The 55903-nt window shown below is 59.6% G+C and carries 58 protein-coding genes (2 of these 58 only partly in view); 45 read left to right on the forward strand and 13 right to left on the reverse strand.

What is annotated here, in order from left to right:
- The 18 genes from tmk to WA225_RS11780 form a co-directional block, all read left to right on the forward strand.
- Positions 1–48: the 3' end of a dTMP kinase gene (gene tmk / locus WA225_RS11695; RefSeq protein WP_422608025.1), read on the forward strand. The gene continues 585 nt to the left of window position 1, outside the view; only the last 48 of its 633 coding nucleotides appear in the window; its start codon lies beyond the left edge, outside the window; the stop codon is at positions 46–48.
- Positions 41–1024, forward strand: a complete 984-nt coding sequence (locus WA225_RS11700; protein WP_242205856.1) for a DNA polymerase III subunit delta' — start codon at positions 41–43, stop codon at positions 1022–1024. The genes tmk and WA225_RS11700 overlap by 8 nt, the downstream gene beginning before the upstream one ends.
- Positions 1025–1066: 42 nt before the next feature.
- Positions 1067–1423, forward strand: coding sequence for a PilZ domain-containing protein (locus WA225_RS11705; RefSeq protein WP_064120368.1), 357 nt, complete (start codon positions 1067–1069; stop codon positions 1421–1423).
- Positions 1424–1438: 15 nt separating this feature from the next.
- Complete coding sequence (locus tag WA225_RS11710) at positions 1439–2230, forward strand: TatD family hydrolase (protein ID WP_008086260.1); 792 nt, start codon at positions 1439–1441, stop codon at positions 2228–2230.
- Positions 2231–2580: 350 nt separating this feature from the next.
- Positions 2581–3219, forward strand: coding sequence for a TetR/AcrR family transcriptional regulator (locus WA225_RS11715; protein WP_160059005.1), 639 nt, complete (start codon positions 2581–2583; stop codon positions 3217–3219).
- A gap of 137 nt (positions 3220–3356) precedes the next feature.
- Positions 3357–4325, forward strand: a complete 969-nt coding sequence (locus WA225_RS11720) for a GTP 3',8-cyclase MoaA (protein WP_422608026.1) — start codon at positions 3357–3359, stop codon at positions 4323–4325.
- A gap of 171 nt (positions 4326–4496) precedes the next feature.
- Positions 4497–5102, forward strand: a complete 606-nt coding sequence (locus WA225_RS11725; protein WP_007967613.1) for a DUF4823 domain-containing protein — start codon at positions 4497–4499, stop codon at positions 5100–5102.
- A gap of 15 nt (positions 5103–5117) precedes the next feature.
- On the forward strand, positions 5118–5678 hold the full coding sequence (locus tag WA225_RS11730) for a DUF1285 domain-containing protein (RefSeq protein WP_422608027.1): 561 nt from the start codon (positions 5118–5120) through the stop codon (positions 5676–5678).
- A 95-nt stretch (positions 5679–5773) separates the two neighbouring features.
- The gene (locus WA225_RS11735) at positions 5774–6490 is read left to right on the forward strand and encodes a FadR/GntR family transcriptional regulator (protein ID WP_077574067.1); all 717 of its coding nucleotides are present in this window, start codon (positions 5774–5776) and stop codon (positions 6488–6490) included.
- Between the two features lie 134 nt (positions 6491–6624).
- A complete protein-coding gene (locus tag WA225_RS11740; RefSeq protein WP_422608028.1) occupies positions 6625–7500 on the forward strand; it encodes an SMP-30/gluconolactonase/LRE family protein in 876 nt (291 codons plus the stop codon).
- Positions 7501–7770: 270 nt separating this feature from the next.
- Positions 7771–8589 (forward strand): SDR family oxidoreductase, encoded by an 819-nt coding sequence (locus WA225_RS11745; protein ID WP_175553511.1) that lies wholly within the window; start codon positions 7771–7773, stop codon positions 8587–8589.
- 136 nt (positions 8590–8725) lie between these two features.
- Positions 8726–9730, forward strand: a complete 1005-nt coding sequence (locus WA225_RS11750) for a substrate-binding domain-containing protein (RefSeq protein ID WP_077574064.1) — start codon at positions 8726–8728, stop codon at positions 9728–9730.
- A gap of 53 nt (positions 9731–9783) precedes the next feature.
- The gene (gene araG, locus WA225_RS11755; RefSeq protein WP_422608029.1) at positions 9784–11328 is read left to right on the forward strand and encodes an L-arabinose ABC transporter ATP-binding protein AraG; all 1545 of its coding nucleotides are present in this window, start codon (positions 9784–9786) and stop codon (positions 11326–11328) included.
- 12 nt (positions 11329–11340) lie between these two features.
- Complete coding sequence (araH, locus tag WA225_RS11760) at positions 11341–12309, forward strand: L-arabinose ABC transporter permease AraH (RefSeq protein ID WP_042704903.1); 969 nt, start codon at positions 11341–11343, stop codon at positions 12307–12309.
- 245 nt (positions 12310–12554) lie between these two features.
- Positions 12555–13268 (forward strand): GntR family transcriptional regulator, encoded by a 714-nt coding sequence (locus WA225_RS11765; RefSeq protein WP_422608030.1) that lies wholly within the window; start codon positions 12555–12557, stop codon positions 13266–13268.
- Positions 13265–14263, forward strand: coding sequence for an ADP-ribosylglycohydrolase family protein (locus WA225_RS11770; RefSeq protein WP_422608031.1), 999 nt, complete (start codon positions 13265–13267; stop codon positions 14261–14263). Before WA225_RS11765 ends, WA225_RS11770 begins: the two co-directional genes overlap by 4 nt.
- Before the next feature lie 227 nt (positions 14264–14490).
- On the forward strand, positions 14491–15957 hold the full coding sequence (locus WA225_RS11775) for a purine-cytosine permease family protein (protein WP_422608032.1): 1467 nt from the start codon (positions 14491–14493) through the stop codon (positions 15955–15957).
- Entirely contained in the window at positions 15950–16879 is a 930-nt protein-coding gene (locus WA225_RS11780) for a PfkB family carbohydrate kinase (RefSeq protein ID WP_422608033.1), read from the forward strand. The genes WA225_RS11775 and WA225_RS11780 overlap by 8 nt, the downstream gene beginning before the upstream one ends.
- Positions 16880–17045: 166 nt before the next feature.
- Here the strand turns inward: WA225_RS11780 and WA225_RS11785 are convergent, their stop codons facing one another.
- The 4 genes from WA225_RS11785 to WA225_RS11800 all read right to left on the reverse strand — a co-directional run bounded on the left by WA225_RS11785 (position 17046) and on the right by WA225_RS11800 (position 19731).
- Entirely contained in the window at positions 17046–17303 is a 258-nt protein-coding gene (locus tag WA225_RS11785; RefSeq protein WP_016986009.1) for a hypothetical protein, read from the reverse strand.
- Positions 17304–17347: 44 nt separating this feature from the next.
- On the reverse strand, positions 17348–17689 hold the full coding sequence (locus WA225_RS11790; protein ID WP_422608034.1) for a hypothetical protein: 342 nt from the start codon (positions 17687–17689) through the stop codon (positions 17348–17350).
- 25 nt (positions 17690–17714) lie between these two features.
- Positions 17715–18968, reverse strand: coding sequence for an MFS transporter (locus WA225_RS11795; RefSeq protein ID WP_422608035.1), 1254 nt, complete (start codon positions 18966–18968; stop codon positions 17715–17717).
- Positions 18969–19077: 109 nt separating this feature from the next.
- Positions 19078–19731 carry an HD domain-containing protein gene (locus WA225_RS11800; protein ID WP_422608036.1) on the reverse strand — a complete coding sequence of 218 codons (654 nt, stop codon included), beginning with the start codon at positions 19729–19731 and terminating at the stop codon, positions 19078–19080.
- Between the two features lie 227 nt (positions 19732–19958).
- On the opposite strand from WA225_RS11800, the gene WA225_RS11805 reads away from it, so the two are divergent.
- The 11 genes from WA225_RS11805 to WA225_RS11855 all read left to right on the forward strand — a co-directional run bounded on the left by WA225_RS11805 (position 19959) and on the right by WA225_RS11855 (position 29263).
- The gene (locus WA225_RS11805) at positions 19959–20438 is read left to right on the forward strand and encodes a GNAT family N-acetyltransferase (protein WP_053122551.1); all 480 of its coding nucleotides are present in this window, start codon (positions 19959–19961) and stop codon (positions 20436–20438) included.
- Between the two features lie 159 nt (positions 20439–20597).
- A complete protein-coding gene (locus WA225_RS11810; protein WP_422608037.1) occupies positions 20598–21260 on the forward strand; it encodes a hypothetical protein in 663 nt (220 codons plus the stop codon).
- Positions 21257–21751, forward strand: coding sequence for a PAAR domain-containing protein (locus tag WA225_RS11815; RefSeq protein WP_034155333.1), 495 nt, complete (start codon positions 21257–21259; stop codon positions 21749–21751). Before WA225_RS11810 ends, WA225_RS11815 begins: the two co-directional genes overlap by 4 nt.
- A gap of 5 nt (positions 21752–21756) precedes the next feature.
- Positions 21757–22485, forward strand: coding sequence for an alpha/beta hydrolase (locus WA225_RS11820; protein WP_422608038.1), 729 nt, complete (start codon positions 21757–21759; stop codon positions 22483–22485).
- Positions 22482–23015 carry a hypothetical protein gene (locus tag WA225_RS11825; RefSeq protein WP_422608039.1) on the forward strand — a complete coding sequence of 178 codons (534 nt, stop codon included), beginning with the start codon at positions 22482–22484 and terminating at the stop codon, positions 23013–23015. Before WA225_RS11820 ends, WA225_RS11825 begins: the two co-directional genes overlap by 4 nt.
- A 30-nt stretch (positions 23016–23045) precedes the next feature.
- The gene (locus WA225_RS11830; RefSeq protein WP_422608040.1) at positions 23046–23960 is read left to right on the forward strand and encodes a hypothetical protein; all 915 of its coding nucleotides are present in this window, start codon (positions 23046–23048) and stop codon (positions 23958–23960) included.
- A gap of 89 nt (positions 23961–24049) precedes the next feature.
- Positions 24050–25039: a 2-dehydro-3-deoxygalactonokinase gene (locus tag WA225_RS11835; protein ID WP_422608041.1), complete on the forward strand. Its 990-nt coding sequence runs from the start codon at positions 24050–24052 to the stop codon at positions 25037–25039.
- Between the two features lie 19 nt (positions 25040–25058).
- Positions 25059–25679, forward strand: coding sequence for a 2-dehydro-3-deoxy-6-phosphogalactonate aldolase (locus WA225_RS11840; RefSeq protein WP_422608042.1), 621 nt, complete (start codon positions 25059–25061; stop codon positions 25677–25679).
- 62 nt (positions 25680–25741) lie between these two features.
- Positions 25742–26890: a galactonate dehydratase gene (gene dgoD / locus WA225_RS11845; protein WP_095188559.1), complete on the forward strand. Its 1149-nt coding sequence runs from the start codon at positions 25742–25744 to the stop codon at positions 26888–26890.
- A 198-nt stretch (positions 26891–27088) separates the two neighbouring features.
- Entirely contained in the window at positions 27089–28399 is a 1311-nt protein-coding gene (locus WA225_RS11850; RefSeq protein ID WP_422608043.1) for an MFS transporter, read from the forward strand.
- Between the two features lie 60 nt (positions 28400–28459).
- Positions 28460–29263 carry an IclR family transcriptional regulator gene (locus tag WA225_RS11855; RefSeq protein ID WP_397482938.1) on the forward strand — a complete coding sequence of 268 codons (804 nt, stop codon included), beginning with the start codon at positions 28460–28462 and terminating at the stop codon, positions 29261–29263.
- Here WA225_RS11855 and WA225_RS11860 read toward each other — a convergent pair.
- Positions 29260–30312: an NAD(P)-dependent alcohol dehydrogenase gene (locus tag WA225_RS11860; RefSeq protein ID WP_242205817.1), complete on the reverse strand. Its 1053-nt coding sequence runs from the start codon at positions 30310–30312 to the stop codon at positions 29260–29262. The two genes, WA225_RS11855 and WA225_RS11860, sit on opposite strands and share 4 nt — an antisense overlap.
- 192 nt (positions 30313–30504) lie before the next feature.
- On the opposite strand from WA225_RS11860, the gene WA225_RS11865 reads away from it, so the two are divergent.
- Positions 30505–31395 (forward strand): AraC family transcriptional regulator, encoded by an 891-nt coding sequence (locus tag WA225_RS11865; protein ID WP_008085522.1) that lies wholly within the window; start codon positions 30505–30507, stop codon positions 31393–31395.
- Positions 31396–31489: 94 nt separating this feature from the next.
- Here the strand turns inward: WA225_RS11865 and WA225_RS11870 are convergent, their stop codons facing one another.
- Entirely contained in the window at positions 31490–33154 is a 1665-nt protein-coding gene (locus tag WA225_RS11870; RefSeq protein WP_422608044.1) for an electron transfer flavoprotein-ubiquinone oxidoreductase, read from the reverse strand.
- Between the two features lie 550 nt (positions 33155–33704).
- On the opposite strand from WA225_RS11870, the gene WA225_RS11875 reads away from it, so the two are divergent.
- From WA225_RS11875 to WA225_RS11920, 10 genes are all read left to right on the forward strand, one after another.
- A complete protein-coding gene (locus WA225_RS11875; protein ID WP_007908338.1) occupies positions 33705–34454 on the forward strand; it encodes an electron transfer flavoprotein subunit beta/FixA family protein in 750 nt (249 codons plus the stop codon).
- A gap of 2 nt (positions 34455–34456) precedes the next feature.
- Positions 34457–35386, forward strand: coding sequence for an electron transfer flavoprotein subunit alpha/FixB family protein (locus tag WA225_RS11880; protein WP_422608045.1), 930 nt, complete (start codon positions 34457–34459; stop codon positions 35384–35386).
- A gap of 80 nt (positions 35387–35466) precedes the next feature.
- The gene (locus tag WA225_RS11885; RefSeq protein ID WP_422608046.1) at positions 35467–36300 is read left to right on the forward strand and encodes a substrate-binding periplasmic protein; all 834 of its coding nucleotides are present in this window, start codon (positions 35467–35469) and stop codon (positions 36298–36300) included.
- A 9-nt stretch (positions 36301–36309) separates the two neighbouring features.
- On the forward strand, positions 36310–36666 hold the full coding sequence (locus tag WA225_RS11890; RefSeq protein ID WP_422608047.1) for a DUF4398 domain-containing protein: 357 nt from the start codon (positions 36310–36312) through the stop codon (positions 36664–36666).
- Positions 36663–37475: an OmpA family protein gene (locus WA225_RS11895; protein ID WP_422608048.1), complete on the forward strand. Its 813-nt coding sequence runs from the start codon at positions 36663–36665 to the stop codon at positions 37473–37475. Before WA225_RS11890 ends, WA225_RS11895 begins: the two co-directional genes overlap by 4 nt.
- Positions 37476–37677: 202 nt before the next feature.
- Positions 37678–39117 (forward strand): PLP-dependent aminotransferase family protein, encoded by a 1440-nt coding sequence (locus WA225_RS11900; protein ID WP_016985994.1) that lies wholly within the window; start codon positions 37678–37680, stop codon positions 39115–39117.
- A gap of 78 nt (positions 39118–39195) precedes the next feature.
- A complete protein-coding gene (locus tag WA225_RS11905; RefSeq protein WP_422608049.1) occupies positions 39196–39666 on the forward strand; it encodes a translation initiation factor 2 in 471 nt (156 codons plus the stop codon).
- A 166-nt stretch (positions 39667–39832) separates the two neighbouring features.
- Positions 39833–40087, forward strand: a complete 255-nt coding sequence (locus WA225_RS11910) for a YkgJ family cysteine cluster protein (RefSeq protein WP_150648308.1) — start codon at positions 39833–39835, stop codon at positions 40085–40087.
- Positions 40088–40128: 41 nt separating this feature from the next.
- Positions 40129–40734: an START domain-containing protein gene (locus WA225_RS11915; protein ID WP_422608050.1), complete on the forward strand. Its 606-nt coding sequence runs from the start codon at positions 40129–40131 to the stop codon at positions 40732–40734.
- Between the two features lie 313 nt (positions 40735–41047).
- Positions 41048–43141 (forward strand): LTA synthase family protein, encoded by a 2094-nt coding sequence (locus WA225_RS11920; protein WP_422608051.1) that lies wholly within the window; start codon positions 41048–41050, stop codon positions 43139–43141.
- Between the two features lie 75 nt (positions 43142–43216).
- Here WA225_RS11920 and WA225_RS11925 read toward each other — a convergent pair whose 3' ends face one another.
- A complete protein-coding gene (locus tag WA225_RS11925; RefSeq protein ID WP_169432680.1) occupies positions 43217–43375 on the reverse strand; it encodes a DUF3309 family protein in 159 nt (52 codons plus the stop codon).
- Between the two features lie 300 nt (positions 43376–43675).
- On the opposite strand from WA225_RS11925, the gene WA225_RS11930 reads away from it, so the two are divergent.
- The 3 genes from WA225_RS11930 (at position 43676) to csrA (ending at position 45210) form a co-directional block, all read left to right on the forward strand.
- A complete protein-coding gene (locus WA225_RS11930) occupies positions 43676–44491 on the forward strand; it encodes an SDR family oxidoreductase (protein ID WP_422608052.1) in 816 nt (271 codons plus the stop codon).
- Positions 44492–44554: 63 nt separating this feature from the next.
- Entirely contained in the window at positions 44555–44887 is a 333-nt protein-coding gene (locus WA225_RS11935) for a YnfA family protein (protein ID WP_422608053.1), read from the forward strand.
- Positions 44888–45024: 137 nt separating this feature from the next.
- The gene (gene csrA / locus WA225_RS11940) at positions 45025–45210 is read left to right on the forward strand and encodes a carbon storage regulator CsrA (protein ID WP_064120335.1); all 186 of its coding nucleotides are present in this window, start codon (positions 45025–45027) and stop codon (positions 45208–45210) included.
- Positions 45211–45215: 5 nt separating this feature from the next.
- Here csrA and WA225_RS11945 read toward each other — a convergent pair whose 3' ends face one another.
- The 5 genes from WA225_RS11945 to mnmC form a co-directional block, all read right to left on the reverse strand.
- Positions 45216–45443 carry a YheU family protein gene (locus tag WA225_RS11945; protein WP_003192759.1) on the reverse strand — a complete coding sequence of 76 codons (228 nt, stop codon included), beginning with the start codon at positions 45441–45443 and terminating at the stop codon, positions 45216–45218.
- Positions 45444–45639: 196 nt separating this feature from the next.
- Entirely contained in the window at positions 45640–46830 is a 1191-nt protein-coding gene (locus tag WA225_RS11950; RefSeq protein ID WP_422608054.1) for an osmoprotectant NAGGN system M42 family peptidase, read from the reverse strand.
- A 141-nt stretch (positions 46831–46971) separates the two neighbouring features.
- Positions 46972–48717: an N-acetylglutaminylglutamine synthetase gene (gene ngg, locus WA225_RS11955; protein ID WP_422608055.1), complete on the reverse strand. Its 1746-nt coding sequence runs from the start codon at positions 48715–48717 to the stop codon at positions 46972–46974.
- A 3-nt stretch (positions 48718–48720) separates the two neighbouring features.
- A complete protein-coding gene (locus WA225_RS11960) occupies positions 48721–50493 on the reverse strand; it encodes an N-acetylglutaminylglutamine amidotransferase (protein ID WP_422608056.1) in 1773 nt (590 codons plus the stop codon).
- A gap of 164 nt (positions 50494–50657) precedes the next feature.
- Positions 50658–52637 carry a bifunctional tRNA (5-methylaminomethyl-2-thiouridine)(34)-methyltransferase MnmD/FAD-dependent 5-carboxymethylaminomethyl-2-thiouridine(34) oxidoreductase MnmC gene (gene mnmC / locus WA225_RS11965; RefSeq protein ID WP_422608057.1) on the reverse strand — a complete coding sequence of 660 codons (1980 nt, stop codon included), beginning with the start codon at positions 52635–52637 and terminating at the stop codon, positions 50658–50660.
- Between the two features lie 172 nt (positions 52638–52809).
- On the opposite strand from mnmC, the gene pap reads away from it, so the two are divergent.
- Together pap and WA225_RS11975 are read left to right on the forward strand one after the other, a co-directional pair.
- Positions 52810–54324, forward strand: coding sequence for a polyphosphate:AMP phosphotransferase (pap, locus tag WA225_RS11970; RefSeq protein WP_422608058.1), 1515 nt, complete (start codon positions 52810–52812; stop codon positions 54322–54324).
- Positions 54325–54427: 103 nt separating this feature from the next.
- Positions 54428–55612, forward strand: a complete 1185-nt coding sequence (locus tag WA225_RS11975) for a thiolase family protein (protein ID WP_422608059.1) — start codon at positions 54428–54430, stop codon at positions 55610–55612.
- A gap of 135 nt (positions 55613–55747) precedes the next feature.
- On the opposite strand, the gene WA225_RS11980 is transcribed toward WA225_RS11975, so the two are convergent.
- Positions 55748–55903, reverse strand: partial view of a DUF6316 family protein gene (locus WA225_RS11980; RefSeq protein WP_422608060.1) — the 3' portion only. The gene runs 39 nt beyond the window's last position; 156 of the gene's 195 nt are visible here — the last part of the coding sequence; its start codon lies off the right edge, out of view — the gene reads right to left on this strand; the stop codon is at positions 55748–55750.

Consider the following 55903-nt stretch of genomic DNA (forward strand, 5'->3'; position numbering starts at 1 on the left):
TCGCTGGATACCCTGATACCGAATTTGCTGGAGCTGGCCCGTGGCTGAGGCCTATCCGTGGCAAGACAGCCTCTGGCAGCAACTGGCCGGGCGCAAGCAGCACGCGCACGCCTATCTGCTGCACGGTCCGGCGGGCATCGGCAAACGCGCGTTGGCCGAACGCTTGATGGCCAGCCTGCTTTGCCAGCGCCCGACGCCGGACGCGTGCGGCGAGTGCAAATCCTGCCTGCTGCTCAAGGCCGGCAGTCACCCGGATAACTACATCCTCGAACCGGAAGAAGCCGACAAGGCGATCAAGGTCGATCAGGTGCGCGATCTGGTCAGTTTCGTGGTGCAGACTGCGCAGATGGGCGGGCGCAAAGTGGTGCTGATCGAGCCGGTCGAGTCGATGAACATCAACGCCGCCAACGCCTTGCTGAAAAGTCTGGAAGAGCCGTCCGGCGATACCGTGTTGCTGTTGGTCAGCCATCAGACCAGTCGTTTGCTGCCGACCATCAAGAGCCGTTGCGTGCAGCAGGCTTGTCCGCTGCCGGGCGAAGCGATGAGTTTGCAATGGCTGGCGCAGGCGTTGCCGGATTGCTCCGAAGACGAGCGTGTCGAATTGCTGACGTTGGCGGCCGGCTCGCCGTTGATGGCGGTCAGCCTGCAATCTCAAGGCGTGCGTGAGCAACGCGCGCAAGTGGTTGAAGGGGTGAAAAAGCTGCTCAAGCAACAGCAATCGCCGACGCAACTGGCCGAAGAATGGAAAAGCATTCCGATGCTGCGTCTGTTCGACTGGTTCTGCGACTGGTCGAGCCTGATCCTGCGCTATCAATTGACCCAGGATGAAGCAGGCCTCGGCCTGACCGACATGCGCAAGGTTGTGCAGTATCTGGCGCAGAAAAGCGCGCAGGGCAAAGTCCTCGAGATTCAGGACTGGATACTGGCGCAGCGCCAGAAAGTCATGAGCAAGGCCAACCTCAATCCGGCCTTGCTGCTGGAGGCGTTGTTGGTGCAATGGGCAGGATTGCCTGGTCAAAGATAACAATGTGTACCTAGACTCTGAACATCAGCAGTGGAGGTGAGCATGAATGAATCTGTCAGCCCGGGACCGCGCAACGGCATTTTGTCCCTGACCATCAAGGACAAGTCGGTGCTCTACGCCGCCTACATGCCGTTCATCAAGAACGGTGGCCTGTTCATTCCGACCAACAAAAGCTACAAGTTGGGCGACGAGGTGTTCATGTTGCTGAACCTGATGGACGAGGCGGAGAAAATTCCGGTGGCCGGAAAAGTCACCTGGATCACCCCCAAAGGGGCGCAAGGCAACCGCGCTGCCGGTGTCGGCGTGCAGTTCAACGATGGCGACAACACCGCGCGCAGTCGCATCGAAACCCATCTGGCCGGAGCCCTTAAATCCGACCGTCCCACTCATACGATGTAAGTAGCCGTCTTTTTTATGCTCGTAGATTCCCATTGTCACCTCGATCGCCTCGACCTCGCCGCCCATGATGGCTCGCTGGATGCCGCACTCGATGCCGCCCGGCAGCGCGGAGTAGGGCACTTTCTGTGCATCGGCGTGAGTGCCGACAACGCCGCTGACGTCAAAGCCCTGGCTGAGCGTTATGACGATGTCGATTGTTCGGTGGGTGTGCATCCGTTGGATGTGCAACCCGGTGCGGCGCCTGCGCTGGACTGGCTGCTGCACGAACTCAATCACCCGAAAGTGGTGGCGATCGGTGAAACCGGCCTCGATTATCACTACGAACCGGAAGCCGCTGAGCTGCAGCAGGAATCTTTCCGTCTGCATCTGCAAGCGGCGCAGCAGACCGGCAAACCGGTGATCATCCACACCCGTGGCGCGCGTGCCGATACCCTTGAATTGCTACGCGAAGCGGCATTGCCGCAGGCCGGCGTGCTGCATTGCTTCACCGAAGACTGGGACATGGCTAAAGCGGCGCTGGACATGGGCTATTACATTTCCCTGTCGGGCATCGTCACGTTCCGCAATGCCGATGCACTGCGCGATGTCGCGAGCAAAGTCCCGGCCGATCGCCTGCTGGTGGAAACCGACTCGCCGTATCTGGCGCCGATCCCTTATCGCGGCAAGCCCAACCTGCCACAGTACGTGCGCGAAGTGGCGGAATTCCTGGCGATGCTGCGCGGTGAGAACTACGAACGTTTTGCCGAACAGACCACCGAGAACTTCAAGCGCCTGTTCCCGCTGGCCAGTGTTAAATCTGCCCTGTAAGCACTCGCCAAATCGCAGGCAAAAAAAACCCGGGTTCTGGGGGGTGAATCCGGGTTAAGACCATTAGGAGTAAAACAAAGGCACGCGGTCCCTTGGTACCTTTATCGGCGCGACACTTGGGGGAGATGTCGCCCGACAGTTCAAGTATTGATCAGTCTGGCGTGCAGTCCAGTGAGCCGGTCGGGGTTTTTAAACAAATTTGGAATACGTTTGCTTCAGTTGAGTTCTCATTGCGCCCAAAACGTTCTCAAAACGAACATGAAACACAGATATGGTCGATGATCCGTGCATTTTTGCGCAAGTTAGGCATAATACGCGGCTTCGAATTTTGACCCTTCAGACCTTTTCTTATGCACAAAGAACCTCGTAAGGTCCGTGAGTTTCGTCGCCGCGAGCAAGAAATTCTCGATACCGCGCTCAAGCTGTTCCTCGACCAAGGTGAAGACAGTGTCACCGTCGAGATGATTGCTGATGCCGTGGGTATCGGCAAAGGCACGATCTACAAGCACTTCAAATCCAAGGCGGAGATCTATCTGCGCCTGATGCTCGATTACGAGCGCGATTTGAACGAGCTGCTGCATTCGGCGGATGTCGACAAGGACAAGGAAGCGCTGTCCCGCGCCTACTTCGAATTCCGCATGCGTGATCCGCAGCGCTATCGCCTGTTCGACCGCCTCGAAGAGAAAGTGGTCAAGGGCAATCAGGTGCCGGAAATGGTCGAGGAGCTGCACAAGATCCGTGCCTCGAACTTCGAACGCCTGACCCTGCTGATCAAGGGCCGCATCAGCGAAGGCAAGCTTGAGGACGTGCCGCCGTACTTCCATTACTGCGCAGCCTGGGCGCTGGTGCACGGCGCTGTCGCGCTGTATCACTCGCCGTTCTGGAGCAATGTGCTGGAAGATCAGGAAGGTTTCTTCCAGTTCCTGATGGACATCGGCGTGCGCATGGGCAACAAGCGCAAGCGCGATCCGGAAATCCCAAGCAGCTGAGCCATTCAGCTGCCTTATTGCGCCATGATTTCGCTACATGACGCAGTACCGCAGGAATATACTCAGGCATAGGGCTTGCTAAAACTTGATTTGTGAGTCAAGTTTTAGCGGCTCGAAATTCTATCGCCGGAGTGATCATGATCGTTGACCGTCAAGGCAGGCGTTTTCGCAATTTGCGCATCAGCCTGACCTCAGCCTGCAATTACGCCTGTACCTACTGCGTGCCCAACGGCAAGCGGTTGGTAGCTGCGCAGGATGAATTGTCGGCCGAAGCCATGGCGCGTGGCGTGGCGTATCTGATCGAAGCTGCCGGCATCGAACGGCTGCGCATCACCGGCGGCGAGCCGCTGGTCAGCCCCAAACTCGAATCGTTCATGAGCGCCGTCGGCAAGATGGGCCTGGACGACATCAGCCTGACCACCAACGGTCAACTCCTCGCGAAAAAACTGCCGCTGCTGGTCGATGCCGGTCTGCGCCGGATCAACGTTTCTCTCGATACCCTCGATGCCAGCGCGTTCCGCAGCATTGCCCGTGGCGGCGATCTGGCCACCGTGCTCGACGGCATGGATCAGGCGGCAGCGGCGGGGATGAAGATCAAGGTCAACATGGTGCCGTTGCGCGGGCAGAACCTTGATCAGGTGATGCCGCTGCTCGATTACTGCCTGGAGCGCGGATACGAACTGCGTTTCATCGAGCTGATGCGCATGGGCCACCTGGCCAAGGACAACAATGCGTTCCTGCAACAGTTCGTCAGCCTGCAGCAGTTGCTGGAGCTGATTGGCGAACGTTATGAGTACGCGCAAACCGACGCACCGGTGGATGCTACCGCCGTGCGCTATGCGATCCCGGGGTTGGGCAACTTCGGTGTGATCGCCAACGAAAGCGTACCGTTCTGCCGGACGTGCTCGCGTTTGCGCCTGTCGTCGACCGGTTGGCTGCATGGCTGCCTGTCGTCGAGTAACCGTCACTATGTCGGCGATTTGCTCGACAAGCCGCGTCATCAGGCCTTGCCGGCGCTCCAGCGTTTGCTGGTCAAGGCGTTGGGCGACAAGCAGGAAGTGGCGTTCTCGGGCGGCGCGACCGTCATGAAGATTATCGGCGGCTGAACAACCGCTTTCGCGAGCAAGCTCGCTCCCACATTTGGAATGCATTTCGAATGTGGGAGCGAGCTTGCTCGCGAATACGATTTATCAATCAACGAAGAACCAGAGCTGGCGCAAAAGCTGCATTCAACGGCCATTCGCCGGTTTTCCGTCACCGGCCTCTGGAGGAATAGGATGCGTAGCCTGGTTTTGCTGCTGGCCGTTTTGGCGCTTGGCGGCTGTATGACTGTCAGCGATATGGCCGAAGGCACTCGCTATCAGATGAGCGATGCGGGCCTGCTGGATCACAGCGACAGCCGCCGCGTGAACAACTTCCGCATTCAGCCGGACTCGTTCATCTACATCGCTCAAGGCGCATTCGCACCGCCGGGTGGTTCTTACCCGCGCCCCAACGTGGTGGCCGAAGAAGCCTTCAAAGGTTTCGTCGAATACTTCCCGATGGTCCGCCGCGCCCGTGCGCCGGAAGGCCTTGATCAGGCGATGGGCGAAGCTCGCGATGCCGGCGCCCACTATCTGCTGTATACGCGTTTCGCCAAGGCTGATGACCGCATCGGCAACTCCGACGAATGGCTCGATCAAGAAGCCGTGGATCGTCTCGGCATCGACGGCGGCGTCATCCAGATCATGTTGATCGAGACCAGCACCCAGTATTTGATTGATACTGCACGGATCAAGAGTCGTGGCGGTTTACTGACGTTCCACGACAACAAGCCCGAAGACCTGATCGGCCCGCCGCTGGCACAGTACGCGCGCAGCCTGTTGGGAGTCGGCGACCAATAATTCAAGGAGAACGCCATGAGTGGCCCGCAAAAAGCCAATGACCTGTTGGGACAAATCCCCAAAACCAAAGGCTTGCCGCCGGTGCACTTGTGGAACCCGGACTTCTGCGGCGACATCGACATGCGCATCGCCCGCGACGGCACCTGGTACTACCTGGGCACGCCGATCGGGCGCAAGCCGATGGTCAAGCTGTTCTCGACAATCATGCGCCGCGACGGCGATGATTACTTCCTGATTACTCCGGTCGAGAAGGTCGGGATCAAGGTCGATGATGCGCCGTTTGTGGCAATTGCCGTTGAGGTTGAAGGCGAGGGGGAGGCGCAGCTGTTGCGCTTCACCACAAATGTCGATGAAACCGCTGAGGCCGGGCCTGAGCATCCGATTCGGGTCGAGATCGATCCGGCGACGCAGGAGCCTGCACCTTACGTGCATGTACGCAGCAACCTTGAAGCGCTGATTCACCGCAATGTGTTCTACCAACTGGTGGAACTGGCGGTCAGCCGCGAAATCGACGGTCAGCGCTGGCTCGGTGTGTGGAGCGGCGGCGAGTTCTTCCGCATCGGCCTCGAACCATAAACACGAATCCCTGTGAATCACCTTAAAATCCCGATTGACTGTTAATCGTATGATGATTAGCTTGATCACCCATCGCGATCCGCTTTGAGGTGTTCATGTCCAGCAGCTTTCATGCGTCGACCGTTGACTGGCTGGGCAGCTGGATCGCCGCTGGCCAGGTCAAACCCGGGCAGACGATCAAGGTCGAGGCCGATCTCGGCGAACAGCTCGGCGTCAGCCGCACGGTGATCCGCGAAGCGATCAAAACCCTCGTCGCCAAAGGCATGCTCGAAGTCGGGCCGAAAGTCGGCACCCGCGTATTGCCGGTGCGGCGCTGGAACCTGTTCGATCCGCAGGTCGTCGGTTGGCTGTCGCGTAATGGCTTGCCGGAAAACTTCGTCGATGACTTGCTCGACCTGCGCCGCACCATCGAACCCATGGCCGTGCGCTGGGCTTGCGAGCGCGCGACGCTGGAACAGATCGAAGCGGTGCAACTGGCCTATAACGCCCTTGAGCGTGCCGTCGACAGCGGCATCGATTACAACCGCGCCGATCAGGTCTTCCACGAGTGCATTCTCGCCGCCAGCCATAACCAATTCATCGAACAAATGGTCCCGGCGCTCGGCGCGTTGCTCGCGGTGTCATTTGAAGTTTCTGCAGCCGACCCGGATGAACTGCGCCGCACGTTACCAATCCACAAAGACATGGCCGACGCCATCGCCGCCCGCGATTCGGCGCGCGGCGTGTGGGCGTGCATGACCCTGATCGACAACGCGGATCTGGCGATCAAACGTTTTTACCCGAAAGTCATGGCTGACAGAAAAGCCGGCTGAATACACCGAGATCCCCTGTGGGAGCGAGCTTGCTCGCGAATGCATCAGGTCAGATACATCATCATTGACTGACACTGCGCCTTCGCGAGCAAGCTCGCTCCCACAATAAAACAACAACAAAGAAAGGAGTTGTCATGACGTGGACCGCCCTGACCCAACACCGCGCCCAACTCGGTGAAGGCCCGTTCTGGGACGCACCGACCCAGGCACTGTACTGGGTTGATATCGCCGGTAAACAGGCCCTGCGTCTGATCGGCCAGAACGTACAGATCTGGCAGATGCCCGAACATGTTTCCGCGTTCATCCCCTGCGCCAGCGGCGATGCCTTGGTGACCCTGAGCAGCGGCGTCTACCGTCTCGATCTCGACTCTCCGGGCCTCGAACCCCGTCTGACGCTGTTCTGCGTCGCCGACCCGCAACCGGGCAATCGCCCCAACGAAGCGCGCTGCGATGGCCAGGGTCGTCTGTGGCTCGGCACCATGCAAAACAACATCGGCGAACAGGGCGAAGATCTGCCAATCGTTCGTCGTTCCGGTGGTTTGTTTCGCATCGATCCCGATAAGCGTGTCACACCGTTACTGCGTAATCTGGGAATTCCCAACACCTTGTTGTGGAGCGACGACGGCACGACGCTGTTGTTCGGCGACAGTCTCGACAGCACGCTCTACCGATATTTCATTCACACCGACGGCAACCTCGATGCCGCACAAGTCTTCTACGGTCCTGATCAGCAGGGCGGCCCGGACGGGTCAGCGATGGACGCCGAAGGCTACATCTGGAATGCCCGCTGGGACGGCAGTTGCCTACTGCGTCTGTCACCGGATGGCAAAGTCGAGCGCAAAATCGACCTGCCTGTCAGCCGCCCGACCAGTTGCGTGTTCGGCGGTGAAGATTTGAAAACCCTGTACATCACCAGCGCCCAGAGCCCGCACAACCATCCATTGGATGGCGCGGTGCTGTCGATGCGCGTCGACGTGCCCGGAAAACTCTGCACACGCTTTGCTGGATAATCCCAAAATATGGGATGCAAAATTATATATTGAGATTATTTGGCGGTCGGGTTTATAGTCGGCAGCAGCAGTAACACGCACTCACACTTAAAAAGAACAAAACAGGTGAAGTGATGCAGCGAATCTCTATCGCACTCCCGAGCGGAGTCCGCGTCTCGCAACGGCCCCAAGCTGTCGGCCGCGCCTGCCTGTTTCGTTCAGAACGCCTTCCAGACCGGACATCGGCAGATGCCCGGTTTTTTTGTGCTCGCGAAACAGGAGTCCTGTTCCATGGCTGAACCTCTTTCCCTGCCACCGGTGCCTGCACCGCCGAAGGGCGAGCGACTGAAAAACAAGGTCGTGCTACTGACCGGCGCCGCTCAGGGCATCGGCGAGGCCATCGTCGCTGCTTTCGCCTCACAGCAAGCGAAACTGGTCATCAGTGATATCCAGGCCGAGAAGGTCGAACAGGTTGCCGCGCATTGGCGCGAGCAGGGTTTTGATGTGCAGGCGCTGAAGGCGGATGTCTCGCGTCAGCACGATCTGCACGCCATGGCCAAACGCGCCGTTGAGCTGCACGGGCGCATCGACGTGCTGGTCAATTGCGCCGGGGTCAATGTGTTCCGTGATCCGCTGGAAATGACTGAGGAAGATTGGCATCGCTGTTTTGCCATTGATCTGGACGGCGCCTGGTTCGGCTGCAAAGCGGTGCTGCCGCAGATGATCGAGCAGGGCGTCGGCAGCATCATCAACATCGCCTCGACCCATTCCAGCCACATCATTCCCGGCTGCTTCCCGTACCCGGTGGCCAAGCACGGTTTGCTCGGCCTGACTCGCGCACTCGGCATCGAATACGCGGCGAAAGGCATTCGCGTCAACGCTATCGCCCCCGGCTATATCGAAACGCAACTGAACGTCGATTACTGGAACGGTTTCGCCGACCCGCACGCCGAACGTCAACGCGCCTTCGATCTGCACCCGCCAAAACGCATCGGCCAGCCGCTTGAAGTGGCGATGACCGCGGTGTTTCTGGCCAGTGATGAGGCGCCATTCATCAATGCTTCATGCATCACCATCGATGGTGGGCGCTCGGTGATGTACCACGACTGAGTGCATTGGCTTTCACGGGGGTAAATCCGTGTGAAATCCAATCATCATACGATATGACTATTTTCAACAGGCTTTGCAGGAACACGCTTTAACGCTTTTCAAACATTGCTCAAAAAAAATAACAAGGAGTCAGCTTATGAAACGTCGTTTCGGGATTCGTACCCTGTGCAGTACCGCCCTGGCGGTCACCGCGTTCAGCCTGAGCAGTGCGCTGCTCGCTGCCGACACCGTGAAAATCGGTTTTCTGGTCAAGCAGGCGGAAGAACCGTGGTTCCAGACCGAGTGGGCCTTCGCCGAAAAAGCCGCCAAGGACAAGGGCTTTGAACTGATCAAGATCGCTGTGCCGGACGGTGAGAAAACCCTCTCGGCCATCGACAGCCTCGCTGCCAACGGCGCCAAGGGTTTTGTGATCTGCCCGCCGGATGTCTCGCTCGGCCCGGCAATCATGGCCAAAGCCAAGCTCAATGACCTGAAAGTGATTGCCGTCGATGACCGTTTCGTCGACGCCAACGGCAAATTCATGGAAGACGTGCCGTACCTTGGCATGGCCGCGTTCGAAGTTGGCCAGAAACAGGGCAACGCGATGGTCGCCGAAGCGAAAAAGCGTAATTGGGACTGGAAAGACACCTACGCGGTGGTCAACACCTACAACGAACTCGACACCGGCAAGAAACGCACCGACGGCTCGGTGAAATCCCTTGAAGACGCCGGCATGCCGAAAGACCACATTCTGTTCGCCGCACTGAAAACCCTCGACGTGCCGGGCAGCATGGACGCCACCAACTCGGCGCTGGTGAAACTGCCAAGCGCTGCGAAAAACCTGATCATCGGCGGTATGAACGACAACACCGTGCTCGGCGGCGTGCGCGCCACCGAAGCCGCCGGTTTTGCCGCGACCAACGTGATCGGCATCGGCATCAACGGTACTGACGCCATCGGTGAACTGAAAAAGCCTAACAGCGGCTTCTTCGGCTCGATGCTGCCAAGCCCGCACATCGAAGGCTACAAGACTGCCGAAATGATGTACGAGTGGGTCACCACCGGCAAAGAACCGCCGAAGTACACCGCGATGGACGACGTCACCCTGATCACCCGCGAGAACTTCAAGCAAGAGCTGGAAAAAATCGGCTTGTGGAACTGATGCAGCGACGGCCCGGGCAGCCGGGCCGTTTTTCGGTGTGAAGAGGTGGCTTTATGCACGCGCAAGTACAAACACAACAACACGGCGCCGGCGGCAGCCTGCGCTTCAACGGGATCGGCAAAACCTTTCCCGGCGTGAAAGCGCTGGACGCGATCAGCTTCGTCGCGCATCCGGGCCAGGTTCATGCCTTGATGGGCGAGAACGGCGCCGGCAAATCGACCCTGCTGAAAATCCTCGGCGGTGCCTACATTCCGAGCAGCGGCGAGTTGGTGATCGGCGAGCAGACCATGGCGTTCAAGTCGACGGCGGACAGCATCGGCAGCGGCGTCGCGGTGATTCACCAGGAGCTGCATCTGGTCCCGGAAATGACCGTCGCCGAAAACCTGTTTCTCGGCCACCTGCCGGCCAGTTTCGGCTTGATCAATCGCGGCACACTGCGTCAGCAAGCGTTGAATTGTCTGAAAGGCCTGGCTGACGAAATCGACCCGCAGACCAAAGTCGGACGGCTGTCCCTCGGCCAGCGTCAGTTGGTGGAAATCGCCAAAGCGTTATCGCGCGGCGCCCATGTCATCGCTTTCGACGAACCGACCAGCAGCCTTTCGGCCCGTGAGATCGACCGCTTGATGGCGATCATCGGCCGCCTGCGTGACGAAGGCAAAGTCGTGCTCTACGTCTCGCATCGCATGGAAGAAGTGTTCCGCATCTGCGACGCCGTGACGGTGTTCAAGGACGGCCGCTACGTGCGCACCTTCGACGACATGAGCCAGTTGACCCACGATCAACTGGTGACCTGCATGGTCGGTCGCGACATTCAGGACATCTACGATTACCGCCATCGTCCGCGTGGCGCGGTGGCGCTGAAGGTCGATGGCTTGCTCGGCCCGGGGCTGCGCGAGCCGATCAGTTTCGAGGCGCATAAAGGTGAAATCCTTGGCCTGTTCGGATTGGTCGGGGCAGGGCGTACCGAGCTGTTTCGCCTGCTCAGCGGACTGGAACGCAATACCGCCGGACGCCTCGAATTGCGCGGTCATGAACTGAAACTGCGTTCACCGCGCGACGCGATTGCCGCCGGGATTTTGCTCTGCCCGGAGGATCGCAAGAAGGAAGGCATCATCCCGCTGGCCAGCGTTGCCGAGAACATCAACATCAGTGCGCGCGGTGCCAATTCCGGCCTCGGTTGTCTGATTCGCGGCTTGTGGGAAAAGGGCAACGCCGACAAACAGATCAAGGCGCTGAAGGTGAAAACGCCACACGCCGGGCAACAGATCAAATTCCTTTCCGGCGGCAATCAGCAGAAGGCCATTCTCGGTCGCTGGCTGTCGATGCCGATGAAAGTTTTGCTGCTCGATGAGCCGACGCGTGGCATCGACATCGGCGCCAAAGCGGAGATCTACCAGATCATCCACAACCTCGCCGCCGAAGGCATTTCGGTGATCGTGGTGTCCAGCGACCTGATGGAAGTGATGGGTATTTCCGACCGCATTCTGGTGCTCTGCGAAGGCGCCCTGCGCGGCGAAATCAGCCGCGACCAGGCCAATGAATCCAACCTGCTGCAACTGGCTTTGCCGCGCCACCGCGCTGACGGCGTGGCGAACTGAGAGGTGACTATGATGACAACCCAAAACGAAACCCTGCCCAAAGAGCGCAAACCGTTGGACATGCGCCGCTTCCTCGATGACTGGGTCATGCTGCTGGCAGCGATCGGCATCTTCATTGCCTGCACGCTGTTGATCGACAACTTCCTTTCGCCGCTGAACATGCGTGGCCTGGGCCTGGCGATTTCCACCACCGGGATTGCCGCCTGCACGATGTTGTACTGCCTGGCGTCGGGGCATTTCGACTTGTCGGTAGGCTCGGTGATTGCCTGCGCCGGCGTGGTTGCGGCGGTGGTGATGCGTGACACCAACAGTGTGTTTCTCGGTGTCAGTGCGGCGTTGGTGATGGGCCTGATTGTCGGGCTGATCAACGGCATCGTGATCGCCAAGTTGCGGGTCAATGCCTTGATCACGACGTTGGCGACCATGCAGATCGTTCGCGGTCTGGCGTACATTTTTGCCAACGGTAAAGCGGTGGGCGTGTCGCAGGAATCGTTCTTCGTGTTCGGCAACGGCCAGTTGTTTGGCGTGCCGGTGCCGATTCTGATCACCATCGTCTGCTTTCTGTTTTTCGGCTGGCTGCTGAATTACACCACCTACGGGCGCAACACCATGGCCATCGGCGGCAACCAGGAAGCGGCGCTGCTGGCGGGTGTGAACGTTGACCGGACCAAGATCATTATCTTTGCCGTGCACGGTGTGATTGGTGCGCTGGCCGGGGTGATTCTGGCTTCGCGGATGACGTCGGGGCAGCCGATGATTGGTCAGGGTTTTGAACTGACGGTGATCTCGGCTTGCGTGTTGGGCGGGGTGTCGTTGAGTGGCGGGATTGGCATGATCCGGCATGTGATTGCCGGGGTGTTGATTCTGGCGATTATTGAGAATGCGATGAACTTGAAGAATATTGATACGTTTTATCAGTATGTGATTCGTGGTTCGATCTTGCTGCTGGCTGTGGTCATTGACCGTCTGAAGCAACGCTAAGATCAAGAGCCCCTCACCCCAGCCCTCTCCCAGAGGGAGAGGGGGAAAGGGAGCAGATCTCCTAGCTTTTCAAACCTGAGTTCGACTGGATATTTCAGGTCGATGTAATTCGAATAAACACCTCGATCAGTCCCCTCTCCCTCCGGGAGAGGGCTAGGGTGAGGGGCTTTTTATTCTCCCGCCTTTCGTCACTACCCGTAAATTTACCTTGCCCGCCCGCACCCGTTTCGGTTATCAATTTGTACATGATTAGACAGGTACGATTTGACAAGAAACAACGGGTGGTCGACGAACTCGTCCGGCGCATCGAAAGCGGTCTCATGGAGGACGGCTTTCTGTTGCCCGGCGAACATCAGTTGGCTCAAGAATTCCAAGTCAGCCGAGGTACGCTGCGTGAAGCGCTGGCCGAACTGAAACGGCGCAATTACATCGCCACGCAAAGCGGCGTCGGCTCCATCGTCACCTTCGACGGTGTTGCCCTCGACCAGCGCAGCGGCTGGGCGCAGGCCTTGGCCGACAGCGGGGCGATGATCAATACCGAAGTGTTGCGTCTGGAAGCCGTGACCCGGCCCGATCTACTGGCGCGTTTCGGCACTGACCAGTTCATCACTCTTGACCGCCGTCGCCGCTCCACTGCCGGCACGCTGGTGTCCCTCGAACGCTCATTGATGCCGGCCAGCGGCGGCCTGGAAAGCCTGCCGCGCGTCGGTCTGATCGACAATTCCCTGACCATCACCTTGGCCGCCTATGGCTACATCGGCGAACGCGGCGACCAGTGGATCGGCGCCGAACCGCTGAATGCCGAAGACGCCGGACTGCTCGGCCGGCCTGAAGGCACGGTATTTCTCAAAGCGCTGCGCACCACCTACGACCGGCAGAACCGTTTCATGGAACAGGTGGAAAGTTTGCTCGACCCGGTGCATTTCCGTCTGCACCTGCAATTTGGAGAATCGAAATGACCGCGCTCAACCGTGCCCTCGGCGCTTTCTATGGCCTGGCCCTCGGCGACGCGCTGGGCATGCCGACGCAATCGCTGAACCGCGAAACCATCAAGACCCGTTTCGGCACAATCACCGATCTGCAGGATGCCGGGCCACTGCAACCCATCGCCGCAAACATGCCCAAAGGCTCGATCACCGATGACACCGAGCAGGCCATTCTGGTCGGCGAGTTGCTGGTCGAAGGCAAGGGCCGCATCGAACCGGCGATCCTCGCGCAACGCCTGATCGAGTGGGAAGCCGAGATGCAGGCCAAGGGCTCGCAGGATTTGCTCGGCCCATCGACCAAACGCGCCATTGAAATGATCCTCGCCGGGCACTCGCCGGAAGAGGCCGGGCGTTACGGCACCACTAACGGCGCGGCCATGCGCATCACGCCAGTCGGGATCGCGGCGGATGTCGCCGATCCGGAGCGGTTTATTGCGGCGGTGGTGCAGGCTTGCCAGGTCACCCACAACACCACGCTGGGGATTTCCAGTGCGGCGGCGGTGGCGGCGGTGGTATCCGCCGGCATCAATGGCATGGACCTGGGCGAGGCGTTGAACCTCGGTCAGCAAATCGCTCAACAAGCGGAATCACACGGCCATTGGGTGGCGGGTGGGCGGATCGCCTCGCGCATCAGTTGGGCGCGCACCATCAGTGTCGACAGCGACAAGGCTTTGCTCGCGGATCTGCTCTACGACGTGATCGGCACTTCGGTGGCGTCGCAGGAGTCGGTGGTGGTGTCGTTTGCGCTGGCGCAGCAAGTGGCGGTCGGTGAGATGAGCGCTTTCGAGGCGCTGTGCATGGCCGCCAGTCTTGGCGGTGACACTGACACCATCGCCGCGATTCTTGGCGCGATGCTGGGGGCCTGCCTGGGTCTTGAGAGTTGGCCTGCCGAGATGATCGAGACGGTGAAAGTCGTCAATCATCTTGAGCTTGAGCCGTTGGTGCAGGGGCTGTTGGCCTTGCGCTGATTGGACTGACGTCATCGCTGGCAAGCCAGCTCCCACAGGTTTTCGCTGTGAACACACATTTGTGTACACCCCGATCCCTGTGGGAGCTGGCTTGCCAGCGATAGGCGCACTGCATATTCGAATTTTCAACCCGCAATGGATCGCGCAGACAGGCCGAGGACGGCCGCGATGTCTTGTCGTTTTGCATCATTGCCACAACCACAAAAAAGGCAAACAGGAGCACCTTCATGAGTTCATCAAACGCCGGGCAAAGCGCCGGGCAACTGGAAACCCGCGGCATCGAACCGGTGCCGGAAGCCGAGTGCAACGGTCATCCGCTGCAACTGTTCTGGGTCTGGTTCGCCGCCAACATCTCGATTCTCGGCCTGCCACTGGGCGCCACGCTGGTCGCGTTTCGCGGCTTGGCGATCTGGCAGGCGATCATCGTCGCAATCATCGGCGCGGCCGGTTCATTTGCGGTGGTCGGGATCATCTCGATTGCCGGCCGCCGTGGCCGAGCACCGAGCCTGACCTTGTCACGAGCGATCTTCGGCGTACGGGGCAATATCGGCCCGACGCTGGTCTCGCTGATGTCGCGACTGGGCTGGGAAACCGTCAACACCACCACTGCGGCATTCGTGCTGCTGTCGCTGTGCTCGATCCTGTTCGGCTCACCCGTTGAAGCGAAAAGCGCACCGGTGCTGACGCTGATTTTCATCGCGATTTTCGTCCTGCTGACCTTGTCGGTGTCCGGCCTCGGTCACGCGACTTTGCTGGTGATCCAGAAGTGGGCGACCTACGTGTTCGGCGCGTTGAACCTGCTGGTCGGTGGTTTCCTCTGTGCGACCATCGATTGGAGCGCGGTGTTCAACGCCACGCCCGCGCCGGTGAGCGCAATGATCATCGGCATCGGCACCATGGCCGCCGGCACCGGCATCGGTTGGGCCAACGCTGGCGCCGACATGTCGCGCTATCAGCATCGCAGCGTCAAGGCTGTGCGCCTTGTTGCTTCTGCCGCGTTCGGTGCGGGCATTCCGCTGGTGCTGTTGATCACCCTCGGCGGCTTGCTGTCAGTTGGCAACAATGATCTGGCGTCGGCGACTGACCCGATCGTGGCGATTCGCGACATGTTGCCGACGTGGATGGCGGTGCCTTACCTGATCACCGCATTCGGTGGCCTGCTGCTGTCGAACAACCTGTCGGTGTACTCCGCCGGTTTGACCACGCTGACCCTCGGCCTCAAGGTCAAACGCGTCTACGCGGTGGTGGTCGACATCGTCGCGATCTTCGCCGGTTCGATCTACTTCATGCTGATTGCCGACAGCTTCTACGGCCCGTTCATTACCTTCATTTCCCTGCTGGCAGTGCCGATCACTGCGTGGGTCGGGATCTTCGTCGTCGACCTGATTCACCGTCACTACTACAGCCCCAAAGACCTGCTCGACGTCAGCCCGAGCAGCGCCTACTGGTATCGCGGCGGCATCGAGTGGCGCGCGTTTGGTGCGTGGGCGATTGCCATCGTCCTTGGCTTCAGCTTCACCACCATCGGCACCACTGCCGAGAACGTCTGGTTCAAGGGCTTCCTGTCCGATTCGTGGCTGGGCCACAACGGCCTCGGCTGGATCGTGACCTTCGTGGTCGCCGGTGGCATTTACTTCGTCCTCGGCGGGGCGAAAGATCGCCGCGCCGCGCAAACCGAGAATGCTCATGCCTAAGATGTTGCACACCGGCCAGGTCATCATCGACCTGGTCATGGCCGTGGATAAGCTGCCGCAGATTGGCGGTGATGTGCTGGCGCAGTCGGCGGGTTTCGAAGCCGGTGGCGGGTTCAACGTGATGGCGGCGGCGGTGCGTAATGGCTTGCCGGTGGTTTACCTCGGTCGCCATGGCAGCGGGCGTTTCGGCGATCTCGCGCGGCAGGCGATGAACGCCGAAGGGATTCACATCGGCATTACCGAACCCGCGCAGAAGGACACCGGTTTATGTGTGGCGCTGACGGATGCGTCGGCCGAGCGCAGTTTCATTTCCTATATCGGCGCGGAAGGTGAGGTGACCGAAGAGGATCTGAACAGCGTTGCGGCGGAGGCGGGCGATTACGTTTATCTGAGTGGCTACAGCCTGCTCCACGAAGGCAAGGCCCAGGCGTTGCTCGACTGGACGCTGGCACTGCCGGACTCGATCAACGTGGTGTTCGATCCGGGCCCGTTGGTGGAGTCGCCGGACTCGCCGATGATGCAGGCGTTGCTGCCGCGCATCGATGTGTGGACCAGCAACAGTGTTGAAGCACTGCGGTTTACCGGCGCTGATGATATTGGCGCGGCGCTGGATAGTCTCGCTGAGCACCTGCCCAGCGATGTGTTGATGGTGGTAAGGGACGGGCCGCAGGGCTGCTGGATTCATCAGCGCGATGAGCGTCGGCATGTGCCCGGGTTTGCGGTGAAAGCGGTCGACAGCAATGGCGCTGGTGATGCCCATGCCGGGGTGTTTGTTGCCGGACTGGCGCAGGGTTTGACCGCACATGAAGCGGCGCGGCGGGCGAATGCGGCAGCGGCTATCGCGGTGACGCGCTGGGGGCCGGCGACTTCGCCGGGGGCGGCCGAAGTGGCTGCATTTGTCCGCGATTCCGGCGGCGCCTGATCTACCGCACTCGTTGGCAAGCCAACTCCCACAGTTTTTTGCGGTGAACACACGTTTGTGTACACCCCGGTCCCTGTGGGAGCTGGCTTGCCAGCGATGAGGCCATCACCCTCAAAACAGAACTTGAATTGGCCGCTCGCCGCATCGGCAGCGAGCGGCCGCAGGACTACTGCAGATCCAGCTTGCGCGCCGCCTCAACGCCAGCGGCGCTGAGCTTGATCGGCAGGTTCAGCGAATGTTCGCCAGCCTCGTTGCAGGTCACATGCCCGTGGTGAATCAGTCCACGATCCTGCAAAGCGGCGAGGGCGCTGGCCACGACCTTCTCGCCCCGGTAATTGTCCAGCACCTCCTTGCCCAAACCACTCGGATGGGCGTGCAGCAGGCGGGTGAGGACTTCTTTTTCCAGGTTTTTATCGACGTTCATGGGTACCTCTTCATGGATGTGAATAGGACGCTCGCGTCGGCGAACTACTGACCGGAGCCTTCGGAACCGGAGCCACCGGTGGTGGTTTTCGAGCCGACGCCGGGGCCGGCGTTGTCTGGCATTGCAGGGGCGTCGGGGGTGTTCATGCCGCCCTGACGACCCGGGTCACTGCCCTGAGTGCGCGGATCAGTGCCGGTGGCGGGAGGCTGATTGATCAGGGGGACGCCGGAGCCGTCGGTATTCATACCGGGGGCACTGTTGATGGCGGGCGCGCGGGGCGGGGTCGGGTCGGTAGGGCCGGTGCCCGCTGCGGTGGCGGATGCGGCGAAAACCGCAGGGCAGAGCAGGGCGCTGAATACGAAAGCGGTCAACCTTGACGGGATCATAGGGCTTCTCCAGTGATTGGAATCCTTACCTGTCTTTGGTCTGCCCTCTGATCGGATTGGTGCCTGATGAACGACGAACGGTCTGGATTGCCTGCACGGTTTTGCCATTGAGCCGACGCCAGAGCAGGCGGCCAAGTGTGATCAACCAATTGGCCAACGCTACGATCAGCACCGTCAGAAGCAGCGTGCTCATGCCGTGCTCGACGATGATTTTCCCGGCCAGTAACGGGAAGCCGAACACGCCGATGAAGTACGAAAGACTGAACAGCAACAAGGCCTGCGACGTGGTGCCGGCTGGAGCTTCGTTGGCCGCCAGGCCGTTGATCACCGAATACGTCAGGCCGTAACCGACGCCGAGCATCACGGCTGCCAACAGGTAAGTGAATCCGTTGTGCACGCCGAACGCGAACAGCACAATCGAACCCAACATCAGCCCTGACAGCAGACACGACGCCCGCAGCGGATCACGTTTGACCACAAAGCCTGCGATCAGCATTCGGCTGCTGATTGCCGCGCCCATGAAGCCGAGAAAGAACAACGAATAGTCCAGCGAGCGCGCTGCCGCGTAACTGGTCTGAAAACTCGACAGACCACCGAATACGCAACCGCCGAGCCCAACCATGATGATCGCAAACAGTGCGCGTGAGCTGAGCACTTGAGCGGTCGCTTGCCAGCTGATTTTTGCCGCTGTCGGGGCTTGCGTGCTTTTCAGTTTTGCGCCAAGCCGCCAGAACAGCAGCACCCCGATCAGGCTTGCCAACGCCGCCAGGTAAAACGCCGAGGTCACTGGCAAGCCCAGCGCACTGGCTGCTCGTCCGAGCAACGGGCCGCTGCCGATCCCGGTCATCATGCTGCCCGACAGCAGCGCGAAGTACTTGGCGCGCTGCGCCGGGGTCACCAGACTGGCGACGATGATCGGCCCCAAGGTGTAGAAAACGCCCCAGCCCAAGCCCAACAACAAACCGAAAACCAATAACAGATGACCAAACCCCGGTGTCAGCGCAAAACCCAGACTTGCCGCCACCAGCAACAGCCCGAACAGGGCAATCGAACGCGCTGCACCCAGCCAGTCCGACAAATGCCCGGACACCAGCACCGCGACAAACGTGCTGAGCATCGCCGCCGAAATCACACTGCCGGCATCGTGTTCATTGCCTCCACGAGAAGCGATCAGCAACGACAGCAAAAACGTCGAGCCATAGGACAGCGACAGCAGATAACTGGCGAAGCAGAACAGACCGAACAACTTGCCTGAGACCTTAGGTGTTGCTTGCGACATGACGCGAATCCTTGAGCGGAAAAATTCAGCGTCGTCTGTTTAACACGTCAGGCAGGCGGCTTAGGTCTGAGCTTGGCGAAGTCAGGATCACGGCACGCCGGAGTAACGCTCAGGCGATGCCGATTTCTTCCTTGAACTGCTCCATGAAACCCTTCAGGCGTTGATGCCGGACTTGCGCCAGACCCTGGCCAGAACGGGTCTGGAAACCGTCAGCGAGATGCAGCAGTTTGGTCTGGAAATGATCGAGGCAAAAACGCTTGTCGTCGTAATCGCGCGCTTTCGCCTCGGGATCCTGCGGGTCGTACAACGCCGAGCCCATGCGCCCGGCGATATAGAACGTACGGGCGACGCCGAGCATGCCGAGTGAGTCGAGGCGGTCGGCGTCCTGGACGATTTTCGCTTCGCGAGTGCGCGGGGTGAGGTTGGCGGAGAAACTGTGGGCTTCGATGGCGTGGGCAACTTCACTGATTTTCGCTGTCGGCCAATTCATACCGGCTAATACTGCAGAAGCTTTTTCCGCCGCAAGACGCGAAGCCTGCGAACGCAGTGGCGAATTCTTCTCGACGGCCACGCAATCGTGCAGCAGCACGGCGGCCAACAACACCTCAAGATCGCCGCCTTCTTCTTCATGCAGCGTACGCACGTTGTGCCAGACCCGTTGCAGGTGCGCGAGGTCGTGAGCGCCGTCGTCGGACGGCTCCAGAGCGTGTGGCAGTAACTCTGCTGCCAGTGCCGCCACGGGTGTAAAAAACTCAAGGTTCATAAGCATCCTTTCAGATTGTCGAAGTCCCTGTGGGCGCGGGCTTGCTCGCGAAGGCGTCCTTGCAGTCACCTGCATTGTTTAATGACAGAATGTATTCGCGAGCAAGCTCGCTCCCACAGGGAACTGCAGCGTTTGCAACATTGCGCAGAGTAGTGTGTGTTTTGCCATGTGACGAGCGCCGCCCACGGCCTTAGTATGGCGTTTTCCTTTTCCGACAAGGCCCGTCCATGACGATCGAAATCCGCCCGGCGACCCCCAGCGATGCCCCGCAAATCCTCGCCTTCATCACTGAACTCGCCGATTTCGAAAAGGCCCGCCACGAAGTCATCGCCAGCGTTGCCGACATCGAACGCAGCCTGTTCGGCGAAGGCGCCACCGCCCACGGTCTGATCTGCCTGCGCGATGGTCTGCCGATCGGTTTCGCGGTGTTCTTCTTCAGCTATTCGACCTGGCTCGGCAGCAACTGCCTGTACCTCGAAGACCTCTACATCACCCCCGAACAACGCGGCGGCGGTGCTGGCAAAACCTTGTTGCGTCACTTGGCGAAAATCGCCTGCGACAACGACTGCGGCCGCTTCGAATGGAGCGTGCTCGACTGGAACACGCCGGCCATCGATTTCTACAAGTCGCTCGGCGCGCAACCGCAGGAAGAGTGGGTGCGCTACCGCATGGATGGCAAAGTCCTGCGTGAGTTTGCCGAGGGCTGAGCACAATGATGGCAATCCGGCAGTAATTCGATTGTCGCCAGCGCTCTAGTCCGGCATCCTACGCGCCATTTTTGCACGCTCATGGATGACACCTGCAATGCCTATGGCACAATTTCTCCGCGCCCGTGGAACCTTCGCTGCGTCAACGAGTGTCCAGCGATGAGCGGACTACGGGCGACAATGCGTCTGTACGGCCTGGTGAAAAACTCAGGCTCGAGCGACAACCCCCAGCGCCAACCGGTCGACATTCTCTGCACGACAAACAGCACGGGCGGCAAAGCCATTCGTGCGTTCGTGTCACGCCTCGATGCCGAGTTGATGACGCGCAGTACCGGGCTCGACAATTACCGCGTAATAGCGCTGCGCACCTTCGATCCGACGGCGTTTATCGACGCCCATCAAGGCTGGCTGACGCTGCACATCTGTTGCGGTTTCGTCGCTCCTGCCGGGCATTCGCTACTCAAGGACGGCGGGTTGATGCCGATGGGCTGGTACGCCTATTCCGAAATCGGTCAGTGGACGGCCGAACATCATCTGGACCTCGGCGCAAAAATGGCCGATTTGCTGCAATCGACTTACGAGCGCAATCACCTGCGCAACTACAACGCCTGGCTCAACGAGCTGGATGACGCGACGCCTGCCGAGCTGGCATGGCATGTCGATCAAGCCTGGCAACATCTGCACATCGCTACATCCCCCGACAGCCGTGAACACTGCCACGCCCTGTTCGACCCCGTCGACAACCGCTGGCGCTTCGCCGCGACCGATGTCGATCTCCACCAGCCGCACCCGGAACCCCTGAAGCAAGGAGCTTTGAATTGAGTGGTAAACCTGCTGCACGCGTCACCGACCCGACCGCTTGCCCATTGCCAGGCCATGGCACCAACCCGATTGCTTCCGGCTCGCCGAACGTCTTCTTCGACGGCCTCGCGGCTGCGCGCATGACCGATAAATCGGCGTGCGGCAGCCCGATTACCGGCGCCGTTTCCGGCACCGTATTCATCAACGGCCTGAATGCCGCCACGCTCGACAGCACCGGAGGCCACGGCAATGTTGTGGTCGGTGGGTCGGGGACGGTGATTATCGGCCAGAGCGGCGGTGGTGCGGCGTTTAGTGGGTTGTTGCCGATGCCGGTGCATTTCAATGATCGGATGCAGATTGTTGATGAAAACAGCGGTGAACCGCTTTCCTATATTGCCTACGTCATCGAACGGGCGGATGGAACGCTGGAACGAGGCGTCACTGATGCCAAGGGTCATACCCACACGGTCAGTTCGCACCTCAAAGAAACCATCAAACTGTACGTGGAGTAATACCGATGGGAGCTCAATCCGGAGCCGTTCAAGGATGCATCGGGAGACTGGTCGCCAGTCATGAGTTGACGACAAAAGAGGATCAGACGGTCAAACCTGTGACGCTTGCCAGAGAGGTTGTGGCTTTTTTCATTGGCGGTGCTGGCGACTCGGAAAGTTACTACGGAGACGGGCCTAGCAACTACACCTTGCGGGCCATGGAAGCTTTGCAGATCCGTTTAGGTTCGAGCTATGGCGGCAAATTCCAACCCTATTACATGGGATACAACGATGTAAAAGGGGATGCCGACCTCGAAGAGTTTGTATTCTCCAAGCTGCCTCACAAGTCCGCACATGTCTACATTGTGGGTCATAGTTTGGGCGGGTGGAACGGCGCGCATTTGTCGCAGATTCTCACCGATAAAGGTTATATCGTAAAAATGCTCGTTACTCTGGATCCTGTGGGAGAAGGTGTGATGGTGGCGTTGATTTCGGATATTTACTGGTCGGAGCCAACGCCCAAGGCTGAAACCTGGATCAACGTTCGGGCAGAGCCTGACGAGATGGATCGAACCGACGTAGTCGCTTGGGTGGGGGGCAAGTGGGATATCGAATCCGGTCCCGATGTTATGGGGATCGTCAAATTCAACCATTACTCGGCCTTGAGATTGTATGAGTCCGAGCTGGAGTGCGGGCAGTCAGCATTGGATTTGTCGGCGAGTTCAATCGCTGGTTACTTGAGGGAAGGTGCATGAGATGGATATTGCTGATCGTTGTTTCGTTATTGTGCGTTGCTTGCGCAAAGTCTCATGACATTACACCCGCGACGTTGGGCTATGAATCGATTACGCCGCGCTCGAAAAGCGTTTTTTTTGAGGTCAATTTCAATTCGGATGTGGAACTGCTGGAGATTTTCTGGCGGGAAAAGAAAGCGAACAGCTTTGATCAGGTGTTTATTTGTGCCTTGGGTGATGACTCGGACTTTTCCATTGAACATACGATATCGAAAGCAGCAATGGGGTTGGTCAGAGAAAACAGGGAGCATTTGAACAAGGCCGGATTCGGATACACCGCGAGCATTGCTTTCAAGGACGTTGGTGAAAAGAAAAGGACCTCGAAGTACTTGAGTCGTGACGCCATAAAAGGCTTGTTGAAAGACAAGCAAATGATTCCGTGCAAAGTGGTGGTTACGGCAACGGGTTATAAGGCGTATTACACCAAATCACTGTTCATCCCCGTTGCAGATGTCTTATCTGCCCTGTCGGACTACGACAGTTTGCGATGACGTGCCCGGCAGTTGATTTTTGGAGTGGTAATGGCAAGGTTGCTTTTGGTTTTTTTGTTCGCGTTGTGCTCCTCTTGCATGCATTTGGATGTGCCCCCCGCAAGGCTTGAATTTGTCTCGATCAATCACGAGATGTCTTCCTCTTACGATCTGCGTTTCACCTCCGACCGAAACCTCGTTGACCTCTATGAAGATCATGGTCGGCGAGGTCAGATTGGTACGTGGATCCACTGCTCGTTGAATGGCGATCCGGATTTTTCCATCGAACATGAAATCGTTCTGGAAGCCTCGGGAAGCGTCAGCGGTATGCGCTTGATTGAAGGCGATCGTCGTTATGAGATGTTCGCGAATATCAGTGTCGAGAATCACGCCGTCAATGACGGCCGTAATCACATTCGACCGGTTGAGTTGGTGCAGATCCTCAAGCCGCAGGAATACATTCCGTGCAAGGTGGTGATCACCGCGTTCCCGTTCGTGGCGTATTACTCGAAAGTCATGTACATGCCCACGTCGCGGTTCATTGCTGCGATAGAAAATCCTCGCGTGGCGCCCGCGCGTATTTCGCTTGAACAGTCCGACCGACCGAGGTCGTTGCTGCCTTTTGCCTCAGTGTGCATCGTGCGCTGGCGCTATGACCTGGCGCTGGGATATGACCAGATTGACAGTCTCGGACTCTGTAGCGACGTACCCTATGCCGGCATGCTGGCCTCGTTCGCACCGAACAACACGAAGCTGAAGGTTGTTTCAGGTTCAGAGGCAAACCCGGCGCCCTTCGCGGCGTACACCATTATTCGCGCTGACGGACGCCGGGAGCCCGGAGTAACTGACGACAAGGGCCACACACATGAGGTGGGATCCAGCGAGTACGAAACAGTGAGGATCCTGATCAACAATAATCTGGATGTCGTTCAGCGCTGGACAAAATGGACTGACACCATCCCATAATATGGGATGTAAAATTACATATTGAGATTTCACGTCTGAGAGGTCTATAGTCCATCGCACTCACTGCCAAAAACAAAACAGGTGAAGCGATGCTGGCGCAATTGATCGCGCTCGACTGGGGGACGACCTCATTACGTGCTTACAAACTCGCGGCGGACGGTGTGGTGCTGGAGCAGCGCGCGCTGTCGTCCGGGATCATGCAGTTGCCCAAGACCCCGCGAATCATCAATGGTCGCGAATGCACCAATGGTTTTGAATTGGCCTTCGACGAGGCCTGCGGCGACTGGCTCGATGCGCAGCCGGATCTGCCGGTGATCGCCTGCGGCATGGTCGGCAGTGCGCAGGGCTGGCGTGAAGCGGCCTACTGCGAGACGCCGGCGAACGTCGCCAATCTCGGAAATTCCCTACAAACAGTTGTCAGTCTGCGCGGCACCGTGGTGCATATCGTGCCGGGTGTGATTCAACGCTCGCGTCTGCCGAACGTGATGCGCGGCGAAGAAACCCAGGTGCTTGGCGTGCTGCAGAATCTGCCGATTGAGGCGGGTGCTGATCTGTTGATCGGCCTGCCGGGCAGCCACTCGAAATGGGTGGATGTGGTCGATGGCTGCATCACCCACTTCGATACCTTCATGACCGGCGAAGTGTTCGCTGTGCTCAGTGAGCACAGCATTCTTGGCCGAACCCAGCAGCAGAGTGCGACGTTCGATGCGCAGGCGTTTGACCGTGGCGTGCAGGTTGCGCAGTCGGCGGACGGCGAACTCGGCGTGCTGTCGACGTTGTTCAGTGCCCGCACGCTGGGGCTGACCGGTGAACTGAGCCCAATGGCGCAGGCGGATTATCTGTCCGGCCTGATGATCGGCCATGAACTGGCAGTACTCGCCAGCGCTCAGCGCCGACGCCGCAACAACCCGAATCTTCCTTCGATCATCCTCATCGGTAACGCGCAACTCTGCGCGCGCTACAGCCGCGCCCTCGATGCCTGCGGGTTCGCCAACGTGACGCTGGCCGAGCAGGCCACCGAGCGTGGTTTGTGGCAACTGGCGCTGGCCGCCGGACTGATCGATTCCTCATCCCGTTAACCCTGACTGGAGGCCTGACATGCTCAAGCAAGCATTGGCGCAAAACGGTCTGATCGCGATCCTGCGTGGCCTGCATCCGCAGGAAGCTGGCGCTGTCGGAGAAGTCCTGTATGCGGCTGGATTTCGCGTCATCGAAGTACCGCTCAATTCCCCTTCGCCGTACGAAAGTATCCGCATCCTGCGCAAGACCGTGCCCGCCGATTGCCTGATCGGTGCCGGCACGGTGCTGACGTCCGAGCAGGTCGAGTTGGTGAAAGAAGCCGGCGGCCAAGTGATCGTCATGCCGCACAGCGATGCCAAGGTCTTGCGCGCGGCAAAAGCGGCGGGGCTGTTTCTGTCGCCGGGTGTGGCGACGCCGACGGAAGCGTTCGCGGCGTTGGAGGAGGGCGCGGACATTCTCAAGCTGTTTCCGGCCGAGCAGATGGGCCCGGCCGTCGTCAAAGCCTGGCTCGCGGTATTGCCATCCGGGACGGTGCTGGCACCGGTCGGCGGCATCACGCCGGACAACATGCAGGCGTTTATCGATGCCGGCGTGAAAGGTTTCGGCCTCGGCTCCGGCCTGTTCAAACCGGGCATGACGCCGGAGCAAGTAGCGGTGAATGCCAAGGCCTACGTGGCCGCGTGGAAGGCGCTTCGCTAAGACTTTCTGGCGCTGCGTGCGCTGCATCTAACAAGAGCTGCATTTACAAAAAGAGAGCAGAGATGAAAATCACCAAACTCACCACCTTCATCGTGCCGCCGCGCTGGTGCTTCCTCAAGATCGAAACCGACGAAGGCGTGACCGGTTGGGGCGAACCCGTGGTTGAAGGGCGCGCGCACACCGTCGCGGCTGCCGTTGAAGAATTGTCCGACTACCTGATCGGCAAAGACCCACGCAACATCGAAGACATCTGGACTGTGCTCTATCGCGGTGGCTTCTACCGGGGCGGCGCGATTCACATGAGTGCGCTGGCCGGTATCGATCAGGCGCTGTGGGACATCAAGGGCAAGGCGCTCGGGGTGTCGGTGAGTGATCTGCTCGGTGGTCAGGTGCGCGACAAGATTCGCGTGTATTCGTGGATCGGCGGCGACCGTCCGGCGGACACCGCGCGTGCGGCGAAAGAGGCGGTGAGCCGTGGTTTCACGGCGGTGAAAATGAACGGCACCGAAGAACTGCAATTCCTCGACACCTTCGAAAAAGTCGATCTGGCGCTGGCCAACGTCGCCGCCGTACGGGATGCGGTCGGGCCGAACGTTGGCATCGGCGTCGACTTCCATGGCCGCGTGCACAAGCCGATGGCCAAGGTGCTGATGAAGGAACTCGACCCGTACAAACTGATGTTTATCGAAGAGCCGGTGCTCAGTGAAAACTATGAAGCGCTGAAAGAGCTGGCGCCGCTGACCAGCACGCCGATTGCCCTCGGCGAGCGACTGTTCTCGCGCTGGGACTTTAAACGCGTGTTGAGCGAAGGCTACGTCGACATCATCCAGCCGGACGCCTCGCACGCCGGCGGCATCACCGAAACCCGCAAGATCGCCAACATGGCCGAAGCCTACGACGTCGCGCTGGCGCTGCATTGCCCGTTGGGGCCGATTGCGCTGGCGGCGTGTTTGCAACTGGACGCGGTTTGTTACAACGCGTTTATCCAGGAGCAAAGCCTGGGCATCCATTACAACGAGAGCAATGACCTGCTCGACTATGTGAAGGATCCACGGGTGTTCGATTACGACAAAGGTTTCGTGAAGATTCCGAACGGCCCGGGTCTGGGCATTGAGATCAACGAAGAATACGTGATCGAGCGTGCGGCGGTCGGGCATCGCTGGCGCAACCCGATCTGGCGTCATGCCGATGGCAGCTTTGCCGAGTGGTGATTTGTCTCTGACACACCACAACCCCCTGTGAGATCGTTCCCACGCTCTGCGTGGGAATGCCTCAATGGACGCTCTGCGTTCGCTTTTGGGACGCAGAGCGTCCCGGGCTGCATTCCCACGCGGAGCGTGGGAACGATCAGACAGGGTGCAGTGCAGGCCTCAGGCCGACCTCAATAAACATAAAAAGAGGCTCTCCCCATGCAACCGCAAACCCTCACCGGGCAGGCGTCTTTAGTCACGCCTAGCCGTAAGCGGTTTTTTATCATGGTGTTGCTGTTTATCACCGTGGTCATCAACTACCTCGACCGCAGCAACCTGTCGATTGCCGCGCCGGCGCTGACCAGTGAGTTGGGCATTGATCCGATTCACGTCGGCCTGATCTTTTCCGCGTTCGGCTGGACCTACGCCGCCATGCAGATCCCCGGCGGCTGGCTGGTCGATCGGGTGCCACCACGCATTCTCTATAGCGTCGCTTTGCTGTTGTGGTCGATTGCCACAGTGATGCTCGGTTTCGCTGCCAGTTTCATTGCGTTGTTCGTTTTACGCATGGCGGTCGGTGCGCTGGAAGCGCCGGCGTATCCGATCAACAGCCGCGTGGTTACGACGTGGTTTCCTGAGCGTGAGCGCGCCACGGCGATTGGTTTTTACACGTCGGGGCAGTTCGTTGGTCTGGCATTCCTGACCCCGGTGCTGGCCTGGCTGCAACACGAGTTCGGCTGGCACATGGTCTTCGTCGCCACCGGCGCGGTGGGCATCATTTGGGCGGCGATCTGGTACGCGGTCTATCGCGAGCCACGGGATTTCAAAGGCGCCAACGAAGCGGAAATCGACTTGATCCGCGAAGGCGGTGGTCTGGTCGACATTCAACAAGAGTCGGCCAAGGTCAAAGCCAAATTCAGCTGGACCGATCTCGGCATCGTCCTGACCAAACGCAAGTTGTGGGGCATCTACCTGGGCCAGTTCTGCCTGAACTCGACGCTGTGGTTTTTCCTCACGTGGTTCCCGACCTATCTGGTGAAATATCGCGGCATGGACTTCATCAAGTCTGGCCTGCTGGCGTCGCTGCCGTTTCTCGCCGCGTTCGTTGGTGTGTTGTGTTCGGGGTTCTTTTCCGACTTTTTGATACGTCGCGGTTGCACCGTCGGCTTTGCGCGCAAGTTGCCGATCATTGGCGGGCTGCTGATTTCCACCTCGATCATCGGCGCCAATTTTGTTGAGTCGACGCCGCTGGTGATTGCCTTCCTGGCCTTGGCATTTTTCGGCAACGGTCTGGCTTCTATCACCTGGTCACTGGTGTCGACGCTGGCGCCGGCGCGGTTGTTGGGTTTGACCGGCGGAGTGTTCAACTTCATCGGCAACCTGTCGGCAATTGCCACACCGATCGTCATCGGCTTCCTCGCCAGCGGCGATTCGTTCGCGCCGGCGATCACCTATATCGCGGTGCTCGCCTTGATTGGCGCCTTGTCCTACGTGCTGCTGGTGGGCAAGGTAGAGCGTATCGAGTTGTAGTGGTCTGCGTCGGGCGACCATAATGCCGCCCGTTCCCTCGCTCAACGGTAAAGGCTGGATATGCAGGAAGACGCTCCGGAAAAAACCAAGGACGCCGCGCCCACCGGCACCCAGACGCTATTGCGCGGCCTCGGCGTGGTGCAAGCGGTGGCCAGTGGCGCCCGTGATCTCAAGGAGATTGCCCGGCTGATTGGCACCACGCGTAGCACCACCCATCGTCTGGCCAGTTGCCTGGTCGATGAGCGTTATCTGCGCGTGGTGCCGCAAGTCGGTTATCTGCTTGGGCCGAAGCTGATCGAACTGGGTTTTCAAGCGCGCGAAGAATTGCCGCTGGTGAGCCTGGCCGGGCCCTATCTGGACGAGTTGTCGGCGCTGACCGGTGACACCGTGCATTTGGGCATTCGTGAAGGCGACGAGGTGCTGTATCTGCTGAAAAATCCGGGGCGCAATGGCCCGGAAATGCGTTCGCGGGTCGGCCATCGCATGCCGCTGGCGCGTACCGGGATTGGCAAGGCGTTGATGCTCGATGACTCGCCGAAAGATTGGCAGCGGCTCTACGACATCAGTCTGCCGGCCGGTGGCAAAAGTCAGTTCTGGCCGCAGCATCCCCAGCAATCTTGGGAACAGCTGGAGCAGCGCATGACCGAATACGTCGCCGGTGGCTACGCCTTCGATCTGGAAGACAACGAGCCGTCGATTCGCTGTGTGGCGGCGCCGATTCGCGATGCGAGCAAGGGCATTGTCGCGGCGATCAGTATCGCCAGCACCGTGCCGTACATGCCGCTGGAAAAAATGGCCGAGCTGATTCCCCTGATCAAAGGGGTCACAGCCCGGCTCTCGGCGGAACTCGGTCTGAAGATTTAAACCTTCAGGGTCGCCATGTCGATCACGAAACGGTACTTCACGTCACCGGCGATCATCCGGGCGTAAGCCTCGTTGATCTGACGGATGTCGAGCATTTCGATGTCGCAGGTGATGTTGTGCTCGGCGCAGAAATCCAGCACTTCCTGGGTTTCGGCGACGCCACCGATCAACGAACCGGCCAAGATGCGGCGACCCAATACCAGTTTGGCGGCGTGTACCGGTGGATCGATCGGTTCGATCAGACCGACCAGAATGTGCACGCCGTCAAAACGCAGGGTATCGAGGTACGGGTTGAGATCGTGCTGCACCGGAATGGTGTCGAGCAGGAAGTCGAAGTAACCGGCAGCGGCTTTCATTTGCTCGGCATCGGTGGACACGATCACGTGATCGGCACCCTGACGACGACCTTCTTCAGCCTTGCTCGCCGAGCGGGTGAACAGCGTGACTTCGGCGCCCATGGCCTTGGCGAACTTGATGCCCATGTGGCCCAGACCGCCCATGCCGAGAATCCCGACCTTGTCGCCAGCCTTGACGCCGTAGTGCTTGAGCGGCGAGTAGGTGGTGATGCCGGCGCAGAGGATCGGCGCGGCGCTGGCCAACGCCAGTTTTTCCGGGATGCGCACGACGAAGTGTTCGCTGACCACGATGCTGTCCGAATAACCGCCCATGGTGTTGCTGCCGTCGACCCGGTCCGGGGTCGCGTAGGTCATGGTCGGGCCTTCGAGGCAATATTGCTCAAGGTTCGACTGGCAGGCTTCACAGGTGCGGCAAGAGTCGACCATGCAGCCAACGCCGACCAGATCGCCTACTTTGTGTTGGGTGACATTCGCACCGATCGCGGTGACTTTTCCGACGATCTCATGGCCCGGCATCAACGGGTAAACGGCGATGCCCCATTCGTTGCGCGCCTGGTGGATGTCGGAGTGGCAAACGCCGCAATACAGAATCTCGATGGCGACATCGTCGGCGCGCGGGCTGCGACGTTCGAATTTCATCGGGGCGAGGGGCGTGGTGGCCGATTGAGCGGCATAGCCGATGGCGGTGTACATGTGAAACCTCGCAAAAGCAGTGACAGTTGAGGCGGCGCATTCTGGGCGCCGACTGCCGGTCCGGCCATGACGATTCCTCCGGGTCTCATGCCTAATCCTCCGGCATGCGGGTTTGATCGGTCGCATTGGCAAAAGGATCTGCGATGATGCTTTCATCCCTTATTTTCGTGATTTTTTGTGAAGAGCAATTCGATGCAATTGACCCGTCATCTTGATGCCAATGCCCGGCTGGTTTCGCTGATCGAACCCCTGGCGCTGCGCGACGGCTATTCCCCGACCGGGCTGCCCGGTGTGCAGGTGTTGCGCGCCAGTTGCGACGTCGCCCGTGGCCCGCACATTTATGAGCCGAGCCTGATGATCATCGCCCAGGGCAGCAAACTGGCGTTTCTCGGGCCGCGCACCATGGAATATGGCGCCGGGCATTATCTGATTCAGGCGCTGCCGGTGCCGTTCGAATGCGAGACGTTTGCCTTGCCGGATGCGCCGTTGCTCGGGGTTTCAGTGGCGATTGATCGGGTGTTGCTCGGTGAACTGGTACTGGCGATGGGACTGGCGCCCGGGCGGCATATTCCGGCGCAGACGCCGGAGTCGATGACCTCGGTGGTGCTCGACGATGACATGCGTGGCTGTGTCGAACGTTTGCTCAGTTGCCTGCACGATCCGCTGGAATGCCAGATTCTCGGGCCGGCGCGGGTGCGCGAGTTGTTGTTCGTCGCGTTGCGCGGGCCGCAGGCCGATGTGTTGCGCGCGTTGGTGGAACAGCAGGGGCAGTTTGCCCGGGTGGCGGCGTCGATCAGTCATCTGCATGCGCATTACACCGAGCCGTTGAATGTCGAGACGCTGGCCGGTTGCGCGAACATGAGCGTGTCGACGTTTCATGAGCATTTCAAACGCAGCACGCTGTTGTCGCCGGTGCAGTATCTGAAGCGTTTACGGTTGTTGAAGGCGCAGACGTTGCTGGTGGCGGAAGGGCTGGGTGTGGCGCAGGTGGCGCATCGGGTCGGGTATCAGAGTACGTCGCAGTTCAGTCGCGAGTACAAGCGCTACTTTGAGCGTAGCCCGGGTGACGAGCGCGCTGCCTGAGCAGGCGAAGGCCTGCAGGGTTCGGTGGTGTTGCAGGAATTGTGGGTAACAAAAAGGCCCCCAAATCGGGAGCCTTGTTGTTCAGCGGTTCGACTTACATGTTCGGGTAGGTCGGGCCGCCTGCGCCTTCCGGCGTGACCCAGGTGATGTTCTGCGAAGGGTCTTTGATGTCACAGGTCTTGCAGTGCACGCAGTTCTGCGCATTGATCTGGAAGCGCTTCTCGCCGTCTTCCTTGGTGATCACTTCGTACACGCCGGCCGGGCAGTAGCGCTGCGCCGGTTCGTCGTACAGCGGCAGGTTCTTGCTGATCGGGATGCTTGGGTCTTTCAACTTCAAGTGGCAAGGTTGTTCTTCTTCGTGGTTGGTACCGGAGATGAACACCGAGCTGAGTTTGTCGAAGCTGAGTTTGCCGTCCGGCTTCGGATAGTCGATCTTCTTGCAGTCGGCGGCGAGCTTGAGGCACGCGTAATCCGGCTTGGTGTCGTGCAGGGTGAACGGCAGTTTGCCGCCGAAGATGTTCTGATCCAGCCAGTTGAAACCGCCGCCAACGATGGCGCCGAACTTGTGGATCGCCGGGCCGAAGTTACGGCTGGCGAACAGTTCGTCGTAGAGCCAGCTCTTCTTGAACGCGTCGACGTAGCTGGTCAGCTCTTCGGTGCCGTCCTTCTCGGCAAACAATGCGTCAGCCACCGATTCAGCGGCGAGCATGCCCGACTTCATCGCGGTGTGGCTGCCTTTGATCTTGGCGAAGTTCAGGGTGCCGAGGTCGCAACCGATCAGCGCGCCGCCTTTGAAGACCATTTTCGGCAGCGAGTTCAGGCCACCTTTGCAGATCGCGCGAGCGCCGTAGCTGATGCGCTTGCCGCCTTCCAGGTACTGCGCCAGCACCGGGTGATGCTTGAGGCGCTGGAACTCGTCGAACGGCGACAGGTACGTGTTGCTGTAGGAAAGATCGACGATCAGACCGACCACCACCTGATTGTTTTCCAGGTGATAGAGGAACGAGCCACCGGTGTTCTCGGTGCCCATGATGTCCAGCGGCCAGCCGGCGGTGTGGACTACCAGGCCTGGCTGATGCTTGGCCGGGTCGATTTCCCAGATTTCTTTCAGGCCGATGCCGTAGTGCTGGGCGTCGGCATCGCTGTCGAGGTTGTAGCGCTTGATCAGTTGCTTGCCGATGTGGCCACGGCAACCTTCGGCGAACAACGTGTATTTGCCACGCAGTTCCATGCCCGGGGTGTACAGGCCTTCTTTCGGGTTGCCTTCGCGGTCGACGCCCAGATCACCGGTGATGATCCCGCGCACCACGCCTTGCTCGTCGATCAGCGCTTCCTGAGCGGCGAAGCCTGGGTAGATTTCTACGCCGAGGTTTTCCGCCTGCTGGGCGAGCCAGCGGCACAGGTTGCCGAGGGAGATGATGTAGTTGCCTTCGTTGTGCATGGTCTTGGGCACAAAGAAGTCTGGAATTTTTTGCGCGTTTTCGGCGTTTTTCAGCACGAAAATATCGTCGCGGGTGACTGGCGTGTTCAGCGGTGCGCCGAGTTCTTTCCAGTCCGGGAACAGTTCGTTCAGAGCGCGTGGTTCGAACACGGCACCGGAGAGGATGTGTGCGCCGACTTCGGAGCCTTTTTCGACCACGCAGACGCTGATTTCCTTACCGGCTTCGGCGGCCTTCTGCTTCAGACGGCAGGCGGCGGACAGGCCAGCGGGGCCGGCACCGACGATGACCACGTCGAATTCCATGTATTCGCGTTCCACAGGCTATCTCCTACTCAAGGCTCAACAGTTTTTTTTCTAATTTGGAGGTTTGATGTCGCATCCGCTATTCCTTTACGTTAACGTCAAGGGGAATATTGGAGAACAGACCTTTCTCTCTAGGCGGCGCATTATATCTACACCACTCCCAGCGTCCAATACAAACGTTTGTTTGAATCGGCTCCAGCCCAGAGAAATCAAAGAAGCGCGGCTTATGAATGGTCATTTTGCTGTATTGACCGGAATAGGCGTTCCGGTCAAGATACGGGCGGTTTTGCGCTCGTCGTAGGCAGACTGGCGGTTTCAAGAGCACGTCTAAAGACAGGGCACAGGCAGTAGAAGGTGGTGCGCAGCGCAGGTCCGGCGCGCAGTTTACACAGCGTGAAGATCAATGACCCGTCGGTCACCCCTGACGAACGGTCGCAGGTCTTCCACCGTGCAGCCACCTGACACCCGAGTCGGCGTTTTTAGAGGTGCCCTTTTAGCCTGATGAGCATCAACCGCCAGGTTCGCCTAGGCGACTTTCTTTTCACCGGAGAGTAACGAGGAATCCATGAAGGTTCTTGTAGCTGTCAAACGCGTTGTGGATTACAACGTCAAGGTTCGCGTCAAGGCGGACAATTCCGGCGTCGATCTCGCCAACGTCAAGATGTCGATGAACCCGTTCTGCGAAATCGCAGTGGAAGAAGCCGTACGCCTGAAAGAGAAAGGTGTTGCGACTGAAATCGTCGTCGTCTCCATCGGCCCGACCACCGCTCAGGAACAGCTGCGTACCGCACTGGCTCTGGGTGCCGACCGTGCCATCCTCGTCGAATCCGCTGAAGATCTGACCTCGCTCGCCGTGGCCAAGCTGCTCAAGGCTGTGGTCGACAAGGAACAGCCGCAGCTGGTAATCCTCGGCAAGCAGGCGATCGATAGCGACAACAACCAGACCGGCCAGATGCTCGCTGCATTGAGCGGCTACGGTCAGGGCACGTTCGCTTCGAAAGTCGAAGTGTCCGGCGACAGCGTTGCCGTGACTCGCGAAATCGACGGCGGCGCGCAGACTGTTTCGCTGAAACTGCCGGCGATCGTCACCACCGACCTGCGTTTGAACGAGCCGCGTTATGCGTCCCTGCCAAACATCATGAAAGCCAAGAAGAAGCCTCTCGAAGTGCTGACTCCGGACGCTTTGGGCGTTTCCACCGCCTCTACCAACAAGACCCTGAAAGTCGAAGCGCCGGCTGCACGCAGCGCGGGCATCAAGGTCAAGTCGGTGGCTGAACTGGTCGAGAAACTGAAAAACGAAGCGAAGGTAATCTAATCATGACTATCTTGGTAATCGCCGAACACGACAACAAAGTGCTGGCCCCGGCCACACTGAACACCGTGGCTGCTGCTGCCAAAATCGGCGGCGACATCCACGTTCTGGTTGCCGGCCAAGGCGCTGGCGCCGTGGCTGAAGCCGCTGCGAAAATCGCAGGCGTGAGCAAAGTCCTCAACGCTGACAACGCCGCTTACGCGCATCAGCTGCCGGAAAACGTTGCGCCATTGGTTGCAGAGCTGGGCGCTGGCTACAGCCACATCCTGGCTGCCGCGACCTCCAACGGCAAAAACATCCTGCCGCGCGTTGCTGCGCAGCTGGACGTTGACCAGATCTCCGAGATCATCTCGGTCGAAAGCGCTGACACGTTCAAGCGTCCGATCTACGCCGGTAACGCCATCGCTACCGTACAGTCGACCGCACCGATCAAAGTGATCACCGTGCGTGCCACCGGTTTCGACCCGGTTGCTGCTGAAGGTGGTTCGGCTGCCGTTGAAGCCGTTGCTGCTGCACACGACGCTGGCACTTCGAGCTTCGTTGGCGAAGAACTGGCCAAGTCCGATCGTCCAGAGCTGACCGCTGCCAAGATCGTCGTTTCCGGCGGCCGCGGCATGCAGAACGGCGACAACTTCAAACACCTGTACGCCCTGGCCGACAAGCTGGGCGCTGCCGTCGGTGCTTCGCGCGCTGCGGTCGACGCAGGTTTCGTACCGAACGACATGCAGGTCGGTCAGACCGGCAAGATCGTTGCGCCACAGCTGTACATCGCCGTCGGTATCTCCGGCGCGATCCAGCACCTGGCCGGTATGAAAGACTCCAAAGTGATCGTTGCGATCAACAAGGACGAAGAAGCGCCGATCTTCCAGGTGGCCGATTACGGTCTCGTGGCGGATCTGTTCGAAGCAGTCCCTGAGCTGGAGAAGCTGGTCTAATCCAGCGGCTTCACTTATAAAGAGCCCGACCTTTTGGTCGGGCTTTTTTTTGTCTCGGATTTGAGTGGGAGCGTTTTGCCATGGATCTGCGCTGCGGATTGCGTTACTCGGTATTGCTGGGATTGGCCCTGCTGCCAGGTTTGGCCACAGCCGCCGGCAAGTGCGAGCGCCTCGTCGTTACCGGCAGCCCGGATGCGCCGCCGTACCTGTGGCAGGACCCGCAAAATCCCAAGCAGTTGATCGGTGCCAGCGCCGACCTGTTGCAACAAGTCGCCAAGGAGCTCGGCATCAAGGTCGAATTGCTTTACGCCGGCAAACGCTCGCAAGCCCTCGACGAAGTACGCAGCGGGCGCATGGACATGCTCGCCGATGCGCCGCTGACCCTCAGCGAGCTGGAATCCCTCGACTACATTCATCCGCCATTGCTGGAAAACGACTATTTGGTGTGGACGCGCAAAGGCTCGACCCTGGTCTACAGCGAAGCCAAAGACCTGCACGGCCACGCCGGAGCATTGTCGGAAAAGTCTCGAATGACCCAGGCATTCGGCACTTTCGCCGAGCAGAATCTGACCCTGATCAAGACAGCCAACCTCACTCAAGCCCTGCAGAAATTGCTTCTCGGTGAAGTGGAATATGTACTCGCCGGGCGCTACTCGGGCATGGCCGCCGCGCAAGCGTTGGGCATGGCCAATGACCTGCTGGCGTTCGAGCAACCCGTCGACCGCCCGGGGCTGTACCTCGCGGTTTCGCATAACTCGGCGTGCAACGATCCGTGGTTGCGCGGACAGCTAGCCAAAAAGATGACAGAATTGCCCGCGTCCGGACTGACGGAAGCTGCGCTGCAACGCAATATCGAGCGCTGGAAGGCGCAGCAGCAACAGCCGCAACAACCTGTCAGTGCCCCAAAACAGTAGGGATTCTTAGTGAGTATTCGACTTCTTTTCGCGGCTGTGGCCGTTCTGGCCCTGGCCGGTTGCGCGACCGATCCGGCACCCAATGAACAAATGCGCCTGACCGAGCAGGCCATCACCCAGGCCAAGGCTGTCGGTGCCACCGCTGATGATGTGCCGGAAATGAAACTGGCCGAAACCAAGTACAACCGCGCCAAAGGCAACATGGCTGACGAGTCCTACCGCAACGCGCGCATGCGTGCCGAACAGGCCGAGCTGGATGCGCGTCTGGCCGAAGCCAAAGTGCTGACGCAAAAAAGTGAAGAACAGCTGAATGTTCTCAACACCCGCATCGTCCGTCTGCGCAAGCAATTGGGAGATGCCCAATGAGCATCAAGTCGAAAGTCCTCGGCGGTCTGATGCTCGCCGGGTGTGTCAGCCTGTATGGCTGCGCCGGTCAACACAGCGAATCCGCACTGCAAGAAGCCAGCGCCGACTTCCAGAAAGTCAAAGAAGATTCCAATGTGCTGCGCATCGCGCCGAAAGACGTGATCCGCGCCGGTGAGTCGCTGGCCCGTGCCGATCGTCTGTCGACCTACTGGGGCAGCGGTTCCGACGTGGTGCATTACGCCTACCTGAGCCAGCGCTATAGCGAAATTGCCCGCGAGCACACCAATCAGGTGCTCAACGAAGAGCGCGCGGCCAAGCTCGAGCTGGAGCGCCAGCGCCTGCAACTGGCCCTGCGTGAATCGAAGCTGCTCAGCGTGCAGCAGCAGGGCAAGTGGCTGGAAGAACAGATTGTCGCGTTGGCCACCACGCAGACCGACCGGGGTCTGGTGATGACCTTGGGTGACGTGCTGTTCGACACCGGTGAAGCGGAGTTGAAAAACTCGGCCAACCGCGTGGTGCTGAAGATCGTCCAGTTCCTGCAACTGAACCCGAAACGCGTCGTGCGTATCGAGGGCTACACCGACAGCACCGGCGGCAAGCAGGAAAACCTCAAACTGTCCCGCGATCGTGCGCAGGCAGTGGCTGATGTATTGATCGATCTGGGTATCGACGACAAACGTATTCAAGTCGAAGGCTACGGCGATGAATACCCGGTGGACGTCAACGCTTCCGAGCGTGGGCGGGCACAAAACCGGCGGGTGGAAATCGTCTTCTCCGACGAAAAAGGCCAGCTCGGCGCCGCCCGCTGAGGGTGGCGTCTCTGGAAAGCCCGGACTGTCATGCAGTGCCGGGCTTTTTTACGTCTGTCGAATGGCTCGCAAATCAGTACAGTCGGGGGCAGACACAGCACTGTATGGTCGAGTAATGTGGCAACTGTCCCAGTACACTTCTAAACTGTTCCGGTATTGTTTCACACAAGAATAAAATGCCCGTGAAATCGAGTGCTGCGTCATGACCAATCTCTTGCTCTACCAACGTATTGCTCAGCAACTGGCCGAAGACATCCGCCGTGGCGTCTATCAACCGGGGGAGCGCGTGCCATCGGTACGCAAGATGAGTTCGCAGCTTAACGTCAGCCATGCGACGGTGTTGCAGGCTTATGCCAATCTTGAAGATCAGGGGCTGATTCGCGCACGTCCACAGTCCGGTTATTACGTGCACCAGACGCCGGCACTGACGGCGCCGACGCCGGACATCGCCCGGGTCGAACGGCCGGGGCTGGTGACCCGCAGCAGCATCATTCAACAGGTGCTGGTCGAGTCGCGCCGTGAAGGTGTGTTCCCGCTCGGTGCCGCCGTGCCGAGTGTTGATTACTTGCCGGTGCGCGCACTGCATCAGCAACTGGCCAAGGTCACCCGTTTCCATAGTCCGCGTGCCTTCAGCTACATGTTCAGCCCCGGTTTTGAACCGTTGCGCCGGCAAGTGGCGATCCGCATGCGTGATGCCGGTGTGGTGGTCGATCCATCGGAAGTGGTGATCACCCACGGTTGCGTCGATGCCCTGCAGATGTCGTTGCGTGTGCTGACCCGTCCGGGCGATCTGATCGCTGCCGAGTCGCCGACCTATTACGGCTTGCTGCAACTGGCCGATCTGCTCGGCCTGAAAGTCATCGAAATCCCCAGCGATCCCGCCACCGGCATGAGCCTCGAAGCCTTGCAACTGGCGGCCAACCAGTGGTCGATCAAAGCCCTGGTGCTGACCACGCGCCTGAGCAATCCACTGGGCGGCACCATGCCCGAAGAGCGGCAGAAGCAGCTGTTGCGCCTGGCCTCGGACTTCGACATCCAGATCGTCGAAGACGACATCTATGGCGAACTGATGTTCGAGCAGGGCAAAACCAAAGCGCTCAAGGCTTATGACCGGCTGGATCGGGTGATCTACTGCTCAAGCTTCTCCAAGACCTTGTCGCCCGGTGTGCGCATCGGCTGGATGATTGCCGGCAAGTACCAGCAGGAAATCCAGCGCTTGCAGACCTTCAGCACGCATTCGGCGTGCAGCGTGACGCAGATGGCGATTGCCGCCTATCTGGAAAACGGTGGTTATGACCGGCATTTACGGTACATCCGCCAGGAATACCGAAAAAACCTCAGCGCCTTCCAGCTGGCGGTGCAGCAGTACTTCCCCGAAGGCACGCAAATGACCCGGCCCACGGGCGGTTTCATCCTTTGGGTGAGCTTGCCGGGCAGGGTCAATACGCAAGAATTGCATGTCCGCGCGTTGCAACAAGGCATCAGCATTGCGCCCGGGCTGATCTTCAGTAATACCGAGCAGTTCAACCACTGTATCCGCCTCAATTGCGGCATTCCGTGGAACCGCGAGGCGGAGCGGGCGTTGATGACCCTGGGCTTGCTGGCGACGCAACTGTGTCAGGAAACCGCTGGCGGATTCTGAACGAGCGCAGGGTCGTACTTGTCTTGTGGCGTCCAACAAGCGAGCATATGGCCCTCTGCCGTCAGTGTCGTTGGGTCCATGAAAGCGATTTTTCCTGCCGCTTGGGTTTTGTTGGGTTTGCTGATGCTCGGTCAGGCGCCTGGCGCCGTGGCCGCTGCGGTTCAGGAAAAACCGGCGGCGACGAGCACTGCTAAAAAAACCACGCCGGCAAAGAAGGCTGCCCCCGCACAGAAGTCCGAGCAAAAAGTGCTCAAAAAGCGCAAGCCAATTGCCTCCAAGTCGAAACCTGCCAGCGAAGTGGTGAAAACCAAACTGCCGCCGGCCAGACTCGACTTGAGCCTGCCCAAGGACATGGTTCAGGAATTGAAACCGAAGGGCACCGTCGAGTTGCCGAAACGCGAGCCGATCCTGCCGCAGATGTTTGGCGAGAAAAACAACGGTTTCCAGCTCAACGGCCGTTTGCTCAGCAATGAAATGCAGTTGCAGCTGCGCAACGAAGATCGCCGGGAAATCGAAGGTGCGGCGCTGGATTTCGAGTTCAAGCAGTAATTGCACCTCATCTGTGACCCGCAGACCAGACGCTTTGTCGGAGACTGGTCAGTCACATTCAGTTATCGCTAAAAACCCCGGTTCCGGGAATTTGAAACAGCCGTTTTAGCGGTTACTCTGTTCCGCGTCCCTTTTACACATCGCCCGTCGCGAGGAATTGTTCGTCATGAAATGCCGTGAAGGCTGTGGCGCTTGCTGCATCGCCCCGTCCATCAGCTCGCCGATTCCCGGCATGCCTGATGGCAAACCTGCCGGCGAACGTTGCGTGCAACTTTCGGTCGAAAACCTGTGCAGCATTTTCGGCCGCCCGGAGCGTCCGGCAGTCTGTTCCGGTTTCTCTGCCGACATCGAAGTCTGTGGCGACAGCTCGGAAGAAGCGATCAGGCTGATCGGCTGGTGGGAGCAAATGACGGCGGCGTGATGTGTCAAACGAACGGAACTTCAACAATAAGGAATAAGACTATGGGTTCGCTGCATCGTATCGCTGTGTTGTGTGGTTTGACCGCAGTGCTGGTCACCTCCGTGGCTCAGGCGCAAGACTGGAAAGTCGCCAAGAACGAGGACGGCATCAAGGTGTCCCTGAGTGAAGTGCCAGGTTCGGACTACAAGTCCTACCAGGGCGTTGCACTGATGAAGACTACCGTCGCCAAACTGCGCGCATTGCAGGAAGACGTTTCCGGCGCGTGCGCCTGGATTCACGAATGCAAGACCCAGAAGCTGCTCAAGCATGAAGGTGATCAGAGCTGGACCTACACCCAGTTCAACACCCCTTGGCCGGTGACCCCGCGTGACTCGGTGCTGAAAGTCACCACCGTCGAAGGCGCCGATGGCAGCCTGACCCGCAACCTGGAAGGGTTACCGACGTATATTCCGGAAGAAAAAGGCTTTGTCCGCGTTCAGCAGGTCAAAGGCTTCTGGAAGTTCGTGCCCAAGGGCGACCAGGTTGAAGTGACCTATCAAGTGCACACCGAGCCGGGCGGCAGTGTGCCGGCGATGGTGGCCAACAAGTTCGTTGTCGATGCGCCGTTCAACACCTTGAAAGCGCTGAAAGAACGCGCCGAGAAGTAATCTCGCGTTCAAACAAAACGCCCCGACCGATTCGGGGCGTTTTGTTTTGTATCTATATTGTGTTTCCAGATATGCGTTGCACGAAATTTTCACAAAGTGTTCAAGACAATTCGCCCCGCTGTTTGCACGTTGTCCCGGTTTGGCGCTGCACTGAATGAAAGTGTCTGGCAGCGGGGCAGTAATCAATGGCAATGGTGCGGGTGATCGTGCAACATTTGCGCACCGCGCAAGCCCCGGGGTCTGGAATGACCAATAGAGGGCATGGCGCCGCTGTATTTTTGCAACTTCAACTTCCAATGGGTCCTAAAACGACATGGCAAACCCGGACGCCCTGAATCAGCAGCGATCTTCTGCTCGCCTGCTGCAACCGACCGTCAAATCGCATCTGGCCTACACGCTGCTTTGCGCGCTGGTCATGATGGTGATGTTTTCCGTGCTGCGCCTCGCGCTGCTGGTCTACAACCGCGAGATGATCCTCGACACCCCGGCTTCGACTTTCCTCGAAGCCTTCGCCAACGGCCTGCGTTTCGACCTGCGCCTGGTGGTCTACGTCTGCATTCCGCTGGTGCTGGCGCTGTTCAGTGCCCGCGCCATGGCTGCACGCGGTTTCTTCCGCCTGTGGCTGACCATCGCCTCGAGCATCGCGCTGTTCCTCGGCCTGATGGAGATGGACTTCTACCGCGAGTTCCACCAGCGCCTCAACGGTCTGGTGTTCCAGTACGTGAAAGAAGACCCGAAAACCGTGATGAGCATGCTCTGGTACGGTTTCCCGGTGGTGCGTTATCTGCTGGCGTGGGTCATCGGCACCGTCATCCTGACTCTGGCGTTCAAAGGCGCTGACCGTGCCACCCGTCCGCGCGGGCCGTTCAGCGGCGGCAGCGTCGGTACTCGTCAAGTTGCGCCGTGGTACACCCGTCTTGCGGTGTTCGTGGTCTGCCTGCTGATCTGCGTGGTCGCCGCCCGTGGCACCCTGCGTCAGGGCCCGCCAATGCGTTGGGGTGACGTGTACACCACCGACTCCAACTTCGCCAATCAGCTGGGCCTCAACGGCACACTGTCGCTGATCGCCGCTGCGAAAGACCGCATGGGCGAAGACCGCGACAACATCTGGAAAGGCACGCTGCCGCAAGAACAAGCGCAGAAAGTCGTGCGCGACATGCTGCTGATGCCGGACGACAAACTGGTCGATGCCGACATTGCTGCGGTGCGCCGTGAATACACGCCGCCGGCCGACAAGACCCTGCCGATCAAAAACGTCGTAGTGATCCTGATGGAAAGCATGGCCGGTCACTCGGTTGGTGCTCTGGGCGCGCCCGGCAACATCACGCCTTACCTGGACAAACTGTCGAAGGAAGGCCTGCTGTTCGACCGCTTCTTCTCCAACGGCACGCACACCCACCAGGGCATGTTCGCGACCATGGCCTGCTTCCCGAACCTGCCGGGTTTCGAATACCTGATGCAGACCCCGGAAGGCAGCCACAAACTGTCCGGCCTGCCGCAGTTGCTCAGTGCTCGTGACTATGACGATGTGTACGTCTACAACGGCGATTTCGCCTGGGACAACCAGTCGGGCTTCTTCAGCAACCAGGGCATGACCAACTTTGTTGGCCGTAATGACTTCGTCAACCCGGTGTTCTCCGATCCGACCTGGGGCGTGTCCGATCAGGACATGTTCGACCGTGGTCTGCAGGAGCTCAAGGCGCGCGAAAACGGCAAGCCGTTCTACGCGCTGCTGCAAACCCTGTCCAACCACACGCCGTACGCCTTGCCGACGCCATTGCCGGTCGAGCGCGTGACTGATCGTGGCAGCCTCAATGAACACTTGACCGCCATGCGCTATTCCGACTGGGCACTGGGCCAGTTCTTCGAGAAGGCGCGCAAAGAGCCGTACTTCAAGGAAACCCTGTTCGTCATCGTCGGTGACCACGGTTTCGGCAACGAGCGCCAGATCACCGAAATGGACCTGGGCCGCTTCAACGTGCCGATGCTGATGATTGCACCGGGCATTCAAGAGAAGTTCGGCACACGTGACCACACTGTGGGTACGCAGATCGACATCGTGCCGACCATCATGGGTCGTCTCGGTGGCGAAGTGCGCCATCAGTGCTGGGGCCGTGACTTGCTCAACCTGCCCGAAGGCGACACCGGTTTCGGTGTGATCAAGCCGTCGGGCAGTGAGCAGACCACCGCCATCGTCACCGCCGAGCAGATTCTGGTCCTGCCGAAGGACAAGGAAATGGGCCCGAAAATCTGGCAATACCAGTTGGGTGCCAATCCGCACGCCGAGATCGTTCCGAATGCACCGCGCACCGCCGAGTTGAAACTTAAACTCGAAGCGTTCCTGCAAACGGCGACCAAGAGCCTGATGGACAACACGGCTGGTGTGATCAACGGCAAGCCGGACTGATCGCTTGGCGATAGTAAAATCCGCGCAATAAAAAAGAGGCCCTGAACAGGGCCTCTTTTTTTTACGCTTGAATCGTTATATCCGACCGAGTAACAGCAGTACCAACAGCACCACCAACACCACGCCGATAATGCCCGAAGGACCGTAACCCCAACTTCTGGAGTGCGGGAAGACCGGCAGACCACCGATCAGCAACAGGATCAGGATAATGATTAGAATTGTGCCCATGTCGATTTCCTTGTTGATAGTGTTCGAGAAGTCTTGGTATTCAAGGGCGACTGGAGACTAAGTAATTCCAGACGGCTTACAAATTCCGACCGGTGCGAGTGAGAGAAAATTCAATGTTTTTTTAATGTATTTGGATCGCAGACTTATTTCCTTTTTACCCTCCGCTAGTTCAGAACTCAGGCCGTTGCGGGGAATCCAACGCGCCACGGTTTGCCCTCACCATTCAGCAATCTGATGGAGCGTGGGCGGGCGCCGATCCTTCGCTACACTCCGCGCATCTTCCCCGGAACAACAAGGCTGTCTGCTATGCAAAATCGCATGATGATCACTGGTGCGGGCTCGGGCCTGGGTCGCGAAATCGCGCTGCGCTGGGCGCGGGAAGGCTGGCAACTGGCCTTGTCCGACGTCAGCGAACCTGGCTTGCAGGAAACCCTGAAAATGGTCCGCGAGGCGGGTGGCGACGGCTTCATTCAGCGCTGCGATGTGCGTGATTACAGCCAGCTCACCGCGTTCGCTCAGGCCTGCGAAGAGAAACTCGGCGGCATCGACATCATCGTCAACAACGCCGGCGTGGCGTCGGGCGGGTTCTTCAGCGAGCTGTCGCTGGAAGACTGGGACTGGCAGATCGCGATCAACTTGATGGGCGTGGTCAAGGGCTGCAAGGCCTTTCTGCCGCTACTTGAACAAAGCAAGGGCAAGATTATCAACATCGCCTCGATGGCGGCGTTGATGCAAGGCCCGGCCATGAGCAACTACAACGTGGCCAAGGCCGGCGTTGTGGCGTTGTCGGAAAGCTTGCTGATCGAACTGGCGCAACAGGAAGTGGGCGTGCACGTGGTGTGTCCGTCGTTCTTTCAGACCAACTTGCTGGATTCGTTCCGTGGTCCGACCCCGGCGATGAAAGCCCAGGTCGGCAAGTTGCTGGAAAGTTCGCCGATCAGCGCGGCGGACATCGCCGATTACATCCATCAGCAAGTGGCCGCTGGCGAATTCATGATCCTGCCTCATGAACAAGGCCGGATGGCCTGGGCGATCAAGCAGAAGAACCCGCAGTTGCTCTACAACGAAATGACTGCCATGGCCGAGAAAATGCGCACCAAGGCCAAACAGAGCAACGGCTGAACTTGCTCGCAGGGTGTTGCGTCGTTAGGGTGGCCGCAATGGTCACCCTGTCGAGACACATCAATGCTCAATTACCTGTGGTTTTTCCTCGCGGCGCTGTTTGAAATCGCCGGTTGTTACGCCTTCTTCATGTGGCTGCGTCAGGGCAAAAGTGCGCTGTGGGTGATCCCGGCATTGCTCAGCCTGACCCTGTTCGCGCTGTTGTTGACCCGCGTCGAAGCGGCCTACGCCGGCCGCGCCTATGCCGCTTATGGCGGGATCTATATCGTCGCGTCGATTGGCTGGCTGATGGTGGTGGAGCGGGTTCGGCCGTTGGGATCGGACTGGATTGGCGTGGCGTTGTGCGTCATCGGCGCCAGCGTGATCCTCTTCGGACCGCGCTTTTCTGCCGCCTGATTCGCCGCTTTGCGGGAAACGTCTGACAGCCCGATGGCGAGCGGCTTGTAAGGCAAGACTGATTTGTCGTGCCTGCATTGTGCAGCGGCGTTCAGCCGCGCATCTTCAGGGTTCGCTAACCCTGAAGGACGAATCTCATGCTTGTACTCAGCCGTGTCGTTGGTGAGTTGATTTCAATCGGTGACGACATCACCTTGCGCGTGCTGTCGGTGAACGGATCCAGTGTGCGCTTTGGTGTCGAGGCACCGCAGAAGGTCAACGTGCATCGCTCGGAGGTCTATGAGCGGATCCAGCGCAAGCAAGCCACCGAAAAGGCCCGCTGAGGGTTTCAGTCGAACAGGTGCTTGGGTACGTCATGCTTGAGCATCAACTGGCACTGCTCGCTTTCCGGGTCGAACACAATCAGCGCCTGGCCTTTGGTCAACGCCTGGCGTACGCGCAGCACGCGGGTTTCCAGTGGCGTGTCATCGCCATTGTCAGTGCCGTCGCGGGTGACGAAATCTTCGATCAGGCGGGTGAGGGTGTCGACTTCAAGAGCGTCGTAGGGAATGAGCATGGGCACCTCGGCTAAATCAATGGCGGGATGCTACGGCGATTGCGGTTTGCCTGCCAGTTTTGTGTGGCCTGTGCCGGCCCCATCGCTGGCAAGCCAGCTCCCACAGGGTTTGAGGGGGTTCACAAATATGTGATTCACCGCGAAAACTGTGGGCGCTGGCTTGCCAGCGATGGGACCGGTCCATTCACAGCAGGGATCAGCTGTCGGAACGCTGCCCCACCAGACTGTCCACCGACGGCACCCGCGTATCGCTCTCCATCTGCGTGTCATGTTCAATCTGATGACTGAAGCGATCCAGCGAGGCATTGGCCGGCGCCGCATCGCTGGCGAACACTGGCGGGCTCAGAATGTAGGCGCCCAACAACCGGCTCAACGCCGCCAGGCTGTCGATGTGCGTGCGTTCGTAACCATGCGTTGCATCGCAGCCAAACGCGAGCAGGGCCGTGCGGATGTCGTGGCCGGCGGTCACTGCCGAATGCGCATCGCTGAAGTAATAACGGAACAGGTCACGGCGCACCGGCAGTTCGTTTTCGCTGGCCAGGCGCAGCAAGTGCCGCGACAGGTGATAGTCGTACGGTCCGCCGGAATCCTGCATCGCCACACTCACCGCGTGTTCGCTGGAGTGCTGGCCGGGGGCGACCGGGGCGATGTCGATGCCGACGAATTCGCTGACGTCCCACGGCAGCGCCGCCGCCGCACCGCTGCCGGTTTCCTCGGTGATGGTGAACAGCGGATGGCAGTCGATCATCAACTCCTGACCACTGTCGACAATGGCTTTGAGTGCCGCCAGCAGCGCGGCGACACCGGCCTTGTCATCCAGGTGACGGGCGCTGATATGGCCGCTCTCGGTGAACTCCGGCAGCGGGTCGAATGCGACCACATCGCCGACGCTGATGCCCAGCGAATCGCAATCGGCCTTGGTCGCGCAATAGGCGTCCAGACGCAGTTCGACGTGATCCCAACTGATCGGCATCTCGTCCACCGCAGTATTGAACGCATGCCCGGACGCCATCAGTGGCAACACACTGCCGCGAATCACGCCGTTGTCGGTGAACAGGCTGACGCGGCTGCCCTCGGCAAAACGGCTCGACCAGCAGCCGACCGGCGCCAGCGTCAGGCGGCCGTTATCTTTCACGGCCCGCACGGCCGCGCCGATGGTGTCGAGGTGCGCCGAGACCGCGCGGTCGGGGCTGTTTTTCTTGCCCTTGAGTGTCGCGCGAATGGTCCCGCGCCGAGTCATCTCGAAAGGGATGCCGAGTTCTTCCAGACGCTCGGCGACGTAACGCACGATGGTGTCGGTGAACCCGGTGGGGCTGGGAATGGCGAGCATTTCCAGGAGGACTTTTTGCAGGTAGTTGAGATCCGGTTCGGGGATTTGCGTGGTCATGGAAACTCCTGATGGGTTGAGCACTGATCGTTCCCACGCTCTGCGTGGGAATGCAGCCAGGGACGCTCTGCGTCCCAAGAGCGGACGCAGAGCGTCCAGTGAGGCGTTCCCACGCAGAGCGTGGGAACGATCAGGAAAGGGTTAAATGGCCGGCTGACTGTGCGGAAACAACAAATCGACAAAGCGTTCCGCCGTCGGCTGCGGCTCATGGTTGGCCAACCCGGCGCGTTCGTTGGCCTCGATAAATACGTACTCCGGCTGATCCGCCGCCGGCACCATCAAGTCCAGGCCGACCATCGGAATGTCCAGCGCCCGCGCCGCCCGCACGGCGGCATCGACCAGCGTCGGATGCAGAATCGCCGTGACATCTTCCAGCGTGCCACCGGTGTGCAGATTCGCCGTGCGCCGCACAAACAAATGCTCACCCGCCGGCAAGATGCTGCTGTAGTCATAACCCGCCGCATGCAAGGTGCGCTGGGTTTCGTGGTCCAGCGGGATCTTGCTCTCGCCACTGGTGGCCGCTTGCCGACGACGGCTCTGCGCTTCGATCAGCGCCCCGATCGAATGCTGACCATCGCCGACCACTTCCGCTGGTTTGCGAATCGCCGCCGCGACCACTTCAAAACCAATCACCACAATCCGCAGATCGAGACCTTCGTGGAAGCTCTCCAGCAGCACCCGGCTGTCAAACTGCTTCGCCGCTTCAATGGCTTGCTGCACCTCTTCGATACTCTGCAAATCCACCGCCACGCCTTGGCCCTGTTCGCCGTCGAGCGGCTTGACCACCACCCGTTGATGCTCATCGAGAAAGGCCAGGTTGTCGTCGGCATTGCCCGCCAGTTGCTGCGAGGGCAACTTCAACCCGGCGCCTTTGAGCACTTTGTGCGTCAGGCTTTTGTCCTGGCACAGGCTCATGCTGATGGCACTGGTCAGGTCGCTCAACGATTCGCGGCAACGCACGCGGCGGCCACCATGACTGAGGGTGAACAGCCCGGCATCGGCGTCATCCACCTGCACATCGATGCCGCGCCGATGCGCTTCTTCAACAATGATCCGCGCATACGGATTGAATTGCGCTTCCGGCCCAGGGCCGAGAAACAGCGGCTGGTTGATGCCGTTCTTGCGCTTGATGGCGAAGGTCGACAGGTTGCGGAAACCGAGCTTGGCGTAGAGGTTTTTCGCCTGACGATTGTCGTGCAGCACCGACAGGTCCAGATAACTCAAACCGCGACTCATGAAATGTTCGATCAGGTGGCGCACCAGCACTTCGCCGACACCCGGCCGAGAGCACTGCGGATCAACCGCCAGGCACCAGAGGCTGCTGCCGTTTTCCGGGTCGTTAAAGGCTTTTTGATGGTTCAGGCCCATGACGCTGCCGATCACCGCGCCGCTGTCTTCATCCTCGGCCAGCCAGTACACCGGGCCGCCCTGATGATGCGGAGTGAGCCTGGTGGCGTCGATCGGCAACATGCCGCGCGCCGAATACAACTGGTTGATCGCCTGCCAGTCCGCTTCGCTTTGTGCACGACGAATTCGAAAGCCGCGAAACACTCGGGTGGCCTGCCGGTAATCACTGAACCACAGGCGCAAGGTGTCGGATGGATCAAGGAACAATTGCGTCGGCTCAAGTCCGAGAATCTGCTGCGGTGCTGCAACGTACAAAGCGATGTCGCGTTCGCCGGGCTGCTCGTTGAGCAACTCCTGCGCCAGCGACGCCGGGTCGGGAAAAGTGTGGCCGATCAACAACCGGCCCCAGCCGCAATGCACCGCGATCGGCTCGGCGGCGGGGCTGCTGCCGTCTTCGGCCAGACGCGCCTGCAAACGTTCGTACGACGGCGTCTGGCCGCGCAACAGGCGTTGGTTGATGGCCGTAGCGTGAGGTTTCATCTATCAGATTCCTTGTTCACTGAGCCACAGGTTCAGGGCCGCCAGTTGCCACAGCTTGGAACCGCGCAACGGCGTCAGCTGGCCTTGCGGATCAGTCAGCAATTTGTCGAGCATGGCCGGGTTGAACAGGCCGCGATCCTGACTCGGATCGAGCAGCAGTTCGCGCACCCAGTTCAGCGTATCGCCCTGCAAGTGCTTGAGACCGGGCACCGGGAAGTAACCTTTTTTGCGGTCGATCACTTCACTTGGAATGACTCGGCGCGCGGCTTCCTTCAGGACTTGTTTGCCGCCATCGGGCAGCTTGAATTTGCCCGGCACGCGGGCCGACAGTTCGACCAGTCGATAGTCGAGAAACGGCGTGCGCGCTTCCAGGCCCCAGGCCATGGTCATGTTGTCGACGCGTTTGACCGGGTCGTCGACCAGCATCACCGTGCTGTCCAGGCGCAAGGCTTTGTCCACCGCTGCCTCGGCGCCAGGTTGGGCAAAATGTTCTTTGACGAAATCGCCGGCTGCGTCATGCGCGGTCAGCCATTTTGGCTGCACGGTGGCGGCGTAGTCGTCGTAGCTGCGGTCGAAGAACGCATTGCGATAGGCCGCGTAAGGATCGGCCGCGCCATCGACTTGCGGGTACCAGTGATAACCGGCGAACAATTCATCGGCGCCTTGGCCGCTCTGCACCACTTTGCAGTGCTTGGCCACTTCGCGCGACAGCAGATAGAACGCGATGCAGTCATGGCTGACCATCGGCTCGCTCATCGCGCGGAATGCGGCGGGCAGTTGCTCGATGATTTCTTTCTCGTCGATGCGCAGTTGGTGATGCTGCGTGCCGTAATGTTTGGCGATCAGATCGGAATACTGAAACTCGTCGCCGCGCTCACCGCCGGCATCCTGGAAACCGATGGAAAAGGTCGACAGGTTCTCCACGCCGACTTCACGCAGCAGGCCGACGAGCATGCTCGAATCGACACCGCCGGAGAGCAACACACCGACATCCACCGCCGCCCGTTGACGAATCGCCACCGCTTCACGGGTGCTGTCGAGGACGCGGTCGACCCAGTCTTCCAGATTGAGGTTTTTCTCATCTTCGTGCGGGCCGTAGGGCAGGGTCCACCAGGTTTTCTGTTCGGTGCTGCCGTCGGCTTCAACACGCATCCAAGTCGCTGGCGGCAGCTTTTCGATACCCGCCAGCAGGGTGCGTGGCGCCGGGACCACAGCATGGAAATTCAGGTAATGATTGAGTGCCACCGGATCGAGGATCGGGTTGATGTCGCCGCCCTTGAGCAGCGCCGGCAAGGCCGAAGCAAAGCGCAAACGCTGACCGGTGCGCGACAGGTACAACGGCTTCACGCCGAGACGGTCGCGGGCGATGAACAGACGCTTGGCGTCGCGTTCCCAAATGGCGAAGGCGAACATGCCATTGAGCTTCGGCAGAAGTGCTTCGCCCCAGGCGTGGTAGCCCTTGAGCAGCACTTCGGTGTCGCCACCGGAGTAGAAGGCGTAACCCAGCGCTTCGAGCTCGGCGCGCAGTTCCGGGAAGTTGTAGATCGCGCCATTAAAGGCCAGCGACAGGCCTAACTGGTTGTCGACCATCGGCTGCGCCGAGCCGTCCGACAGGTCCATGATTTTCAGGCGCCGATGCCCCAGGGCAATCGGCCCTTGGGCATGGAAGCCCCACGCGTCAGGGCCGCGAGGGGCCAGGTGATGGGTGATTCTCTCGATCGCTGCAAGGTCTGCAGGTTGTTGATCAAAACGTAACTCGCCAGCTAATCCGCACATAAAGTCCTTACCGGTTTTTCCGTTGGGGAGGGTATTTCTTCAGTGGCCAAAATGGCCGGTACTCAGAAACTGACCCGGTGCGGTTGTGGGAGTTTTAGAACGATAAGTTATAAGTGGGGCGGTCAGACCGGCGGGGCACCGTTGCAGTGCCCACTGGCTTGCGTTCATTTGCCGCGAATCAGCCAGCGCAAGGCAAAGCGGTTCGGGTGGCAGGCTTCGGCGACACTGCGTGGCAACGGCAACGGTTCGTTGTCGAGCCAGGCGGCGAGCAATTCACCCGACAGCGGCGCGGTGATCAGACCTCGAGAACCATGGCCGCTGTTGACGTACAGGCCGTCCAGCCATGGGCAAGGGATGTCTGGCACCTGTCGGGCATCCTTGCTCAGCGCTGCGTAGCTTTCGAGAAAGGCGTCGCGGTCGGCGAGCGGGCCGACAATCGGCAGATAATCAGGACTGGTGCAACGGAACGCGGCGCGACCTTGCAGGCTTTCGACAGGCTGCTCGCTGATGTGCAGGCGCGTGACGAGATCGCTGGAGATCTCTTCGAGCATCGCCAGATTGCCTTGATGCTCGGCGGTGGTCGGCGTCAAGTCATCGTTATTGAAATCGAAACTGGCACCGAGGGTGTGTTCGCCCAAACGCGCCGGTGCGACGTAGCCTTCGGCGCAGACCACAGTGGTCAGAGCCCGGCTTTCTGTGGTCTCGGCAAGGCGAGTGATCTGCCCGCGAATACGCTTGAGCGGCAGCTCGGCACTTTGCGCAAAGCGTTTGATCTCGGCGGCGCCGGCCAGCACCACGACCGCTGCGCTGGCGAGCAAGCGCTCACCGTCGAAGGCTTGCCACTGATCATCGACCTTGCGCAGTTGCAGCGCTTCGCGATGGCTGAGCAGTTCGATATTCGGCTGCGCCGTTTGCGCCTGACACAATGCAGGTGGATGCACCCAACCACCTTCGGGATAGTACAGACCGCCATGGGCCAGACCGATTCCGGCGCGAGCCTGCGCCTCCGGCTGGTCGAGCCACTGCAACAAGTCATCCGGGAACGCCGCCGCCAGTTGCGCATGACGCTCGGCTTCCTTGGCGTTGAAGGCCAGTTGCAGGACTCCGCAATCAGCCCAATCGGTGCCGCGTTGCAGGGTTTCCAGCAAGCGGCGGGTGTAGCCGAAACCACTGACGATCAGTTGCGACAGCGCGGTGCCGTGAGCTGAGAGTTTCAGGTACAGCACGCCCTGCGGATTGCCCGAAGCTTCCTGCGCCACGCCCTCGTGACGCTCCAGCAAGCTGACCTGCCAACCGCGCGCGGCGAGGCTGGACGCCGTGGCGCAACCGGCCAGACCGGCACCGATCACCAGCGCGCGACGTGCACCGGCGAGCGGGGCAGGGCGCGCGAACCACGGTTTTTCCGCAGCGGGCGCTGCGACCTCTGACGGCCAGCCGAGAAACTCGCCACGGAGGATTTCCCACTTGTGGCCGATGCCTGGCGTGCGTTTCATCTTGAACCCGGCGGCGTTGAGCAAGCGCCGCACCCAACCGGTGCTGGTGAAGGTGCTGATCGTGGCGCCGGGGGCCGCCAGACGTGCCAGTTCGACGAACAGTTCAGCCGTCCACATGTCGGGGTTTTTCGCCGGGGCGAAACCGTCGAGAAACCACGCATCGATCTGCGCATCGAGCTGCGGCAGTTGCTCCAGCGCATCGCCGATCAGCAAGGTCAGCGTGACGCGGCCGCCGGCCAGAGTGATGCGCTGAAAGCCTTGATGAATCGCGACGTAGTGCTTGAGTAACTGATCTGCCAACGGTTTGAGTTCTGGCCACAATGCCAGTGCCCGTTGCAGATCGGCAGGGCTCAGCGGGTACTTTTCGACACTGACAAAATGCAGTCGCGCGCCGGCCACGGCCTGTTGTTCGAACAACTGCCAGGCGCAGAGAAAATTCAGCCCGGTGCCGAATCCGGTTTCGCCAATGACCAGCCGCCCGCTCGCCGGCAACGCAGCAAAACGCTCGGCCAGGCGATTCTGTTCAAGGAACACATAACGGGTTTCATCCAGACCTGATTTGTCGGAAAAATACACATCATCAAACACGCGCGAACGCGGGCGTCCTTGTTCATCCCAATCGAGTTGGGCGTGGGGCAATACGGGTTTCATGGCAGGCTCGGCAACGACAAGGCCGCCATTCTAGCTGATCGGGCGGAGGGTGCTTGATCCATGGCAAGGCTTGCGCCCGACGACTCGCGGACAATCCGCCACCCGCGGGAATTTCTGCGCCGCTGCTGTGCCCAATCCGCTAGTCTTGCTGAACCCTGGAAGGAGCCGTCCCATGTTTGAATCCGCTGAAATCGGTCACGCCATCGACAAAGACACCTATGAGGCGGCCGTCCCGGCATTGCGCGAAGCCTTGCTCGAAGCCCAGTTCGAATTGCAGCAGCAGAAGCGTTTCCCGGTGATCATTTTGATCAACGGCATCGAAGGCGCGGGCAAGGGCGAGACGGTCAAGTTGCTCAACGAGTGGATGGACCCGCGCCTGATCGAAGTGCGCACTTTCGATCAGCAGACCGATGAAGAGCTGTCCCGGCCACCGGCGTGGCGCTATTGGCGGATGCTCCCGGCCAAGGGGCGGATGGGCATTTTTTTCGGCAACTGGTACAGCCAGATGCTGCAAGGGCGGGTGCATGGCCTGTTCAAGGATCCGCGTCTGGATCAGGCGATAGCCGGCGCCGAACGTCTGGAAAAAATGCTTTGTGATGAAGGCGCGCTGATCTTCAAATTCTGGTTTCACCTGTCGAAAAAACAGATGAAGGCCCGGCTCAAGGCGCTCGCCGATGACCCGTTGCACAGCTGGCGCATCAGCCCGCTGGACTGGCAGCAATCGCAAACCTACGACAAGTTCGTCAAGTACGGCGAGCGCGTGCTGCGCCGTACCAGCCGCGACTATGCGCCTTGGCATGTGATCGAAGGTGTCGATGCCCACTACCGCAGTCTGGCGGTCGGCAAGATTCTCCTCGAAGGTTTGCAAAATGCGCTGAAGCGACCGGACGTGCATCCTCACGATGTCAGCGCGGCGCCGCTGGGCACACCGGTCGATCAGTTGAACCTGCTCGACAGCCTCGACCTGACCCAGCGTCTGGACAAGAAGGACTACGAAGAACAACTGATCACCGAACAGGCGCGCCTGTCCGGGCTGATGCGCGACAAACGCATGCGCCGCCACGCCTTGGTGGCGGTGTTCGAAGGCAACGATGCGGCCGGCAAGGGCGGGGCGATTCGCCGGGTTGCAGCGGCGCTCGATCCGCGTCAGTACAACATCGTGCCGATTGCCGCACCGACCGAAGAGGAACGTGCGCAGCCGTACTTGTGGCGTTTCTGGCGACACATTCCGGCACGCGGCAAGTTCACTGTGTTCGACCGTTCCTGGTACGGCCGCGTGCTGGTGGAGCGCATCGAAGGCTTCTGCACGCCGGCGGACTGGCTGCGCGCCTATGGCGAAATCAACGATTTCGAAGAGCAACTGGCCGACGCCGGGGTGATCGTGGTCAAGTTCTGGCTGGCCATCGACAAGGACACGCAGATGGAGCGTTTCCAGGCGCGTGAAGAGATCCCGTTCAAGCGCTTCAAAATCACCGAAGACGACTGGCGCAATCGCGACAAGTGGGACGCCTACCGCGCTGCCGTGGGCGATATGGTCGACCGCACCAGCTCGGAAATCTCGCCGTGGACGCTGGTCGAGGCCAATGACAAGCGCTGGGCGCGGGTCAAGGTGTTGCGCACGATCAACCGCGCACTGGAAGACGCCTTCGAGAAATCCGACAAGCACGCGAAGAAACACAAGGACTGAAACCGATGGATGCGCATACGCGGGGTGAATGATTGTCGCGGTCGGCGATGGGGTGGACTTATGCTCGGTCCACTCTCAACCGACAACAACAATGAGGTATGCCATGCGTGAAGTGGTGATCGTCGACAGCGTGCGGACTGGCCTGGCCAAATCCTTTCGCGGCAAGTTCAACCAGACCCGTCCCGACGACATGGCGGCTCATTGCGTCAACGCGCTGCTTGAGCGCAATGACATCGACCCGGCCAGCGTCGAGGATTGCATCGTCGGTGCCGGCTCCAACGAAGGCGCGCAGGGCTACAACATCGGCCGCAACGTCGCGGTGCTCTCGCGACTGGGCACCGGCACGGCCGGCATGACCCTCAACCGTTTCTGCTCGTCGGGTTTGCAGGCGATTGCGATTGCCGCCAACCAGATTGCCTCGGGCTGCAGCGACATCATCGTCGCCGGCGGCGTCGAGTCGATCAGCCTGACGATGAAAAGCGTCAACACCGATCACCTGATCAACCCGCTGCTCAAGCAGCAGACGCCGGGCATCTATTACACGATGGGCCAGACCGCTGAAATCGTGGCGCGGCGTTATGGCGTCAGCCGTGAAGCGCAGGATCGTTACTCCCTGCAAAGTCAGATCCGCACTGCGGCGGCGCAGGCCGCCGGGCTGTTCAACGATGAAATCGTACCGATGGCAGTCAAGTATCGCGTCGAGGACAAGAACACCGGTGAAGTGCAGGTTCTCGATGGCGTCGTCGATCGCGACGACTGCAACCGCCCCGATACCACTTACGAAAGCCTCGCCGGGTTGAAACCGGTGTTTGCCGAGGATGGTTCGGTGACGGCGGGCAACTCGTCGCAGCTCTCCGACGGTGCATCGATGACCTTGGTGATGAGCCTGGAAAAAGCCCTGCAACTGGGGCTCAAGCCGAAAGCGTTTTTCCGTGGTTTCACCGTCGCCGGTTGCGAGCCGGACGAGATGGGCATCGGCCCGGTGTTCTCGGTGCCGAAACTGCTCAAGGCCAAGGGCTTGCAGGTGGCGGATATCGACCTGTGGGAGCTGAACGAGGCGTTTGCTTCGCAGTGCCTGTACAGCCGTGATCGGCTGGAGATCGACAACGACAGGTACAACGTCAATGGCGGGTCGATTTCCATTGGTCATCCGTTCGGCATGACCGGGTCGCGGCAGGTCGGGCATCTGGTGCGGGAGTTGCAACGGCGTAATCTGCGTTATGGGATTGTGACGATGTGCGTGGGCGGCGGGATGGGCGCTACCGGGTTGTTTGAGGCGGTGCGCTAAGCCATAGCATTTTTGTTGCCTGTTCCATTGCTATCGCTGGCAAGCCAGCTCCCACAAGTTTCGTAGCGTTCGCAAAATCTGTGTACGCCACCAATCCTGTGGGAGCTGGCTTGCCAGCGATTGGATCACCACCACTTAGCGGTTGGAGTCCAGAAGCTGCATCCGCGCGATATAAGCCTTTATTTCCTGCTCAGCCTTCTCGTGACTGTCAAACGGCCCCTCAAGGGTATTTTCCCGAGTGCTGAAAAACAGTTCGCCATTGACCCGGCACACCCGGTCGCTGCGAAAGTG

This window comes from Pseudomonas sp., from assembly GCF_049300855.1.
Taxonomy (GTDB): Bacteria; Pseudomonadota; Gammaproteobacteria; order Pseudomonadales; family Pseudomonadaceae; genus Aquipseudomonas.

Bases quoted from the DNA above. Each gene is read 5' to 3' on its own strand.
- WA225_RS11705 (WP_064120368.1), top strand. From the start codon at position 1,067: ATGAATGAATCTGTCAGCCCGGGACCGCGCAACGGCATTTTGTCCCTG.
- WA225_RS11710 (WP_008086260.1), top strand. From the start codon at position 1,439: ATGCTCGTAGATTCCCATTGTCACCTCGATCGCCTCGACCTCGCCGCC.
- WA225_RS11715 (WP_160059005.1), top strand. From the start codon at position 2,581: ATGCACAAAGAACCTCGTAAGGTCCGTGAGTTTCGTCGCCGCGAGCAA.
- WA225_RS11720 (WP_422608026.1), top strand. From the start codon at position 3,357: ATGATCGTTGACCGTCAAGGCAGGCGTTTTCGCAATTTGCGCATCAGC.
- WA225_RS11725 (WP_007967613.1), top strand. From the start codon at position 4,497: ATGCGTAGCCTGGTTTTGCTGCTGGCCGTTTTGGCGCTTGGCGGCTGT.
- WA225_RS11730 (WP_422608027.1), top strand. From the start codon at position 5,118: ATGAGTGGCCCGCAAAAAGCCAATGACCTGTTGGGACAAATCCCCAAA.
- WA225_RS11735 (WP_077574067.1), top strand. From the start codon at position 5,774: ATGTCCAGCAGCTTTCATGCGTCGACCGTTGACTGGCTGGGCAGCTGG.
- WA225_RS11740 (WP_422608028.1), top strand. From the start codon at position 6,625: ATGACGTGGACCGCCCTGACCCAACACCGCGCCCAACTCGGTGAAGGC.
- WA225_RS11745 (WP_175553511.1), top strand. From the start codon at position 7,771: ATGGCTGAACCTCTTTCCCTGCCACCGGTGCCTGCACCGCCGAAGGGC.
- WA225_RS11750 (WP_077574064.1), top strand. From the start codon at position 8,726: ATGAAACGTCGTTTCGGGATTCGTACCCTGTGCAGTACCGCCCTGGCG.
- araG (WP_422608029.1), top strand. From the start codon at position 9,784: ATGCACGCGCAAGTACAAACACAACAACACGGCGCCGGCGGCAGCCTG.
- araH (WP_042704903.1), top strand. From the start codon at position 11,341: ATGACAACCCAAAACGAAACCCTGCCCAAAGAGCGCAAACCGTTGGAC.
- WA225_RS11765 (WP_422608030.1), top strand. From the start codon at position 12,555: ATGATTAGACAGGTACGATTTGACAAGAAACAACGGGTGGTCGACGAA.
- WA225_RS11770 (WP_422608031.1), top strand. From the start codon at position 13,265: ATGACCGCGCTCAACCGTGCCCTCGGCGCTTTCTATGGCCTGGCCCTC.
- WA225_RS11775 (WP_422608032.1), top strand. From the start codon at position 14,491: ATGAGTTCATCAAACGCCGGGCAAAGCGCCGGGCAACTGGAAACCCGC.
- WA225_RS11780 (WP_422608033.1), top strand. From the start codon at position 15,950: ATGCCTAAGATGTTGCACACCGGCCAGGTCATCATCGACCTGGTCATG.
- WA225_RS11785 (WP_016986009.1), bottom strand. From the start codon at position 17,303: ATGAACGTCGATAAAAACCTGGAAAAAGAAGTCCTCACCCGCCTGCTG.
- WA225_RS11790 (WP_422608034.1), bottom strand. From the start codon at position 17,689: ATGATCCCGTCAAGGTTGACCGCTTTCGTATTCAGCGCCCTGCTCTGC.
- WA225_RS11795 (WP_422608035.1), bottom strand. From the start codon at position 18,968: ATGTCGCAAGCAACACCTAAGGTCTCAGGCAAGTTGTTCGGTCTGTTC.
- WA225_RS11800 (WP_422608036.1), bottom strand. From the start codon at position 19,731: ATGAACCTTGAGTTTTTTACACCCGTGGCGGCACTGGCAGCAGAGTTA.
- WA225_RS11805 (WP_053122551.1), top strand. From the start codon at position 19,959: ATGACGATCGAAATCCGCCCGGCGACCCCCAGCGATGCCCCGCAAATC.
- WA225_RS11810 (WP_422608037.1), top strand. From the start codon at position 20,598: ATGAGCGGACTACGGGCGACAATGCGTCTGTACGGCCTGGTGAAAAAC.
- WA225_RS11820 (WP_422608038.1), top strand. From the start codon at position 21,757: ATGGGAGCTCAATCCGGAGCCGTTCAAGGATGCATCGGGAGACTGGTC.
- WA225_RS11825 (WP_422608039.1), top strand. From the start codon at position 22,482: ATGAGATGGATATTGCTGATCGTTGTTTCGTTATTGTGCGTTGCTTGC.
- WA225_RS11830 (WP_422608040.1), top strand. From the start codon at position 23,046: ATGGCAAGGTTGCTTTTGGTTTTTTTGTTCGCGTTGTGCTCCTCTTGC.
- WA225_RS11835 (WP_422608041.1), top strand. From the start codon at position 24,050: ATGCTGGCGCAATTGATCGCGCTCGACTGGGGGACGACCTCATTACGT.
- WA225_RS11840 (WP_422608042.1), top strand. From the start codon at position 25,059: ATGCTCAAGCAAGCATTGGCGCAAAACGGTCTGATCGCGATCCTGCGT.
- dgoD (WP_095188559.1), top strand. From the start codon at position 25,742: ATGAAAATCACCAAACTCACCACCTTCATCGTGCCGCCGCGCTGGTGC.
- WA225_RS11850 (WP_422608043.1), top strand. From the start codon at position 27,089: ATGCAACCGCAAACCCTCACCGGGCAGGCGTCTTTAGTCACGCCTAGC.
- WA225_RS11855 (WP_397482938.1), top strand. From the start codon at position 28,460: ATGCAGGAAGACGCTCCGGAAAAAACCAAGGACGCCGCGCCCACCGGC.
- WA225_RS11860 (WP_242205817.1), bottom strand. From the start codon at position 30,312: ATGTACACCGCCATCGGCTATGCCGCTCAATCGGCCACCACGCCCCTC.
- WA225_RS11865 (WP_008085522.1), top strand. From the start codon at position 30,505: ATGCAATTGACCCGTCATCTTGATGCCAATGCCCGGCTGGTTTCGCTG.
- WA225_RS11875 (WP_007908338.1), top strand. From the start codon at position 33,705: ATGAAGGTTCTTGTAGCTGTCAAACGCGTTGTGGATTACAACGTCAAG.
- WA225_RS11880 (WP_422608045.1), top strand. From the start codon at position 34,457: ATGACTATCTTGGTAATCGCCGAACACGACAACAAAGTGCTGGCCCCG.
- WA225_RS11885 (WP_422608046.1), top strand. From the start codon at position 35,467: ATGGATCTGCGCTGCGGATTGCGTTACTCGGTATTGCTGGGATTGGCC.
- WA225_RS11895 (WP_422608048.1), top strand. From the start codon at position 36,663: ATGAGCATCAAGTCGAAAGTCCTCGGCGGTCTGATGCTCGCCGGGTGT.
- WA225_RS11900 (WP_016985994.1), top strand. From the start codon at position 37,678: ATGACCAATCTCTTGCTCTACCAACGTATTGCTCAGCAACTGGCCGAA.
- WA225_RS11905 (WP_422608049.1), top strand. From the start codon at position 39,196: ATGAAAGCGATTTTTCCTGCCGCTTGGGTTTTGTTGGGTTTGCTGATG.
- WA225_RS11910 (WP_150648308.1), top strand. From the start codon at position 39,833: ATGAAATGCCGTGAAGGCTGTGGCGCTTGCTGCATCGCCCCGTCCATC.
- WA225_RS11915 (WP_422608050.1), top strand. From the start codon at position 40,129: ATGGGTTCGCTGCATCGTATCGCTGTGTTGTGTGGTTTGACCGCAGTG.
- WA225_RS11920 (WP_422608051.1), top strand. From the start codon at position 41,048: ATGGCAAACCCGGACGCCCTGAATCAGCAGCGATCTTCTGCTCGCCTG.
- WA225_RS11930 (WP_422608052.1), top strand. From the start codon at position 43,676: ATGCAAAATCGCATGATGATCACTGGTGCGGGCTCGGGCCTGGGTCGC.
- WA225_RS11935 (WP_422608053.1), top strand. From the start codon at position 44,555: ATGCTCAATTACCTGTGGTTTTTCCTCGCGGCGCTGTTTGAAATCGCC.
- csrA (WP_064120335.1), top strand. From the start codon at position 45,025: ATGCTTGTACTCAGCCGTGTCGTTGGTGAGTTGATTTCAATCGGTGAC.
- WA225_RS11945 (WP_003192759.1), bottom strand. From the start codon at position 45,443: ATGCTCATTCCCTACGACGCTCTTGAAGTCGACACCCTCACCCGCCTG.
- WA225_RS11950 (WP_422608054.1), bottom strand. From the start codon at position 46,830: ATGACCACGCAAATCCCCGAACCGGATCTCAACTACCTGCAAAAAGTC.
- ngg (WP_422608055.1), bottom strand. From the start codon at position 48,717: ATGAAACCTCACGCTACGGCCATCAACCAACGCCTGTTGCGCGGCCAG.
- WA225_RS11960 (WP_422608056.1), bottom strand. From the start codon at position 50,493: ATGTGCGGATTAGCTGGCGAGTTACGTTTTGATCAACAACCTGCAGAC.
- mnmC (WP_422608057.1), bottom strand. From the start codon at position 52,637: ATGAAACCCGTATTGCCCCACGCCCAACTCGATTGGGATGAACAAGGA.
- pap (WP_422608058.1), top strand. From the start codon at position 52,810: ATGTTTGAATCCGCTGAAATCGGTCACGCCATCGACAAAGACACCTAT.
- WA225_RS11975 (WP_422608059.1), top strand. From the start codon at position 54,428: ATGCGTGAAGTGGTGATCGTCGACAGCGTGCGGACTGGCCTGGCCAAA.